48 protein-coding genes, 1 tRNA gene and 1 rRNA gene are annotated in these 49,868 nt (G+C 30.5%); 12 read left to right on the top strand and 38 right to left on the bottom strand.

All coding sequences use genetic code 11. The features are described from left to right. Nucleotides 1–43 precede the first annotated feature (43 nt). From OCU55_RS13290 to OCU55_RS13280, 3 genes are all read right to left on the bottom strand, one after another. Nucleotides 44–118 (bottom strand) — tRNA-Glu (locus OCU55_RS13290). Between the two features lie 357 nt (nucleotides 119–475). Then, a complete protein-coding gene (locus OCU55_RS13285; protein WP_200268537.1) occupies nucleotides 476–628 on the bottom strand; it encodes a hypothetical protein in 153 nt (50 codons plus the stop codon). A gap of 65 nt (nucleotides 629–693) precedes the next feature. Further along, a complete protein-coding gene (locus OCU55_RS13280) occupies nucleotides 694–1,059 on the bottom strand; it encodes a CoA-binding protein (protein WP_261852799.1) in 366 nt (121 codons plus the stop codon). Nucleotides 1,060–1,598: 539 nt separating this feature from the next. On the opposite strand from OCU55_RS13280, the gene OCU55_RS13275 reads away from it, so the two are divergent. Beyond that, nucleotides 1,599–2,849 carry a BaiN/RdsA family NAD(P)/FAD-dependent oxidoreductase gene (locus OCU55_RS13275; RefSeq protein ID WP_261852798.1) on the top strand — a complete coding sequence of 417 codons (1,251 nt, stop codon included), beginning with the start codon at nucleotides 1,599–1,601 and terminating at the stop codon, nucleotides 2,847–2,849. A gap of 69 nt (nucleotides 2,850–2,918) precedes the next feature. On the opposite strand, the gene OCU55_RS13270 is transcribed toward OCU55_RS13275, so the two are convergent. From OCU55_RS13270 to OCU55_RS13165, 22 genes are all read right to left on the bottom strand, one after another. Next, nucleotides 2,919–3,656, bottom strand: a complete 738-nt coding sequence (locus OCU55_RS13270; protein ID WP_261852797.1) for an acyl-[acyl-carrier-protein] thioesterase — start codon at nucleotides 3,654–3,656, stop codon at nucleotides 2,919–2,921. A 247-nt stretch (nucleotides 3,657–3,903) separates the two neighbouring features. Further along, nucleotides 3,904–4,086, bottom strand: coding sequence for a DUF1858 domain-containing protein (locus OCU55_RS13265; RefSeq protein WP_183279549.1), 183 nt, complete (start codon nucleotides 4,084–4,086; stop codon nucleotides 3,904–3,906). 286 nt (nucleotides 4,087–4,372) lie between these two features. Beyond that, nucleotides 4,373–5,659, bottom strand: a complete 1,287-nt coding sequence (locus OCU55_RS13260; protein WP_261852796.1) for an adenylosuccinate synthase — start codon at nucleotides 5,657–5,659, stop codon at nucleotides 4,373–4,375. Nucleotides 5,660–6,050: 391 nt separating this feature from the next. After that, nucleotides 6,051–6,557 (bottom strand): hypothetical protein, encoded by a 507-nt coding sequence (locus tag OCU55_RS13255; RefSeq protein WP_261852795.1) that lies wholly within the window; start codon nucleotides 6,555–6,557, stop codon nucleotides 6,051–6,053. A 199-nt stretch (nucleotides 6,558–6,756) separates the two neighbouring features. Beyond that, entirely contained in the window at nucleotides 6,757–6,891 is a 135-nt protein-coding gene (locus OCU55_RS13250; protein ID WP_261852794.1) for a hypothetical protein, read from the bottom strand. A gap of 449 nt (nucleotides 6,892–7,340) precedes the next feature. Next, entirely contained in the window at nucleotides 7,341–8,342 is a 1,002-nt protein-coding gene (gene trhO / locus OCU55_RS13245; RefSeq protein WP_261852793.1) for an oxygen-dependent tRNA uridine(34) hydroxylase TrhO, read from the bottom strand. A gap of 256 nt (nucleotides 8,343–8,598) precedes the next feature. Then, a complete protein-coding gene (gene proC / locus OCU55_RS13240; RefSeq protein WP_261852792.1) occupies nucleotides 8,599–9,399 on the bottom strand; it encodes a pyrroline-5-carboxylate reductase in 801 nt (266 codons plus the stop codon). A gap of 49 nt (nucleotides 9,400–9,448) precedes the next feature. Further along, complete coding sequence (gene glpK, locus OCU55_RS13235; protein ID WP_261852791.1) at nucleotides 9,449–10,948, bottom strand: glycerol kinase GlpK; 1,500 nt, start codon at nucleotides 10,946–10,948, stop codon at nucleotides 9,449–9,451. Nucleotides 10,949–11,421: 473 nt separating this feature from the next. Further along, a complete protein-coding gene (mgtE, locus tag OCU55_RS13230; protein WP_261852790.1) occupies nucleotides 11,422–12,762 on the bottom strand; it encodes a magnesium transporter in 1,341 nt (446 codons plus the stop codon). Between the two features lie 209 nt (nucleotides 12,763–12,971). Continuing rightward, the gene (locus OCU55_RS13225) at nucleotides 12,972–14,309 is read right to left on the bottom strand and encodes a replicative DNA helicase (RefSeq protein WP_261852789.1); all 1,338 of its coding nucleotides are present in this window, start codon (nucleotides 14,307–14,309) and stop codon (nucleotides 12,972–12,974) included. Between the two features lie 155 nt (nucleotides 14,310–14,464). Beyond that, nucleotides 14,465–16,366, bottom strand: a complete 1,902-nt coding sequence (gene lonC, locus OCU55_RS13220; protein ID WP_261852788.1) for a Lon family ATP-dependent protease — start codon at nucleotides 16,364–16,366, stop codon at nucleotides 14,465–14,467. A 14-nt stretch (nucleotides 16,367–16,380) separates the two neighbouring features. Then, on the bottom strand, nucleotides 16,381–16,827 hold the full coding sequence (rplI, locus tag OCU55_RS13215; protein ID WP_261852787.1) for a 50S ribosomal protein L9: 447 nt from the start codon (nucleotides 16,825–16,827) through the stop codon (nucleotides 16,381–16,383). Between the two features lies 1 nt (nucleotide 16,828). After that, complete coding sequence (locus OCU55_RS13210) at nucleotides 16,829–18,808, bottom strand: DHH family phosphoesterase (protein WP_261852786.1); 1,980 nt, start codon at nucleotides 18,806–18,808, stop codon at nucleotides 16,829–16,831. Between the two features lie 33 nt (nucleotides 18,809–18,841). After that, nucleotides 18,842–19,837 carry a YybS family protein gene (locus tag OCU55_RS13205; RefSeq protein ID WP_261852785.1) on the bottom strand — a complete coding sequence of 332 codons (996 nt, stop codon included), beginning with the start codon at nucleotides 19,835–19,837 and terminating at the stop codon, nucleotides 18,842–18,844. Nucleotides 19,838–19,853: 16 nt separating this feature from the next. Beyond that, nucleotides 19,854–20,171, bottom strand: a complete 318-nt coding sequence (locus OCU55_RS13200) for a MazG-like family protein (RefSeq protein WP_261852784.1) — start codon at nucleotides 20,169–20,171, stop codon at nucleotides 19,854–19,856. Nucleotides 20,172–20,542: 371 nt separating this feature from the next. Further along, nucleotides 20,543–22,357 carry a glycosyltransferase family 39 protein gene (locus OCU55_RS13195; protein ID WP_261852783.1) on the bottom strand — a complete coding sequence of 605 codons (1,815 nt, stop codon included), beginning with the start codon at nucleotides 22,355–22,357 and terminating at the stop codon, nucleotides 20,543–20,545. Between the two features lie 180 nt (nucleotides 22,358–22,537). Then, nucleotides 22,538–22,774, bottom strand: coding sequence for a 30S ribosomal protein S18 (rpsR, locus tag OCU55_RS13190; protein WP_183279878.1), 237 nt, complete (start codon nucleotides 22,772–22,774; stop codon nucleotides 22,538–22,540). Nucleotides 22,775–22,826: 52 nt separating this feature from the next. Beyond that, entirely contained in the window at nucleotides 22,827–23,276 is a 450-nt protein-coding gene (locus tag OCU55_RS13185) for a single-stranded DNA-binding protein (RefSeq protein ID WP_200268499.1), read from the bottom strand. A 15-nt stretch (nucleotides 23,277–23,291) separates the two neighbouring features. Then, the gene (gene rpsF / locus OCU55_RS13180; protein ID WP_200268497.1) at nucleotides 23,292–23,579 is read right to left on the bottom strand and encodes a 30S ribosomal protein S6; all 288 of its coding nucleotides are present in this window, start codon (nucleotides 23,577–23,579) and stop codon (nucleotides 23,292–23,294) included. Between the two features lie 107 nt (nucleotides 23,580–23,686). Continuing rightward, nucleotides 23,687–23,881, bottom strand: a complete 195-nt coding sequence (locus tag OCU55_RS13175) for a DUF951 domain-containing protein (protein WP_183279562.1) — start codon at nucleotides 23,879–23,881, stop codon at nucleotides 23,687–23,689. A gap of 40 nt (nucleotides 23,882–23,921) precedes the next feature. Next, nucleotides 23,922–24,815 (bottom strand): mechanosensitive ion channel family protein, encoded by an 894-nt coding sequence (locus OCU55_RS13170; protein WP_261852782.1) that lies wholly within the window; start codon nucleotides 24,813–24,815, stop codon nucleotides 23,922–23,924. 14 nt (nucleotides 24,816–24,829) lie between these two features. Beyond that, on the bottom strand, nucleotides 24,830–25,102 hold the full coding sequence (locus OCU55_RS13165; protein ID WP_261852781.1) for a putative Se/S carrier protein: 273 nt from the start codon (nucleotides 25,100–25,102) through the stop codon (nucleotides 24,830–24,832). A 518-nt stretch (nucleotides 25,103–25,620) separates the two neighbouring features. Between OCU55_RS13165 and OCU55_RS13160 the strand changes: the two genes are divergently transcribed. The 3 genes from OCU55_RS13160 to yyaC are packed head-to-tail and all read left to right on the top strand — an operon-like array spanning nucleotide 25,621 to nucleotide 28,482. Continuing rightward, the gene (locus tag OCU55_RS13160) at nucleotides 25,621–26,778 is read left to right on the top strand and encodes an aminotransferase class V-fold PLP-dependent enzyme (protein WP_261852780.1); all 1,158 of its coding nucleotides are present in this window, start codon (nucleotides 25,621–25,623) and stop codon (nucleotides 26,776–26,778) included. After that, the gene (gene ytvI, locus OCU55_RS13155) at nucleotides 26,778–27,836 is read left to right on the top strand and encodes a sporulation integral membrane protein YtvI (RefSeq protein ID WP_261852779.1); all 1,059 of its coding nucleotides are present in this window, start codon (nucleotides 26,778–26,780) and stop codon (nucleotides 27,834–27,836) included. Before OCU55_RS13160 ends, ytvI begins: the two co-directional genes overlap by 1 nt. A gap of 49 nt (nucleotides 27,837–27,885) precedes the next feature. Then, nucleotides 27,886–28,482: a spore protease YyaC gene (yyaC, locus tag OCU55_RS13150; RefSeq protein WP_261852778.1), complete on the top strand. Its 597-nt coding sequence runs from the start codon at nucleotides 27,886–27,888 to the stop codon at nucleotides 28,480–28,482. 3 nt (nucleotides 28,483–28,485) lie between these two features. Here the strand turns inward: yyaC and OCU55_RS13145 are convergent, their stop codons facing one another. The 13 genes from OCU55_RS13145 to rpmH all read right to left on the bottom strand — a co-directional run bounded on the left by OCU55_RS13145 (nucleotide 28,486) and on the right by rpmH (nucleotide 38,860). Continuing rightward, on the bottom strand, nucleotides 28,486–28,734 hold the full coding sequence (locus OCU55_RS13145; RefSeq protein WP_261852777.1) for a YkuS family protein: 249 nt from the start codon (nucleotides 28,732–28,734) through the stop codon (nucleotides 28,486–28,488). Nucleotides 28,735–28,880: 146 nt separating this feature from the next. Beyond that, a complete protein-coding gene (locus OCU55_RS13140; protein ID WP_261852776.1) occupies nucleotides 28,881–29,390 on the bottom strand; it encodes a DUF4446 family protein in 510 nt (169 codons plus the stop codon). 48 nt (nucleotides 29,391–29,438) lie between these two features. Continuing rightward, nucleotides 29,439–30,305 (bottom strand): ParB/RepB/Spo0J family partition protein, encoded by an 867-nt coding sequence (locus OCU55_RS13135; protein ID WP_261852775.1) that lies wholly within the window; start codon nucleotides 30,303–30,305, stop codon nucleotides 29,439–29,441. A 5-nt stretch (nucleotides 30,306–30,310) separates the two neighbouring features. Continuing rightward, entirely contained in the window at nucleotides 30,311–31,078 is a 768-nt protein-coding gene (locus OCU55_RS13130; RefSeq protein ID WP_183279569.1) for a ParA family protein, read from the bottom strand. Nucleotides 31,079–31,444: 366 nt separating this feature from the next. Beyond that, a complete protein-coding gene (gene noc / locus OCU55_RS13125; protein ID WP_261852774.1) occupies nucleotides 31,445–32,230 on the bottom strand; it encodes a nucleoid occlusion protein in 786 nt (261 codons plus the stop codon). Between the two features lie 156 nt (nucleotides 32,231–32,386). Then, complete coding sequence (gene rsmG, locus OCU55_RS13120) at nucleotides 32,387–33,106, bottom strand: 16S rRNA (guanine(527)-N(7))-methyltransferase RsmG (RefSeq protein WP_261852773.1); 720 nt, start codon at nucleotides 33,104–33,106, stop codon at nucleotides 32,387–32,389. Nucleotide 33,107: 1 nt separating this feature from the next. After that, complete coding sequence (gene mnmG, locus OCU55_RS13115; protein ID WP_261852772.1) at nucleotides 33,108–35,003, bottom strand: tRNA uridine-5-carboxymethylaminomethyl(34) synthesis enzyme MnmG; 1,896 nt, start codon at nucleotides 35,001–35,003, stop codon at nucleotides 33,108–33,110. A gap of 9 nt (nucleotides 35,004–35,012) precedes the next feature. Beyond that, the gene (mnmE, locus tag OCU55_RS13110; protein WP_261852771.1) at nucleotides 35,013–36,389 is read right to left on the bottom strand and encodes a tRNA uridine-5-carboxymethylaminomethyl(34) synthesis GTPase MnmE; all 1,377 of its coding nucleotides are present in this window, start codon (nucleotides 36,387–36,389) and stop codon (nucleotides 35,013–35,015) included. A gap of 324 nt (nucleotides 36,390–36,713) precedes the next feature. Then, nucleotides 36,714–37,346 carry an RNA-binding cell elongation regulator Jag/EloR gene (gene jag, locus OCU55_RS13105; RefSeq protein ID WP_261852770.1) on the bottom strand — a complete coding sequence of 211 codons (633 nt, stop codon included), beginning with the start codon at nucleotides 37,344–37,346 and terminating at the stop codon, nucleotides 36,714–36,716. 57 nt (nucleotides 37,347–37,403) lie between these two features. After that, nucleotides 37,404–38,084, bottom strand: a complete 681-nt coding sequence (gene yidC / locus OCU55_RS13100; RefSeq protein ID WP_261852769.1) for a membrane protein insertase YidC — start codon at nucleotides 38,082–38,084, stop codon at nucleotides 37,404–37,406. A gap of 22 nt (nucleotides 38,085–38,106) precedes the next feature. Next, nucleotides 38,107–38,316, bottom strand: coding sequence for a membrane protein insertion efficiency factor YidD (gene yidD / locus OCU55_RS13095; protein WP_183279575.1), 210 nt, complete (start codon nucleotides 38,314–38,316; stop codon nucleotides 38,107–38,109). Continuing rightward, complete coding sequence (rnpA, locus tag OCU55_RS13090; protein WP_261852768.1) at nucleotides 38,279–38,668, bottom strand: ribonuclease P protein component; 390 nt, start codon at nucleotides 38,666–38,668, stop codon at nucleotides 38,279–38,281. The genes yidD and rnpA overlap by 38 nt, the downstream gene beginning before the upstream one ends. Before the next feature lie 57 nt (nucleotides 38,669–38,725). After that, nucleotides 38,726–38,860 (bottom strand): 50S ribosomal protein L34, encoded by a 135-nt coding sequence (gene rpmH, locus OCU55_RS13085; RefSeq protein ID WP_128210855.1) that lies wholly within the window; start codon nucleotides 38,858–38,860, stop codon nucleotides 38,726–38,728. A 540-nt stretch (nucleotides 38,861–39,400) separates the two neighbouring features. Between rpmH and dnaA the strand changes: the two genes are divergently transcribed. From dnaA to OCU55_RS13045, 8 genes are all read left to right on the top strand, one after another. Continuing rightward, the gene (gene dnaA, locus OCU55_RS13080) at nucleotides 39,401–40,762 is read left to right on the top strand and encodes a chromosomal replication initiator protein DnaA (protein ID WP_261852767.1); all 1,362 of its coding nucleotides are present in this window, start codon (nucleotides 39,401–39,403) and stop codon (nucleotides 40,760–40,762) included. Between the two features lie 260 nt (nucleotides 40,763–41,022). After that, on the top strand, nucleotides 41,023–42,123 hold the full coding sequence (dnaN, locus tag OCU55_RS13075; protein ID WP_261852766.1) for a DNA polymerase III subunit beta: 1,101 nt from the start codon (nucleotides 41,023–41,025) through the stop codon (nucleotides 42,121–42,123). Between the two features lie 89 nt (nucleotides 42,124–42,212). Further along, a complete protein-coding gene (gene yaaA / locus OCU55_RS13070) occupies nucleotides 42,213–42,419 on the top strand; it encodes a S4 domain-containing protein YaaA (RefSeq protein ID WP_261852765.1) in 207 nt (68 codons plus the stop codon). A gap of 57 nt (nucleotides 42,420–42,476) precedes the next feature. Then, nucleotides 42,477–43,562, top strand: coding sequence for a DNA replication/repair protein RecF (recF, locus tag OCU55_RS13065; protein WP_261852764.1), 1,086 nt, complete (start codon nucleotides 42,477–42,479; stop codon nucleotides 43,560–43,562). A gap of 14 nt (nucleotides 43,563–43,576) precedes the next feature. After that, complete coding sequence (remB, locus tag OCU55_RS13060) at nucleotides 43,577–43,837, top strand: extracellular matrix regulator RemB (protein ID WP_128210850.1); 261 nt, start codon at nucleotides 43,577–43,579, stop codon at nucleotides 43,835–43,837. Between the two features lie 56 nt (nucleotides 43,838–43,893). Next, entirely contained in the window at nucleotides 43,894–45,804 is a 1,911-nt protein-coding gene (gene gyrB / locus OCU55_RS13055) for a DNA topoisomerase (ATP-hydrolyzing) subunit B (RefSeq protein ID WP_280923800.1), read from the top strand. 20 nt (nucleotides 45,805–45,824) lie between these two features. Beyond that, nucleotides 45,825–48,392, top strand: a complete 2,568-nt coding sequence (gyrA, locus tag OCU55_RS13050; protein ID WP_261852762.1) for a DNA gyrase subunit A — start codon at nucleotides 45,825–45,827, stop codon at nucleotides 48,390–48,392. A gap of 1,164 nt (nucleotides 48,393–49,556) precedes the next feature. Then, nucleotides 49,557–49,868 (top strand): 16S ribosomal RNA (locus tag OCU55_RS13045); the annotation flags it as partial.

The raw sequence follows: 49,868 nt of genomic DNA, 5'->3' as shown, positions 1-49,868 counted from the left end.
CAGATGCTCTCCCAGCTGAGCTATGCGCCCAAAAATATGATAATGGTGACTCCTAGGGGAATCGAACCCCTGTTACCACCGTGAAAGGGTGGTGTCTTGACCGCTTGACCAAGGAGCCAAATTAAATTTTATGTTTTAAATTTATGTCGTCTTTACGACCCAACAATAGATATATTACAAAAAATAAGACTCAGTGTCAACACTTTTTTAAAAAATTTTAAATTTATCTTTAAAATTTAGTTATTTGAGGTTATCAATTAATAGCTTCTGATTGCTTTTCAAAGCTTATTATTTATATCTAATTTAGCCACCTTTACTTACTTATCAAATAATAAAGGTGGCTATATTTTTTACCTAGCCATATCAATTTATACAAGATCTCATAACTTAGACTTCTTAAAATTAAAATTCTTAATGTTAAAATTAACCCTCTATAATTGATATAAATCTTTTATTAGCCACCTTTAAAAACAATTTAATATTGTCCGCTATGATCTTTATGCCTATCTTGGTAATCACCTTTACCTTTATTTTTATCACCTATATAAGCGCCTTCTTTTGGAAACATTTTTCTGAGTTCTGCATTACTTTTAGGTCTATCTTTTTGTCTATGTTTATTATCATCCATGGATATCCCTCCTCATACTTTACTCATTGCAAAAATATAATTCCCTTATAAATATATTTATATACTTATCCTAATTCTACTAAAGCACATCCTTCAACAGCTTCTATACCGTGATCCTTACAATAGCTTAATATTTCTTCACTTTCTGCTCCTGGTTGGATTAACACATGTTTTATTCCAAGTTCATCTGCTTCCTTTACAAGCTCTATGCCACTCTTAGGATTTATACACAAATCCACTGCATCAATATGATAAGGAACTTCTTTTATACTTTTGTAAGAATCCTTAGTCTTTGCTCTAGGATTTACTCCGCTGACATTATATCCATTAGCACTGAACTTTGCTAATATTTTAGAAGCATATTTTTCATTATTCTCTACATCACCTACAACAATCCAATTATCATATTCCATCAAATCTTTTGCACTCATATCATACACTCCTTTATTTGTTTATAATATATATACACTAATTTAGGCTAACTAGAGATTAAAACACAAATAACATCCTTAGTCTTAACCTTGCATACCTATCTACTATAGTATGTGAATTTTAAAATTATATATTACTATTATAATAATTACATAAAGTATACATAATTTAGATATTCCATTTAATATTACACTTTATATAGCTATACTATTTCTATGATTTAAGAATATATTAACATCAATTTCAACTATTAATTATATTCTTAAATTCTCTTCTAAGAAATAATTAGAGTTATAAAACATCTTTAGATTTAAACTAAAGTTCAAAAAAGTATAATAACCAATTAATTATTGTTTAGATTTAATTGTTATTTAGCAAGCTTTTATGCTAAAAATATAATTATAGGTTTTTTACAAAAACTTAATTTATAATTTTTTTAAATTCACACCCAAATGGCAGAGTTTTAAAAATAACTTTTGCATTGAAATTATACACTTTTAGATATTCATAACATCAGTTAAAAGGAGATTATAAGCAGATGAGTAATATACATCATGATATAGTGGTAGTAGGCGGTGGTGCATCAGGTCTATTAGCTGCTATTACAGCAAAAGATTACGGCGCAGACGTGGCAATCATAGAAGGCTCTGATAGAGTTGGTAAGAAAATCTTAACCACCGGTAATGGACGTTGCAATATAAGTAATTCGCTAATTGGTTTTCCATTTGAAAATTATCATAGTGAAAACCCAAATTTTTTTAACCATTGTCTAAATAACTTTTCAGTTGAAGACACAAAAAACCTATTTCTATTACTTGGATTACCTATAGTAGAATTAGAAAAAGGGAAAATGTATCCACAGTCACTTCAAGCTTCCTCAGTTGTGGATATATTAAGATTCGCTATAGAAGATAGAAATATCCCTGTGTATAATTCTTTTAAAGTTAAAAAAATTGTCCACAATAATAATATTTTCAAGTTATCCACATCAGATTCATCTTTAGGTACTATAAGCTGTGGAAAAGTTATATTCGCTTGTGGAGGAAAATCAGCACATAAAACAGGATCAGATGGTTCAGGATATAACTTGGCTTATCATTTAGGGCATAGTATAGTAGAACCAATCCCAGCATTGATACAGCTTAAACTGGAGCATAGAAGTTTAAAAGCTCTATCAGGAATAAAATTTGATGGAGTTACTGAAGTGATAGTAGATGGAGTTTCATTACGAAAAGAATTTGGAGAAATACTTTTTACAGATTACGGTATATCAGGACCTCCAATTTTACAACTTTCTAGGATAGCTTCTTATTCTCTTTCAAAGAATAAAGACGTGATAATTTCTGTAGATATGACACCTGGAAAATCTGTTGAAGATATACATAACTTTTTTGAATCACATTGGGCTATAGTCTCACATAGAACCTTAATGGAGTCATTTATAGGTGTAATAAATAAGAAGCTAGTACCAATCTTACTAAAAGAAGCTGGGATACAAGATATCCATAAACCTTGCTATAGCCTAGACTGGAAGGAGAAAAATAATATAATTAATCTATTAAAAAGTTGGTCCTTTAAATGCATTGGTACTAATGGCTTTGATAGTGCACAAGTAACTGCTGGTGGTATCAATACTAAAGAGGTAGATCCTAAAACACTTCAATCTAAAATTATTCCTAATTTATATTTTTGTGGAGAAGTGTTAGATGTAGATGGAGATTGTGGTGGTTTTAATCTGCAATGGGCTTGGAGTTCAGGTGTCTTAGCTGGAAAAAGTGCATCTAATTAAAATAAACATTCTATATAATAAAAAATCGCTAATATTCATTCATTAGCGATTTTTTATATATTTATCTTATTACCATACACATCTTACCGTAGCTAAGACTTTTCCGTCTTCATCTTCTATCTTATGAACACTTTCTATGCTGCCTTGTAGATTATTTATGCTGCTAGAAGAAGTTATCTCATGTCCAAAAGTTGTTTCTTTTAAGAAGTTAACAATTATTCTTTTAATACTATTATCCTTAATGAGACCAATTGGCAGACTCTCTACTGCCCATTCTATGTACTTTACATTATTAACATGAAGATTAGAATCTATATCTCCATACCTTACTCTAAAAGTCTTTGTAAAATCATATTCTTTAATTGGCTTAACATCATCAATATCTATTGAATAATTCAAGTCATCTTCTACTCCATATAACTTATACTGCTGATCAGGTATTCTTATTGCTCGTCTCTTTTCTAAGTCGACAAAGAAAAATATACTCTTTCCCTCTATAATTACATTTCCATCAACATCCAAAACAATATACTTTCTGTAAGCATAAAATTTTCTGAAACCTATTGGTTCGGTAATCACCTTTATCTTTTCTTCTATATCTGGATATCTGTGAATTTCTATATCATATTTATAAAACACCCACGATTGATTATCCTTCATCATAGCCTTAATTCCTGCCCCCAGGCTTTCAGACTGCCTAAAACCTATGTCACACAGGAAATTCACTATAGTGGAAATAGATGCCTTTAGATTCCATGCTACATCGTGGTAATTTATCTCGTATTCTTTTTCAAATTTTTTAAGCATAAAGCCTCCATCACTACTTATATACTATAATTTTAACATAAACGTTAAACATTATACCTCATTGATTTCTATAACCTACTGCTATGAAATAGAAAGGTTTGTATAGTCCTATTAAAAAATTGATATTCCAATTTTTACTGATATCTTTTGTATATTATACTTTGTAGAATTTTCATCTTAGTTATCCATCCCTATAAAGTAAAAACAAGGACGTCTTAAAAAAGACGTCCTTAAAAGTTCTTATTTATTACTTATTTAAAGCAACTACTAATTCATCAAGGTTTAATCCATGTACTAAAGCAGCTTCTTCAATAGTTTCTGCTTGAGCTGATGGACATCCAACACAACCCATTCCAAAGCTCATCAAAACTTCTGCTTTTTGTGGATATGTTCTAACTACTTCACCTATTGTCATGTCCTTAGTAACCATTACTATCAACCTCACTTTTTAATAATTTTATGTTACAAGCTTACTTTAATTATTATACTAGATTATTTATATAAATTCAACCAAAATGGTCGGATTTAAATGTAAACTTATCTAGTATATTTTTCAAGCTGTTTTCTTACTACCTATAAGTTTATTTTACATAAAAAAAAGTTTTTTTTCAGTAACATAAGTTACAATAATATAAATCTTTTATAATTTACTATACAACAAAAGAAGAACCTATTTTATAGATAGGTCCTCTTTCAATACAAAAGCGTTAATTATCTTATAGATCTCTAACTCTCATAGTTTGATCTCTTCTAGGTCCAACAGAAACTATTGATATCTTTGTATCAGTTATTTCTTCTATTCTAGCTAGATACTTCTTAGCATTCTCAGGAAGTTCTTCATAACTTCTAGCATCAGCTACAGATTCATCCCATCCATCGAATTCTTCATAAATAGGCTCGCACTTAGCTAAATCTTCAAGACTTGCTGGGAAATAATCAATGATAGCGCCATTGAACTTATAACCAACACAAACCTTTATTTTCTCTAATCCTGCTAGAGTATCGATCTTTGTAACAGCTAAAGATGTTAATCCACATACTCTTACTGTTGTCTTTAATATCACCAAATCCAACCAACCACATCTTCTAGCTCTACCAGTAGTTACTCCAAATTCATGACCTTTTTCTCTTATCCATTCTCCTGTTTCATTTTCCAATTCTGTTGGGAATGGACCTTTACCAACTCTTGTTGTATATGCTTTTGCAATACCAACAGCATTAGTTATCATTGTAGGACCTATACCTACACCATTAGATACTCCACCAGAAGTAGTATTTGATGATGTAACATATGGATAAGTACCATAATCTATATCAAGCAACATTCCTTGAGCACCTTCAAATAAAACTTGTTTATTGCTCTTTATAGCATCATACACCTTTACTGATGTATCTTGTATATATGGTCTTAATCTTTCTGCATAAGCTATATAATCATTGTATATCTCTTCAAAACTTAATGCTTCTCCATTAAGAACAGTAGTTATATACTCATTTTTTGCTTCAACATTTATTTTCAACTTTTCTGTAAATACATCTTTATGTAGTAAGTCGCAGATCCTTATTCCACTTCTTTCATACTTGTCGGTATAACATGGGCCTATCCCCTTACCAGTAGTTCCTATATCATTCTTTCCTCTTGCTTGTTCCTTTAATCTATCTAATACTCTATGATATGGCATTATAAGATGAGCTCTATCACTAATCATAAGCTTTTCTGGAGTTACTTTTACTCCTAAATCTTCAAGGTAATCAATTTCTTCAAATAGAGCCTTTGGATCTACAACAACACCATTTCCTATTATATTTAATTTTGAATCATAAAGTACACCTGATGGTATCAAATGTAACTTATATTGTTTATCTTCAACTTCTACTGTGTGACCTGCATTATTTCCACCTTGAAATCTAACTATAACATCAGCTTCTTCAGCTAAATAATCAGTCATCTTTCCTTTTCCTTCATCGCCCCACTGAGCTCCTAAAACTATAAATGCTGACATAACCCTTCCTCCTTAAATACATCAGTTTACTTGGTTACACTCATTCATTATTGTCATTCCTAATAAGTCTAAAACTTATATAAATTCTAATAGTAATAAATTTAATATAATTAAATTCCCACCTAACATAGTATCAAAGTAAATATATTAGGTCAATGGAAGTTACGAATATTTTTTAACACTTTTATTATATAGTTCGTATATTGCACCTAAAATTATATATTTATAACTATTACTACTAACTATATTTAGCATTATTTTAAAAATTTATAATTCAAAAAATATTTTTTTATATGTTTGTAATAAAAAAAGACTATTTACAATTTAAATTTTAAAATTATAAATAGTCTTTTTTGCTAATTTTTTAAATTATATTAGAGTTCTACACTCTTTATCTTGCTGAAACTATATCCTTAATACTCATATTTAAGTTTTTCTTAAGCTCATCAATTTTCTTAGTTTGTTCATCAACTTGCTTAGCAGTACTATATCCTTTGCATCCTAATATAATTCCATCAAAAGTGTTTATATATTTATTATGGAAATCATTCAAATCACTACTATGATTTAAAGCTTGTGCTTTATTTCTCAATTCTGACAGCTTGTTTATATTTTGATCAATATTCTTATTATTTTCTATATCATCAACTGCTTGTTTTGCTTCAGATGATATATCTTTTACATCATTAAAATATGCATAGTCAATCTTATATCTATTAATCTCATCACCAACAGATTTTTTTGAAATAAATATATTGTACGCACTTACACCTAAAGTAAGGATTAAAATAATGGTTATTATAGTTTTTATTATGCCTTTTATAAACTTAAACACTAAATATAAAAGTATTAGGACTACTAATAATAAAATTATATTGTCTGTAGTAATTCCACCCATTAAACCCACCTCCTATTTTTTATATTATATCATAAATATAGTGGCTAGGTTTAAACTTCTATAATCACTGCAGTTGACTTAATACTCAGTAAATATTTAGCTATTTTAAACATCATATGTTTTCTTTACATCTATGAACCTTCATAATCTATATAAAGAATAAATTTGAGGCAGTGTCATAAACATCTGCCCCAATGTATTATCTCTTATTCTTGGTACTTTTATTTTCTGGATTCAATCCACTATTCCCTCTATTCTTATATCCAGTTTTTGATGATCTAGATTGTGAACTCTTATCAGATAATCCCTCATTTACAGATTTTTCACCACTCATACTATCAACTCCTTTTATATTATTATGTAGATGTATGACCTGATTACAAAAACTTTATTATAAAATCCGCTAATCAAAATAAGAAAGTTTTTTGAATAATGTAAAATTTAAATTAAACAGTCACACATAATAAAAAGTTTCTCCAATAAAAAAATATGTATTCCTTAAATGCAAAAGAGACTATCCTGTCTTGGATAGCCTCTCCGCAGTCATCAAATAATATTAAGAGGAGTCTATTTGGTTAATGCTATGTGTGTTTGCCTTCGAAAACCAATCTCCACTAGTATATAAGTAAGATGCAATTATTTTGCCCAGTAAAAGCATCTATTCTTATTTAAAAGTTTGTTTGAGAATGATTATCACTATCTAAAGTTTATATCTTTTTCCGCCCTTTGTCAATAGGCATTTTAAATTTTTTAAATTAAATTTTTTACTACATTTATATCATTCTAAGCTGAATAATTTTTATTTAATTTACTAATAACCTCCTTAGCTTTTTCGTGATTCTGATTATACCTCTTATACATGTTAGCTTTTTCTTTAAGTCTTAATCGTGCATCTCTCTCAGGATGCTCTAGTATATATTGTCTACAGTTATCAGAACAAAAGCCTTCTTGTTCCTTTTCACATTTTTCACAACATATATGCTGCTTATGACAATCATCATTAGTACAATTTATATATCTATCTGATTCTTCTCCACAGTGAGTACATTTAGCTATAACTATATCTTCATTTGTATTATTTATCTTTACGGAAATTCTTTCATCAAAAACATAACACTTTCCATCCCATAACTTCCCTCTTACTTCAGTGTCTTTACCATAGGTCACTATTCCACCTTCAAGATGATACACATCATCAAACCCGTGGTCTAAAAGTACTCCTGTCAACTTCTCACACCTTATTCCACCAGTACAATAAGTAAGTACTTTCTTATTCTTATATTCAGACAAATTATCATCTATCCACTTTGGAAATTCCTTAAAATTGCTTACATTTGGCCTTATAGCCCCTCTAAAGTGACCTATGTCATACTCATAATCATTCCTTCCGTCAACTATTATTACATCTTCTCTTTGGAGCATTCGATAAAATTCCTTTGGCTTCAGATACTTTCCAACCTTTTCATTTGGATTTACATCATCCTCTGGAAGTAAAGTTATTATACTTTCCTTATGTCTTACATACATCTTTTTGAAAGCATGTTCATTTGCTTCATCAACTTTAAAGATCATATCTCTAAATCTATTATCTAGCTTTAATTCATTCATGTATCTTTCTGTTTGATCTACAGTACCTGATACAGTTCCATTTATCCCCTCATGTGCAATTAGTATTCTCCCTTTAAGTCCTATATCTTTACATAATTTTAAATGTTCTTTTGTAAATTCTTCACTATCCTCTATATCTATAAACTTGTAATACAGCAATATTCTATATTTATTCAAAACAATCACCTCTTTAATAATTTAAATTTCTTCTATATAACCAACCATATAAATCTATGTTTATTAATAATAACTATTTACTCATAATTATTTTCTTAAATATAATAACTCAAATATATAATATTGTAAATGATAATTTTTATCATTTGCTCCTATTTATTAGCTAATCCTAAGCTCACAAAAATCCCTCTAAAAATGCAAAAAAGAAGTAAATACTTATTACTTTAAGTACTTACTTCTCCAAATTCAAAATCTATTACATACTTTTAGATTTCTCTTCACACTTCTCCATAGCCTTTATTATAGAAGATCTCATTCCACCATTCTCTAATTCTATTACAGCTTCTATTGTAGTACCTCTTGGTGAACAAACCATATCCTTAAGTTCTGCAGGATGTCTTTCAGTGTCTAATACCATTTTTGCTGAACCTAATACAGATTGTGCAGCTAATTTATATGCTTTCTTTCTCTGAATGCCCATTTTAACCGCTGCATCCGCCATAGCCTCTATAAACATAAATACATATGCTGGAGAAGATCCACAAAGTGCTATAAATCCATGAAAGTCCTTCTCATCAAGTATTTCAGTCTTTCCAAAAGAATTGAATATACTTATTACATAATCAAGTTCCTCTTCAGTTATATTATTCGAAGGGCAGATAGCGCTCATAGCCTCACCAACTAAAGCAGGAGTATTCGGCATAGTTTTAATTAATTTTACCTCTCTTTTAAAAGTATCCTTAACTTTCTCAAGCTCTATACCAGCTGCAATAGTAATAACTATAGTATCAGCACTTATGACATCTCTTATTTCTTCAATTACTGCATCATACATAAATGGTTTAACTGCTAAAAATATTATGTCGGCCTCAGAAGCTATTTTCTTATTATCTATAGTAGTTCTTATTCCAAACTTTTGTTCAAGAGCTTCTGCTGATTTCTTAGTTTTGGTAGATGCAATAATATTATCATTTGTTACAATACCTGATGCAATTATACCTCCAACCATAGCCGCCCCCATGTTTCCACAACCAATAAACCCCAAAATCTTTTTCATTTAAATTCACCTCGTTAAAATATATAAAATTTCACCACATTTCAATTAATTAGCCGTCTTTTCTTTCATCACTTAAAGCCTTTTTTACAGCCTTATTCCATCCTAACAAAAAGTTATTTCTTCTATCTTCACTCATATAAGGTTTAAATTCTTTCCCTACATTCCAATTGGTCTTTATGTCTTCAATATCCTTCCAATATCCAACTGCTAATCCTGCGAGATATGCAGCTCCAAGTGCTGTGGTTTCTATAACCTTAGGTCTATATACTCTTGTATTTATCAAATCAGCTTGAAACTGCATTAAGAAGTTATTAGAAGATGCTCCACCATCAACTTTCAAACTTGTTAGCTTTATATCCGAATCATCTTCCATAGCCTTTAGAATATCATATGTTTGATATGCTATAGATTCTAAAACAGCTCTTACTACATGCTCTTTTTTTGCTCCTCTAGTTAACCCAGTTATCATTCCTCTAGCATATTGATCCCAATAAGGAGCACCGAGTCCTACAAAAGCCGGTATAAAATAAACTCCATTTGTATCCTCTACTAGCCATGCATATTCTTCTGATTCCTTTGATGTATCAATCATTTTCATCTCATCTCTAAGCCATTGTACAGCAGCTCCAGCTACAAATACACTTCCTTCTAATGCATAGGTTATGTTACCATCTATTCCCCAGGCAATTGTAGTTAGTAGCCCTTTATCTGATTTTACAGGATTACCTCCAGTATTCATCAGCATAAAGCATCCAGTACCGTAAGTATTTTTAACTGATCCCTGCTCATAACATGTTTGTCCAAACAAAGCAGCTTGCTGATCTCCAGCTACACCGCATATAGGAATTTCATCACCAAATAATCTACTATTAGTAATAGCAAATACCCCACTTGAATTCTTAACTTCAGGCATCATACTTTCTGGTATGTTAAAAATCTCCAACAACTCTTTATCCCAACATAAATCATGTATATTATATAATAATGTTCTAGATGCATTAGAATAATCAGTAACATGAACACTTCCATTAGTCAACTTCCATATGAGCCAGCTGTCCACTGTTCCAAAAAGCAGTTTCCCTTCTTCAGCTTTCTCTCTAGCACCTTCTACATTGTCTAATATCCAAGCAATCTTAGAGGCAGAAAAATAAGAATCTACTCTAAGCCCAGTCTTAGTCATTATTTTGTTTTCATAACCTTTAACTTTGATTTCATCACAATATTCAGCGGTTCTCTTACACTGCCATACTATTGCATTATAAACAGGTACTCCAGTAGTTTTATCCCAAACTATAGTGGTTTCTCTTTGATTTGTAATTCCTATCGCTGATATTTGAGATGCTTGAACTCCAACCTTAGCCATAGCCTCAATTGCCACACTATACTGAGTAGACCATATCTCCATTGGATCATGCTCAACCCATCCTGCTTTTGGATATATCTGCGAAATCTCCATTTGTCCTATTGATAATATGTTACCCTCCTTATTAAAAAGAATGCATCTAGAACTAGTAGTTCCCTGATCTAATGACATAATGTATTTTTCCATATTAACCTCACGCAATAAATTATTCTATACCCAATTCTTATAAGATTTTATTTTAATAATTATTTATAATATAACAGTATATATTATAATCTCCGTACTAACGTTCTATTATTAAAACTAATAATAGACTTAATCTTCCACTTATAATTGAACTACTCTATAGAGATTCATTACGAAAACTTAATTTATACTTATTCGAAAATCGCGCCCTATAGCTTTAGTGTATATAAATTAATAGTTGAGTTAGGAACTCTATATCTTTAATTATAACCAAAGTCAAAGTTATAATAAACCAAATTTCATACTTTTATAATAACCTAAATAAAAAAAGACAATTAATATATTATTAAAATATTCCCCCAGTCAAGAACATTCTATATACTAATTGTCTCTTAATCTATATTTTAAAACTTATTTTGACTTAACCATTTTTAACAGATATCATAATTATTTTAATTCACAGCATACGCCGTCTACATTAAGTATTTCAAAAACATTGTGGCTAATCCTAAGAAAAAGAAGAAACCACATACATCTGTAAATGTTGTAACAAAAACTGCTGAAGCAAGTGCAGGATCTATATTTAACTTTTTAAGAATCACAGGTACAAGATACCCAACTACTGTAGCTAAAGACATATTTAGTATCATAGCAATTCCAACCACCAATCCAAACACGGGTTTATTTGCCCATATGAAACCTAGTATAGCCACAACTATTCCAATTGCTATTCCATTAAACAATCCAGCAATAACTTCTTTTAGGAATACCCTTTTTGCATTTTCTTTGTTTAATTCACCTAAAGCTATTCCCCTTACTATAAGAGTTAAACTCTGAGTCCCTGCATTGCCACCCATACCAGCTATTATTGGATTGAATGTTGCTAATATTACTAATTTATCTATTGTAGAACTAAACAATCCTACTGTAGCACCAGCTATTATAGCTGTAATTAGATTTACTAGAAGCCAAGGAAGCCTACTTCTTACTGAATTCATAACTGAACCATCTACAGCTTCACCTTCATTAAGTCCTCCAAGACGATATATATCCTCATTATCCTCTTGCCTTACTATATCAATAATGTCATCAAAAGTTACTACTCCTAACATTTCACCTAAATCATCAATTACAGGCATTGCCTGAAATCCATACTTTTGAAATATATTAGCAACTTCCTCTTGGTCCATATGTACAGGTACACTCTTTACACTAGTTGTCATTATACTACTTATTTTAGTATCGAAAGATGCTATTACTAAATCTCTTAATGATAATATCCCGGTTAGTATTCCGTTACTATCGAGAACATATAAATAATAAACAGTCTCTGCTTCTACTCCAGTAGTTTGTAAATAACTTAATGTCTCTTTTACCGTCATATTCTCTTTTATTGCTATAAATTCAGTGGCCATTATACCACCAGCTGTATCTTCCTCATAAGTAAGCAATTCTTTAACTTCTTCAGCATCTTCTTTATCTATATTACCTAAGAATCTATCTACTTTATCAGGCTCTAGATTTCCTAAAAGGTCTGTTATCTCATCAGAACTCATTTCATTTAATATCTTAAATTGCTCTAATTCTGAAAAAAGCTCCAATGCTTCTTGTTGCTCATCTTCATCCATCTCTTCAAATATATCTGCAACAAGCCAGTTAGGAAGTTTCTTTAATATAGAATACTTTTCATCATCAAGCTCCCTTAGTACATCCAATATATCTACTGGATGCACCTCTTCCAAAAGTTTCTCTAAACCCTCAAGAGATTGAGTTAGTAGTATTTCTTTTACTTCTTCTTTATCGAAAGTTTTCATTTTACTTTTCCTCCTCACCATGTAGAAGGAAAGTATGTCAAACAATATAAAATGTTTAAGTATAGTTGCTTCCTTCTACTTCTTAGTATTCAATTTTTCAATGTGTTTTAAGCAACTATGCCCGTCACATTCCATAATTGTTATTCACCTCTCGTTTTTATTTCTTATATAATTTATTATATATTTGTAATAAAAATATTAAGCATTAATTAATGAACTACATCCAAATTACCAAACTTACTATATTGTCCAAGCCATGCAAGTTTAACTGTACCAACTTCACCATTTCTATGTTTAGCGATTATGCATTCACCAACATTTTTATCATCAGTTTCTTTGTTATAATATTCATCTCTATATAAAAACATAACTAAGTCAGCATCCTGTTCTATTGAACCAGATTCTCTAAGGTCAGATAACATCGGTCTATGATCTGCTCTTTGTTCAGGTGCACGAGATAACTGAGATAAAGCTATAACAGGACATTGCATCTCTTTAGCTAATGCTTTTATACTTCTTGATATTTCTGAAACCTCTTGTTGTCTACTTTCCCCTGATGTACTGCTTCCACTCATAAGCTGGAGGTAATCTATCATTATCAAATCTATACCATACTCCATCTTAAGTCTTCTACATTTCGATCTCATTTCCATTACAGTTACACCAGCTGTATCATCTATATATATCTTAGCTGAAGATAACGGGCCAGCTGCCCTAGCTATATTCTCCCAATCCTTATCTTCTAAATTACCAGTCCTAAGACTAACCATATCTACGTTTGCTTCAGAGCACAAAAGCTTATAAGCTAATTGCTCCTTAGGCATTTCTAAAGAAAATATAACTACACTTTTACCATCTCTAAGAGCAGCATTTTCACATATATTAAGAGCAAAAGTAGTTTTTCCCATTGAAGGTCTTGCTGCTATTAGAACCATGTCTCCTTTTTGGAAACCTGAAGTTTTAGAATCTAAATCAACAAAGCCAGAAGCTACTCCAGTTAAAGCACCCTTGTCATTAAAAAGTCTCTCAATTTCGGCAAAGCCTCTTTCAAGTATTGTACTTAAAGATTCAAAATCTCCAGTATTTCTTTTTTCTCCTATTTCAAAGACTCTCTTTTCAGCTGAGTCTACTACCTTCTCAACATTATCCTGACTATTGTAGCAATCTTCTATTGTTTCAGTAGAAGATCTTATTAATTTTCTTAAAGTAGCCTTCTCAGACACTATCTTTATATAAGAACTCAAGTTAGCAGTAGTTGGTACAGAACCACTTATTTCAGTTACGTAAGTCATCCCCCCTGCTTTCTCTAACCTGTCTGTAGCCTTCAAATATTCTAATAGAGTTACCAAATCAATAGGTTGATCTTTTTGAATCATCTCAGATATGCTTAAAAAAATAACCTTATGAGCTTCCCTATAAAAGTCATCAGGTGTTAACGCTTCTGCAGCCTGAGCTATTGCTTGCCTATCGATTATCATAGAGCCAAGCACTGATTGTTCAGCTTCTATACTCTGTGGTAAACTCCTCATGATAGGTGTATTATCCATATGATTCGCTCCTTCTCCATTATATTTGCATATAATATTATGAATTTCTTTTAATAATTAATCAATACATTTATGAAAATAACTACTTTTTTAATTAACAAAATGAGGCTGCACATAATGCATCATTATACATTATGGACAGCCTCATAGTTTTATTATACCTCGAAAACTATTTCCATAAGCGATTCTATAGTTTCAACAGCTTTTACTTCTATATCCTTTAGACCTAGAGGCACTTCTTTTTCATTGTCTTTAGGAACTACCACTAGCTTTATTCCTTTTCTTCTAGCTCCATATACCTTTTCAAATATTCCACCTACAGGTTTAATCTTCCCTCTAAGGGATATCTCTCCAGTAACAGCTATATCTTGTCTTATAGGCTTGTTAAGCAAAGCACTAATTATACATACGGTTATAGCTGCTCCTGCTGAAGGACCATCAATATTTCCTCCACCAATTACATTTACATGTATGTCATAATCTTTAATATCTTTATCAGTTATCTTTCTTATAACTGATGCTGCATTAAATACAGAATCCTTTGCCATAGAACCAGCTGTTTCATTAAATCTAACTTGTCCAGTTCCTTTGTCCTTAGCTTCAAAAACAGTTGCTTCTATCTCTATTGTAGAGCCTAAAAATCCCGATACACCTAAGCCATATATGTGTCCTATTTCTGATTTTGTATCACTATCAACTCTTTCATAAGGTATATATCTACCTATTGAAATAACTTCCTCTACATCTTTTAATGTAACAGTCACTTTTTCAGGCACATTGTCCTTGAAATTATACAAAGCATATCCATAAGCGTCAGAAAGTATATTTACAGCCTTTCTACCTTCAATGGTATATCTTGATATTAATTCATCTACACCTTCTTCAAGCGCAACTTGAAGCTTATCAGAAGCATCTATTATTATAGTTTTAATATCTGAGACAGTAAGAGGCTCAAAATAAACTTCTGTACATCTTGATCTTAAAGCTGGATTTATGTCGCCAGGATCTCTTGTTGTTGCTCCAATAAGCACAAAATCTGCTGGTGCTCCGTTCTCAAATAGATACTTTATATACTTTGGAGTATTTTCGTCGTCTGGATCATAGTATGATGAGGAGAATTCAACTCTTTTATCTTCTAAAACTTTTAAAAGCTTATTTTGAAGGATATCATCTAATTCTCCTATTTCGTCTATGAATAAAACTCCTCCGTGTGCATCCGTTACTAGACCTGGCTTTGGCTCTGGAACTCCTACCTCAGCTAAATCTCTTTTACTTCCTTGGTATATAGGATCATGAACTGAACCTAATAATGGATTTGTTATTTCTCTAGGATCCCATCTTAATGTTGTACCATCTACCTCTACAAAATTAGACTTATCATTAAATGGTGTAAAGCTAAGCTTTTTAGCTTCTTCTAATGCTAGTCTAGCTGCAGTTGTTTTACCTACTCCTGGAGGCCCGTACAATATAATATGCTGTGGATATGGTGAAGCTAATTTAGAAATTAGTGACTTTATAGCTCTTTCTTGTCCAATTACTTCGTCAAAAGATGATGGCCTAACTAAGCTCATTATATTCTTATTAGGTACCTTTGCATCCAGTGTTTCAAACTGGGCATATTTCTTTAAAGTCTTTGCATTTTCAGGACCTTTTTGTTTTCTTATAATTCCAAGCTTCATCTCATCAATATACTTGTCTTGTTTTTCCATGATAGCATCTTGAACTTGTTCTTCAATCCTACTCTGAATATACTTTCTTGCTAACTCTTCTGAAAGCCATCCATATGTATCCTCTAAAGCTTCATGTAAATTAGCTTCAGATGGTACGGCTTTTAATCCCTTACCATCTGAAACTATCTTATTTAATGCATATAATCTATCGTAAACATTTCTTGATTTAACATATTTATTTAATTTATGTCTTACAGTTCTTGCTCTAACAGCACCTTCATCAAGAACATTCTTTGCAACCTCAAAAAGAACACTAACTTGTGATTCTAAGTTCATTCCGCTCTTAAATATATCTTGTAAAACATCTATATCATTTTGTGATTTCAAACTATGACTCCTCCTTATACTTGTGGAGCAATAACAACCTTCATCTTAGTGCTAACTTCTGGGTATAATTTTACTTCTATATCATAAGTTCCAGCTAGCTTTAATGTATCCATGACTATCTTTTTCTTATCGATTGTCACGTTGTATTGTTTCTTTATCAATTCAGCTACATCTTTGCTAGTTATAGCTCCAAATAGTCTTCCACTATCGCCTGTTTTTGCTACAATTTTTATTTCTTTATTTTTAAGTTCATCAGCTAACTTTTGAGCCTCTTCAATTTCAGCAAGTTTCTTTCTTCTTTCAGTTTCCTTCTTAGCGTTTAATACATGAAGATTTGAATCATTTGCTTGTTCTGCTAGATTCCTAGGAAATAAATAGTTTCTAGCGTATCCATCTGATGCCTCTATAACATCACCTTTCTTACCTAACTTCTTAACATCTTGTAATAATATAACTTTCATTTTATTCACCTTCCCTTAAGTTTTCTGATATAGCTTTTTGTAATATTTTTTTTGCATCTTCTATAGCTACATCTGTTAGCTTAGCACCTGCCATAGTCATGTGACCACCGCCTCCAAGGGATTCTAAAATAACTTGAACATTAACATCACCTAAGGACCTTCCACTTATGTGAATGTCTCTATCTATTTTAACAAAAACAAAGGAGGCTTGAATACCTGTAATATTTAGTAAATCATCCGCAACTTGTGCAGCTATTACAGTTTGTGTAATATTTGGTGGACATACAGCAATAGCTATATTATTTACCACTTCTGCAGATCTTATAGTTTCTGCTTTTTGGATATAACTCTTTAAATCATTACTAAAGAATCTCTTTATATCAACTGTATCTGCTCCAGCCCTTCTAAGAAAAGATGCAGCTTCAAAAGTTCTTACACCTGTCTTAAACACAAAATTCTTCGTATCCATAGCTATACCTGCAAGAAGTGCTTCAGCTTCAAGCTGGTGTAACTTTGGTTTTTCAAGCATATATTGAACAATTTCAGTAACTAACTCTGATGTTGATGATGCATATACTTCAATATATGTCAGAAGAGCTCCTTCTATAAAATCAGGACTTCTCCTATGATGATCAATTATAACAATCTTCTTACTTTTTTCATATATATTTTTATCTAAAACATATCCCCTGCTATGCACATCAACAATTATAAGCAGAGTATCATCATCTATACTACTTGCTGCAGATTCTGAGTTAATAAATACATCATCATAGTCTTTAATTTGCTTTATCTTATCTAAAAAACCATCGATAGCTTTATTATCATTATTGAGAACAATATTGCATTGCTTACCCAATTGACGTACTACTGCAGCAATTCCTACCGCAGCACCAAAACAATCCATATCAGGATTCTTATGTCCCATTATATATACTTTACTGCTTTCATATATTAAGTCTTTTAATGCATGCCCAACAACTCTTGCTCTTACTCTCGTTCTTTTTTCTAGCTCTTTCTTATTACCACCAAAGAAAGAAAGTTTCTCACCTTTTTTTACTACAGCTTGATCCCCACCTCTTCCAAGCGCTAGTTCCTTTGCTGTAATCGCATAAGCATGATTTTGGGATGGTGAGCTACCTCCTCTCCCAACGCCAATACTTAGTGTAACCTCCATCTTATTACCTAAATTTATTTCTCTTACCTTATCTAGTATATCAAATTTTGTGGCAATTTGAGAATCTATATTATAATCAGGTACCGAAAGCACATATTTATTGTTGTCATATTTTCTTATCATAGCATTAAGTGCTTGAGCATATAAATTTATATTTTTTTCTACCTCTGCTATAAGAAATGGACCATTATTCTCTTCTGTCATTTTTACAACTTCACTCAAATTATCAACTTCTATAAGCATTACACTTTCCTTAGTTGCTTCTGTTATATTAGTTATATCATTAAAATAAACTAAGTGTATATTATCATTCTCTTCTAATTTTAAGTTTCTTGAATAAATCTCATATATGCGTTTATTCAACTTTGCTTTATAGTAAATCCCATTAGATAATTTCATTATTTCATCAAGTTCTAATCCCCTTACTATCGATGAAATAACTTCTCCGTTATAATTAATTGATTCAAATGTATCTTCAAATACTTTATTATGCCAAATGACTTCTCCATTTTCTTTTATAATTACTAATGGATATATCTGCAGCATCATAGTTTCTCTCACAAAATCTTCAACTATATACGTAACATTTATCTCTTTAGACTCTACAGTTTCACCATAAGAATTTTGATCCTTATTCTCTGATTTAGATCTATAATTAAAATAATAAATACTTAACCCTATTGTTATCAGTAAGAGAATATAAGCAAAATACATATAGCCTTGAAATAATATAATCAGAGATAGTATTATACAAATAATTATTGAAATCATGTAGCTTGATTTAGTCGTCTTAGAATTATTCATATTTTGATCTCCCCCTTAAAAATAATTTTAAGGCTACTTCTTTATAAATTTTTTTCTCAAGGCATTTCCAAGGCTGTTTGGATCCAGGCCTCTAATATCAAACACTAAATCTACTAGGCCAATATAAAAAGCTACACTTGAAACCCCTGAAAAAACTATAAATATACATATGGCAATAGCAATTCCATTTTTCACATTAGTCTTAGTCTTTAAATAGTAGTATACAATAGATGTTCCTACAATTATTAATGTAAACTGCAATATTGTCATTGAACTAGTAAGTATATAGTCTCCAACCATAACTCCCCTAGACTTTAAGATTATTCCCAAACAGACAATAGAAATCACGAGCGCACCAACTCTATTATCTAAATACCAATTCATAAAATTTCTTATTGGATCAAATTTGTGTCCAAATCTCTTTAGCATCTTTTTAGCTATTACATAATTTAATAATGATATTATTGCGGTACAAGCGATTAATACCGCTGGAATCATGAATAAAATAGTATTCACATTAAGTTGTTGTATTTGTTGATATGCAGGGTTTGTGCTCATATCAATTCCAGCATTCTTATATATGTCTCCTGCCATCTTCATTTGATCTATCATCTGTTGAATCATTTGTACTAAACTTACGTTTGTTACCAATAGTACTGTCAGATACACGTTTATAATAATACCAATTAAATTAGCTATACTTGTTATAACTAAAGTCAATGTTGATTTAAATCCTCTTGATATACAAAAACCTAATGATAAACCGGATACTCCATATAAAACAGCTGAAGCTATCGCTAATAAAGGATTGTAGAACATACTAATTAAAATGGTACTAACTATAACCGATAATATAGCAACTACTTTATTATGCCTTAAATATAATAACGTTATTGGCACTGGTAAGACAAAGAAACCGGCCATTCCTATTACTGGAACATATGTAGTAATCATAAGAATTATAAATACGATTACTGACATCAATCCTGCCTCTACCGTAGATCTTGCCGTATACTTACTTTCTTTCATTATTTTCCTCCAAAGGTTAATTTCTTTCTTTAAGATGGCTATGCAATCTACTTAAGTTTTTACCATCCTTTTCTATATTATCCCCCTCTACAATACCAACCTTAATTTTTTTCTTCATATCCTCGTCTACCTCAATAAATGAGTAACCTAATTTATCTGCTAATAGATATAAAATTATTATTGCCCCGGAAATGCATTCTAGTACTGCATCATGTGCAACATTACTTCCTTTAGTTAATAATCTAAAGAATTCTGCTATTATGCATAGTAGTTGGGCTTTTAAATCTTCTATAATTTTTATATCAGACATAATATTGAAATTATCTTTTTTCATCATATCAACCTCATATTCCTAACCTTTCGTATATAATATATATTTTAATTTTTTTCTTGTGGTATTTCAACCAAATATATCTAAAATACATGATTTAAATATTTTTATTAATAAAATAAGGCTAATTTAAGCAATAAGTTACTTAATTTAGCCTTATATACATAATCATTTATATTTATTATTATCTTTATTCCTATAATAGTCACTTAATATAAACCTTTCCCATGTCAAATAACTATCTTCTACATGTTTTCTTTCATCATGCTTACTATATTACTACCATTAAATTAAAGTTAATACCATTTATAGCTGAATGTAATAATCGGCCGAAAAGTATTGTATTAATAATTATTTATATACTATCTATACTCCTAAAGTGGTACTTGATGCTTGCTAAGGTTTTGATCATTATCTTTGTCTCTTTCTGCTCTTAAAAATACTCGCAATAAATAATTAATTAAACCAACTATGATAGCAATAGGTATAGGAACTATACTATTCCTTATGAAACTATGAGTAATATTTATACTCATCATTAAAGAACTTACTATCATAGATAAAACTAAACTTAGAAGAGGTACTACAGATGTTCTTATATTACATCTTATGTTTTTAAAATTCCTTTTAGTGTATATAAATCTTACAATTCCACCTATTAAGTAACCTAAAGAAATACTTAAAACATAGTTTATATTTAGGCTAGTGAGTACATAAAAGGTTGTCATCGGAATTAATATACTGTTAAAAACTCCACTTATAATATGATCTTTTCCTCTTATCACAATAGTTTCTTTTGAATTATTTAAAGCCATAAATATCATGACCCAACAAACTATAAAAGAATACCTATCTTGAGACTCAGTTATAAGATACAATAAGGAATATCCACAAAAAATCACATAAAATATAATTACTAAAGGATTTTTATTATATGATTTCTTATTATATAAACTTAAATAACTAAATATCAAAAGAACCACATAAAAAGCTTGAAATAATAATGCCCCTCTCTCCTCAGTATTTATAGCAATCTTCCCCCCATCAACTCCTAGTACAGCCCAGTATGATGCGCTAAAATCGCCCTCTCTCCATTGAAAAGAAAACTTAGCCAGATAAAAAACAGCTAGTTTTCCTACTGGTGTCGTAGTAATTCGTCTTTTTATTTCTTCTTTACAAGCATTTGCTAGGGCCTCATTATCACCTTCATATTTATCAATCATAGCTGCATCTTCATGATTCCAACGCCCCCAACTATCTTGGTTGGTACCTTTAAGAACCGAAGTCCAAGCAGTTTCACTTCCTTTCCATAAATCATACTGTGTTATACCTTCATATTTCAATATACTGTTTATAGCTAAAAATGGTATGATAAATGTTAGAACAATAAACAAGCTTTTCTTTATTTTAACTAACCAACTTTGCTTAGTATAAATAAAAATCATCATAAAATATGCTATAATCAAAACTTGTCCAACAGCTCTGAAAAAATGCCCTATCATAAGAAGAAATCCTGATATTATCATGTATTTCTTATTTCCATTTAGACCTAATATAAAAGTATATATACTTAGAAGATAGAAAGGAATTGCCATATTCTCAGTGCAAAATACTCCAGTATATATAACTAGCGGTGGATATAACGCTGTTAAGAAAGCACCATAATATGCCTTTTTTAAGTCCTCTTTAAAAATAATTCTGCATATTCCGTATATAATAATTATGTTTATAGAGGAAAGAATTACATTTACTACTTTCAAAGCTACTAGCGGATAAGTAAAGATATATCTAAACAAAGAGAAGTATAATACTAAACCTGTCAAATGAGGAAATCTAGCTATGTAATGAGTTCCTTGAAATCCATAAAGATCCCCCTCTAAAAAATCTCCAGCAACTACATAAGCTCTATTAAAATCAGATATAGGTCTGTTATCTATTGACAGAGCCCATGATAATCTGAGAACAAATCCAATTAAGAATATAAATATTAGAATAGTTCTTTTGCTACATCCTTTTTTAATCATTTGGTATAAAACAAATCCTATCAATAGTATTAAACTCATAACCGCTGCAGAAAATAAATACATATTTTTATTTATGTACATTCCTAGAAGTATTGTTGCTACTATTACTATAGGAAAGAATACCACCCTAAGTGAACCCAATACAAACCTACTAAAACCATTCATTAATTATATACTCCTTATTTATAAAGATGTATATAATTGTAACATAATTTTTTTCATTTTTTACAATTTAAGTAATTTTTAAATTTTCTGTAATAACTTTTTAATATTTAATTAAACTGTTATTTTGTTCTTTTATAAAAAAAATAAAATCCCACAATTTTCACTGTGGGATTTAACTACTTATTCAGTAGTAAATGGTAATAATGCTATATTTCTTGATCTCTTTATAGCATCAGTTAATTGTCTTTGGTGCTTAGCACATGTTCCTGAAATTCTTCTTGGAAGTATCTTTCCTCTTTCAGTTACATATTTTCTTAACTTATTGATGTCTTTATAATCTATAGAAGTAGCTTTTTCAACGCAAAATCCACAAACTTTTCTCTTGGATCTTCTCATTTTTCCGCCATTTCTCTTCATTCCACCGTTATTATTATTATCTCTCACAACTTTCCCTCCTTACCTTTTAGAATTAGAATGGGATATCTCCATCATCTACAGGAGTCATATCCTCATCAAAGCTCATACCACCAAATGGATCATTTGACGGAGCTCCATATTCAGAACCGCCACCAAAATTATTGTTTCCTGATTGTGAGTTTCCAGCTCCTTTTCCAAGGAATTGAACCTCGTCAGCAACTACTTCAGTGACATATCTTTTAGAACCATCTTTGGCGTCATAACTTCTAGTTTGAATTCTACCACTAATAGCCATTTGGCTACCTTTACTCATGTAATTGGCAGTAGATTCAGCTTGCTTTCCCCATACCACTACTGATATGAAGTCTGCTTCCTTTTGCCCTGATTGACGATTAAACTTGTCAACGGCAAGAGTTAGAGTAGTAACCGCAGTTCCTGCTCCAGGTGTAAATCTAAGCTCAGGATCTTTTGTAAGTCTACCTATAAGAATAACTCTATTCATTTCTTATACCACCTCTTACTTTTCTTCCTTTACTATTATGTGTCTTAATACGCCATCAGTGATTCTGAATATTCTGTCTAACTCTCTTGGTAATTCTGGACCAGCAGTAAAGTTTACTAGAGTGTAGTAACCATCATTAACTTTTGATATTTCGTAAGCAAGCTTTCTCTTACCCCAAAAATCAACGTTATCGATAGTACCACCACCATTTTCTATTACACCTTTGAATTTTTCGATTGTAGCTTTAACAGCCTCTTCTTCAAATGTTGGATGTAATATAAATATAGTTTCGTACTTTCTCATCACATTCACCTCCTCCCTTTGGACTAACGGCAATGCTTAGCATTGCAGGGATCCACAATGAAATATTATATCATTACCTGTCGATGTTTGCAAGTTTTTTATGACAACTAAGATATTTCATTAGATTTAACTACTTTCTTTATTCCCTTTTGAAACTTTTGTCTAGAAAGCATAACTATTCTTTCACAACCTAAACATTTTATTTTTATATCTGCACCTAGTCTAATAATTTCCCATTCATAACTTCCGCATGGATGTTGTTTTCTCATCTCTACTACATCACCTAAATTGAATACTTGCATATAATTATTTCCTCCAAATATATATTATCAATCACTACTGTTATTCTCTTAATTTATTAGTTACCACATTTTGAACATCAAGATGTGGTATTTTTATTCCACGTCTATCAAATTCTAATTTTATTGCTTTTCTTAAATCTCTCTCAACAGCCCACTGCATCATTGACTTTGCCGATCCTAATACCCTTATAACTATCCCAGTTTGACTAAGTGATGTTACCCCAACTACTTGTGGTTTATCAATTATATTATCATTATCTCTCGAGTAAGTATCACAAACTTGATTTATAGTGTCGATAGCCCTATCTACATTTTCTTCATAAGCAATTTCTATTTCAATCATAACTCTCATATTTCCTCTGGAATGATTGGTTACAGCGCTTACAGTCCCATTGGGTATAAGATGTATATCGCCTGAAAAATCTCTAAGCTTAGTTGTTCTTATTCCTATACTCTCTACAATGCCGCTAAACGACCCTATAGTGACGTATTCGCTTACGGCATACTGATCTTCAAATAATATAAACACGCCGTTTATTAGGTCCTTTACGATGCTCTGAGCACCGAAACCAACTGCAACTCCACCTATACTTGCAAAAGTAAGAGATATTCCATTAAATAAACCTGATAAAATACCTACTATTCCGAAAAAGTATACTGTATACTTTAATATACTTTTTAATAATTCACCTATAGTGCTAGCCTTTTTTTCATCCATTGTGAATCTATGTTCACTTTCAATCTGCTTTTTTACAAACTTATCAATTATTGAATTTCCTATTCTTATAGATATGTACATAATAAATATTATAACTATAATGGTAAATATTTTCCATAATATATCATTTATTACTGCAAACTTTATTGACATATTAGCTAAGTTTAAAGTTTCATTATCGTAATCTATAGAAAAAAGTGTATCCATGGCCGCCATCTATAATCACCTCATTATTTATATAATTTCAATCCTTCATTTCCTATTAAATAGATGCTTTTAAAGTTAATCTTATTATTTAATTCGCACTCAATTGCACTTAGCACTGTATCATTAAGTTTTATACATATTCCACAGCTTTGGGTTATATATGTTGGAGTAGGCATTACAACTACTTCTAGTTCGTTACTCTTAATAAATTTTTCTGCACCAATAGCATCATGTGTGTTCTTAAAAACCATTATGTATTCTTTCATAAAAATGTTAGCTTTATCAAAATAAAGCACTCCCCTCCTCTATTTATATTATTTTATATGCATAGAATATAAACATATTAATATTAATCTAATAATATTGCTTAATCAATATGTTTAAATCCTGTTTTACAGTTAAAGATATAAATAATAGTGAATTTCTATTTATGTTCAACTATAATAATTATTATATCTAATTAAGTTGTTTTTTTCTGCATTTTTAGGAAATTACAATAGGCAGACTTATTATTTTAATCAATTGAACTTATAATGGATTTATAATGTTATTTTTATTTAGATATTTTTAGAGTTGACTAATTTAAAATAATCTTATTGGCATTCAAGTTATAAACTTTATCCATATAAGACTATTTATATATTTAATGTATATTATATTGTTGTTTTTTATTCATTTAATAATATATATTAATTGTAATCGCCTCAAAATTATATCAGTATTATCTAATAGTAATTATTATATTTTACTGAACTTTTTACCAAATAATATTACAATCACTTAATTTATATATTTATAGCAAAGGATGATTATTATGAGTATTTATTTTGATAATGCTTCAACTAGCTTTCCAAAACCAGACACTGTAAGCAAATCTATTTATGATTTTATAGTATATAACGGAGGTAATGCCGGAAGAGGTGCATCAACTTCCTCTTTAAAAAGCAGCGAACTGGTTTATGAATGTAGAGAAGCTCTATGTAACTTTTTTAATTTTGATAAAACAGAAAATGTTATATTCACGCAAAATATAACATTTTCTTTAAATATGTTGCTTTTAGGTGCTATAAAAGATGGTTGGCATGTTATAACTTCATCCATGGAGCATAATTCTGTACTAAGGCCACTTACTTTATTAAAGGACCAAGGTAAGATACAGTTAGATATAGTACAATGTGATGAAAATGGCATAATTGATGAAAATGATATTAAAAGCCTAATAAAAGAAAACACAAAACTTATTGTACTTTCACATGCCTCAAATGTAATAGGATCAATACAATCTCTAGAATCTATTGGTAAAATATGTAAATATAGCGATATACTTTTTATTGTGGATTCTGCTCAATCCGCAGGAAGTACACCTGTTGATTTTAAATCATTAAATTGTGATGCTCTTGCTTTTACTGGACATAAGGGTTTATTAGGCCCCCAAGGAATTGGTGGATTTTTAATTAATGATAAATTAAATGAGTCTACCATACCAACATTTACCGGTGGAACCGGCAGTATGTCTAGTTCCTTAACTTATCCAGATTACCTACCAGATAAATTCGAATGTGGAACCCTTAATTTACCTGGGATTGTGGGACTAAAATCAGGACTTGAATTCATACAAAGCGTGGGAATTGATACAATTCAATATAAGGAATTAATGTTAACTAAGAGAATTTTAGAAATACTAAATGGTTTTAAAAAAATTAATGTATATGGTTTTAAAGATATTGAGAAAAGAAGAACTTCCACTGTTTCATTCAATATCTTAGATAGAGATCCATCTGAGATATCATTTATTTTGGACAAACAATATGGAATAATAACAAGAACAGGACTTCATTGTGCTCCACTTGCTCATAAAACCATTGGCACTTTTCCAACAGGAACAGTAAGGATAAGCCTTGGTTATTTTAACAGCTTAGATGATGCAGAAGCTCTTTATAAATCTATAAAATATATTTTAGGAGGTTATTAATGCAAGATATTCAACAACGCCTTGAGAGATTAGCTATTTTCTTTGCGGTTTATACTATGTTATTTTACTTGTTTTTTTCTACACTTAAATATACACTGCCTTTTGTATTAGCAATAATATTTGCCCTAATACTTAGGTCACCCACTAAATTCATGATAGAAAAACTTAAGTTAAAATCCTGGATAGCATCCATCCTAAGCACCCTAGTATTCTTTGGTACCCTAATATCGTTAAATGTAATAATACTTACATCTTTAGTTAGTGAATTAATTGGGCTAATAAAATACCTTCAAAGGCTTATAACAAATAATTCTTCTGACATTTATAACTATTTTATGTCATTACAAAATTATCTAAATAACTTAAATATAGATCCTACTATCGTTGATACTATTGAAAAAAATCTTTCTTCTTATGCTACTAAAATAATAAACCTTACAATAGGTGCTGGATCTTCTATAGTACAAGGAACTCTAACTATTTTAGGATATGTACCGTACATTGGAATGGTTGTAATTTTCACTCTTATTACAACATATTTCTTTACTAAAAAAGTATCTACATCTAATACTTTAACCTTAGCCAATGTAATTCCTAACAATAGTGATAAATTGATAACTATATTTAGTCATGTAAGAAAAATGCTTAAGAACTATTTACTCTCCTACTTATTTATAATATTTATTACCTTTATCTTTACTTTTATCGGTTTTACCATATTTAAAGTCCAATACAGCCTGGTTCTTAGTATTCTTTGCGCGATTTTAGATTTACTTCCTGTGGTAGGTATGCCAATAATCTATTTTCCCTTAGCTTTAATGAATATAGCATCAAAAAATTATATAAATGGAATAGGTATACTCATACTTTATGCAATAGTTTTTGTTGTAAGACAGATAATAGAACCAAAAATCATGTCTTCTTCATTAGGTCTTAATCCATTAGCAGTTTTAGCTGCCATCTTCATTGGCATACAGATAGCTGGGATAAGTGGTATAATCTTTTGTATGTTTTTAGTTGTATTTTATGAAATTTTAAAAAAAGTAGAAGTTTTATAGTATATGCACCTTCCTTATTGGTAATAATTCCAATATGGGAGGTGTTTTAATGTCAAATAAATTTACGATAGATTCCACAAATATTAGATCACCATTTCTTATAAGAGATTATCTATATGATGAGCTTACTCCGGTTCTTAAGCAAAAAAGACCTATTGTTTTTATATGTATAGGTACCGATAGGTCTACTGGTGATTCTTTAGGGCCTCTTGTTGGAGAAAAATTAAAATATATGATTCAAAATGAAGTATATATTTACGGCAACTTAAAAGAGCCTGTTCATGCAAAAAATCTTAATTCAATCTTGGATGAAATTAACTGCAAATTCAATAATCCTTTTATTATCGCTATAGATGCTTGTCTTGGCGATTTAGATAATGTAGGTAAAATATATATTGATAAAAAGCCTTTACTTCCTGGAATTGCTGTAAATAAAAATCTCCCCCCTGTAGGAGATATCAGTATATTAGGCGTAGTAAACATTTCAGGTAGTCTAGAGTTTATGGTCTTACAAAATACTAGACTATATACTGTTATGACAATTGCAGATGCTATATCTCGCGGCATACATCATTGTATATTAAAATCTATTGGATTTAAAAAGAATCCTATCGAGGCTAAAATAGAAAGCATACTTTCTAAGTAATTACTATAAAATTGCTGAATACACTCTATTTATAAGTATATTTTCAATATCATCAACATTTTTACTTCCACTATCTATTATAACTATACCTTCTGATTTATAGCTTTTACACGATGGTAAGTGAGAAAGATCTACTTCTTTTAGGTTGCAAATTATTGCATCGTACTGTTCATTACATGTTACTATTTTATAGCCTCGTTTCTCTAATTGAGATTTCAGATTCTTTAATTCATCTGATATATATAAGTTCATATTTATCCCTCCTTAAATACTAGTTTACCATTACAACTTGTTTTTATTCTTGATGTTTTAAATAATAAAAGGTGGTACTAATCAAATTAGTACCACCTTTTATTATTTAAAACATTTGTTATATATATTATATAAACATTATTTTTTTAATGTATATTTACACGGTTAATTGCTTGATTTAATACAGTAAGTTCTTCTTCAGATAAATCATATCTTGATATTCCTTTATCTACTGGCTTTGCATATGTTGTACTATCGTTTCTACTATATATTCCAGTTAAAATTATCCCGTCATTATTGTCATCTAAAATAGCAATAGAGAAACTCAAGTCACTTCCTACATCTTCAAAAGCCTTATATCGTATCATAGAAACCTTTTGAACACATCCTTTCATTCTTTCTTCAATTACTGAGCAGTGTTCAAGAGCAGCTTCTGAAGTTTTATTCGCTTCATCAATTTTATCTAAATAACTTATAACCTGTTCTTCTAAATTCTTATTATTAGCGCCTCTCATTAATTTTCTATATCTTTTTTCAACCTTTGATAAAGATCTAAATAGAATAATTATTAAGATAAAAAGCAGTAATATGATTGCTAAAAGTGCAATTACTATATACGGCATAAAACTTTGTATATTACTTATTATAGAATCCATTTCTAAGTCCCTTTCTAAAATGATAATAAATGTTTCACGTGAAACACCTTATATATTTATTATTTCTAATATTCTTTGCAAATCCTCTTCTGAATAATACTCTATCTCAATTTTACCCTTATTCTTCTTAGAGTTAATATTAACCTTAGTTCCAAAATAATCTTGCAACTGCTCTTGTATATCTTTATAATACGGTTTTAATACTTCTTCATTGCCTTTTTCTTCAATCTTGTCGATCTTATTTAAATATGCTTTTATTAGTTTTTCCACATCTCTTACTGAAAGACTTTCGTCTATTGCCTTTTGAGCTACCTCATATTGCTTATCTTTATCACCTAAAGCTAGAATAGCCCTTCCGTGCCCTTCACTTAATACACCTTCTATTATATAACTTTGAACTCTCTTATCTAAATTAAGTAATCTAATTGTATTAGATATAGCAGTTCTAGATTTACCAATTCTCTCGCTAAGTTTTTCTTGAGTTAATGAAAATTCATGTAAAAGTCTTTCATAGGCTTGTGCCTCTTCAATTGCATTAAGATCTTCTCTTTGTATATTTTCTATTAAAGAAATTTCTAAAATTTCTTTGTCATCAATATCCATAACTATTGCTGGAACTTCCTTTAACATAAGCTGCTTTGCAGCTCTCCACCGTCTCTCTCCAGCTATTATGGTATAGTTATCATTTTCTTTTTTTAATATTAGAGGTTGAATTATGCCATGATTTTTTATTGATTCTGACAACTCATTGATCTTATCATTATCAAAATATCTTCTTGGTTGACTTTCATTAGCCTTAATATTATTTAATGGAATCATAGTAGCTGATTTGTCAGTTAATTCATCACTATTTTCATTATCTTCTTCAGGAATTAAAGCACTCAATCCTTTTCCCAATCCAAATTTCTTATTCAACTACATCACCCCTTTTGTCGTTCAATAAATTCATTAGTTAATTGCTCGTATGCCTCGGCACCTTTACATTTTTCATCATAAAGCATTATAGGAAGACCAAATGAAGGGGCTTCTGCTAATCTTATGTTTCTCGGTATTGTTACTTTGTATACTTTATCTTTAAAATATTTTTCAACTTCTTTATAAACTTCATTACTTAAATTAGTTCTTGAATCATACATTGTCATTATGACACCTTCAATTTCAAGATTCTTATTTAATGATTTCTTTACCAATTGGATAGTGTTTATAAGTTGTCCAACTCCTTCTAGAGCATAAAACTCACACTGAATTGGAATTAATACAGAATCACATGAAGTAAGCGAATTTATTGTTAAAAATCCTAAAGAAGGAGGACAATCTATAAAAATGAAGTCAAAATCATCTTCTACTTCTCTTATTTTCTCTTGCAAAATTAATTCTCGTTTTTCCTTTTCTATAATTTCAACTTCTGCCCCTGCTAACTCCATTTTAGCTGGTGCTATGTATAAGTTTGAAACTAACTCACTTTGTTTAATTATTTCTCTTAAGGATACATCATTAGTTATTACATCATACATAGATTTCTCTAATTTTCTCTTATCAATACCAAGCCCACTTGTAGTATTTCCTTGTGGATCTATATCGATAGCTAAAACCTTATATCCCAACATTGCTATGTATGAACAGAGATTTATATTTGTTGTAGTTTTACCTACACCGCCCTTTTGGTTAAATATACATATCTTTTTCATATTCAACTCTAAGTTATATAACTTACGAGTCATCCACCTCCTTTCCTTTATATAAATATTATATATTTTAATGAAGAATAATTAAAGTAATTAATTATTAATTTTATTGTTTCACGTGAAACATTTTCAAAAAATTTGTTTAGAAAGTCTTCTTACAGCTTTTTTGTATCTAATTCTTTAAATTTATATAAGAAATGCTTCGTTAGTAAATAAGTTTTTCACTATCCACATAAAAAGCTAACAAACTAAATAAATTATCTACGTCACTTGTTTACTATCTTTATATTTTCATATACAACAAAAAAAGGCTAATACACATAAACTTAATTAGTTTATATTGCACAGCCTTTTTCTAAGCAAACTATCTTATTTTGATGCATTTTTAGGTATATTTACTGTTATTTGAACATATTCACCACAATCTTTTGATTTATATTCTGCAGGTATTTTAAATTTATCAAATACTTGCTTTATAGAATTAACATAAATCTTCGCAGAAAATACGCCCGTCATTCTTTTCTTACCTTCTTTTGATAAACTTTCACCAGCTAACTTTAAAAGCTCTTTATTAATTAGATCTTCCGTATTTTTAACATTAAGAGCTTGTTTTATAACCTTATTAATTACTTTTAGCTGTAATTCTTCGTTAGGCAAAGACAGTAATGCTCTTGCATGTCTTTCAGTTAGATTATTTGATATGCAAAGGTTTCTCACTTCATTTCCTAATCTAAGAAGTCTTAGTTTATTCGCAATCGTTGATTGCTTTTTTCCTAACCTCTCAGCTAATTGTTCTTGGGTAAAGTGATGGTCTTGAATCAAATTATAATACGCTTCTGCTTCTTCTAAAAAATTCAAATCTTCTCTTTGTAGATTTTCAAGCAGTGCAATTTCAGCTGACTCAGAATCTGTTATATCCACAACAGTACATGGTACCTCTTCAAGGTTAGCAAGCCTTGCCGCTCTCCATCGTCTTTCACCAGCAACTAGCTCAAAAATCTCACCTCTTACTCTAACAGTAAGTGGCTGAATTATACCATGCTCTCTAATAGATTGTGACAATTCTCCAAGAGCTTCCTCATTAAAAAATTTTCTTGGTTGATAAGTATTAGGAATTATTTTATCAATGTTGACATGAACAATTTCTTTATGCATTTCCCATCCATCCTTACGAAAAAAGTTAAAATACACGTTATCCCATTATTTAACAAATTCTCTATAAAATACAAATATCCTTCTTTTTATATATAAAAACAGTATGACAATATACGTTATATTAATTGATTTTATATTATAAAAAAACATATAATACTATTTTATAGGTTTTTTTGATATACTTCCAGCTTTTCTTGGATAAGTTTTTGGTGTTTCTTTAATTTTTTTGACAACAACTAAATTATGTTTTAAATCGGTCTCTTCAATATTTACCTGTATCACTTCAACTAGCTTACCACCTAGAGTTGCTACTGCATTTCTAGATTCATCTAATTCATCCTCGATTGAAGGTCCTTTAAGAGCTATAAAATGGCCATTAACCCTAACATAAGGTATACAGAATTCAGAAAGCACACACATATTTGCTACAGCTCTAGATGTAGCTATATCAAACTTCTCCCTTAAATCCTTATTTCTAGCTCCATCCTCTGCTCTTGAATGTATAGTCTTTACATTATCTAAATGAAGTTGTTGTATAACTTCATTTAGAAAACTAACTCTTTTATTCAAAGAATCTAATAAGGTAACATTTAATTCCTCTCTGATTATTGCTATAGGTATTCCTGGAAAACCAGCTCCAGTACCAACATCAATTAGTGATGAAGCACTTTTAAATAATGGAGAATTAAATGCTTTTATTGAGTCGACAAAGTGTTTCTTTACAATCTGATCATCTTCTGTTATAGCAGTAAGGTTTATCTTTTCATTCCACTCTTTTAGTAGACTCATATAAATCATAAATTTTTCATACTTATCTTCATTGAATTCTACTCCAACAGAAGTACATGCTTTTTCTAAAATGCTATAGTATATCATACTAAACTTCCTCCGCCTTATTATTTCTTCTATGAAGGCTCTCTAAATATATAAGTAAGACTGATATATCTGCAGGAGAAACACCAGATATCCTTGAAGCCTGACCTATACTTATCGGACGTATCTTAGATAACTTTTGCACAGCTTCAATTCTTAAACTATTAACATTGCTATAGTCAATATCTTCAGGTATTTGCCTGTTTTCAAACTTTTTAAACTGTTCAACTTGTTCTAGTTGCTTTTCTATATAACCTTCATACTTAGATATTATATTAACTTGCTCACCTATGTCATAAGGTAAAGTTGGTCTATCTTTATCTAATTCTGCAACTGAAAAGTAATCTAATTCTGGTCTTTTTATAAGCTCATACATGCTTATTGGTTTCTTAAGCTCTGCTGAACCTAATGATTCAATAAATCTATTAACTTCCTGTTTATTGGTTATTTGCAATCTTTTTAGTCTTTCTAGCTCAGAATTTATATTGTTTTTTCTTTCCGTATACCTTTTATATCTTTCTTCCGTTACTAAGCCAACATTATGTCCGATCTCAGTCAATCTTAAATCAGCATTATCTTGTCTTAATAATAACCTATATTCAGCCCTTGATGTCATCATTCTATAAGGCTCACTTGTACCTTTAGTCACTAAGTCATCTATCAAAACTCCTATATATCCATCACTTCTAGTTAGAATCATAGGATCTTTTTCTTTAACCTTTAAAGCTGCATTTATACCAGCTACTATCCCTTGAGATGCTGCCTCTTCATATCCAGAGCTACCGTTTAACTGACCTGCTCCAAAAAGCCCTTGTATATTCTTAAATTCTAAAGATGGTTTAAGTTGAGTTGGGTCTATGCAGTCATATTCTATTGCATATGCAGTTCTCATCATCTCTACATCCTCAAGTCCGCTAATAGTTCTAAGCATCTGTACTTGAACATCTTCAGGTAAGGATGAGCTCATACCACCTACGTACATCTCAGCAGTATCTTCACCTTCCGGTTCTATAAATATCTGATGTTGATGCTTATCTTGGAATCTCATAACCTTATCTTCAATAGAAGGACAATATCTTGGTCCAACACCTTCTATGGAGCCATTATACATTGGCGATCTATGTATATTGTCTTTTATTATGTCGTGAGTCTGACTATTTGTATATGTAAGCCAACAAGAAACTTGTTCTCTATCAATATTATCACTCATGAAAGAAAATGGAACAATTCTTATATCACCTGGTTGCTCAACCATCTTTGTAAAGTCTACAGACCTCTTATTTATTCTAGCAGGAGTTCCAGTTTTAAATCTCCTTAATGCAATCCCTAAATCTAGTAAACTTTTAGATAATTCATTGGCAGGAAAAAGTCCATTTGGCCCACCATTATAACTTACATCGCCAATTATAATTCTAGACTTTAGGTAAGTACCGGTACAAACAACTACAGCCTTTGTCTTAAAATAAGCACCATTTTTAGTTTGAACTCCAATAATCTTATTATCTTCTACATCTATCTCTACAACTTCAATTTGCTTTATATATAGGTTTTCCTGATTCTCCAAAACACTTTTCATTCTTTGCTGATATTTCTTTTTATCAGCTTGAGCTCTAAGTGAATGAACTGCAGGACCCTTAGATGTATTAAGCATTCTAGATTGAATAAATGTATTGTCTATATTTATCCCCATTTCGCCACCTAATGCATCAACTTCTCTTACTAAGTGTCCCTTTGCAGTACCTCCTATATTAGGATTACACGGCATTAATGCTATGCTATCAAGATTCATAGTACAAATTAAAGTTTTGCATCCTATTCTAGCCGAAGCAAGTGCTGCTTCACAGCCAGCATGGCCTGCACCTATAATAATCACATCATATTCACCAGCTAAATATTTCATTTTCATCTCCTATTTTCCAACACAGAAATCTGAAAAGATCTTATTTACTAAATCTTCTTCAAGTTCTGATCCTGTAATCTCTCCAAGAGCTCTTAAACCAGTGGTAACATATATAGAAATCAAGTCTAGATATTCATTGTTTTTAACTTGATTTAAAGCCACTTCACAATTTTCTTTAGCTCTATAAAGTGCTTGCTTATGTCTAGTATTAGTTATAATCACACTTTCACTATCTATATGACCTTTAAAGAACATATCCTTTATTTTATCTTTTAAAGAATCAATCCCATAACCTGTTACTGTAGATATTTCTATTGAATTACTAAGAATCTCTAAATCATCAGTTTCTATGTTCTTATCCAAATCAATTTTATTACATAGAGTTATATACTTTTTATCTTTTATAAATTCTAATATTTCTCTATCTTCGCTATCCAAACCTCTGCTAGCATCAATCATAAATACTATGATATCAGCTTCATTTATCTTTTCTTTTGATTTTTGTACGCCGATTCTTTCTACTTCATCCTCAGTTTCTCTTATTCCTGCAGTATCAATAATTCTAATAGGAATTCCATCTAGATTTATGTATTCTTCAATCACATCTCTAGTGGTTCCTGGTATATTGGTAACAATAGCTCTTTTTTCTCTTAAAAGAGTGTTTAGAAGAGAAGACTTCCCTACATTAGGCTTTCCAACTATAACCATACTTAATCCATCTCTTATAATCTTACCCTCATCTGCACTGGATAATAACCTGTTAATTTCACTTATTACTGCTTCAATATTTTCACCAACCCTTATAGGTATAGTTGAGTCTGGTTCTTCATCATCTTCAGTGAAATCAACTGCAAATTCAATAAGGGCTAACACATTTAACAACTTCTCCCTCAAAAAGTTTATTTCCCGGGAAAGTAAACCTTGACTTTGGATCATAGCTGATTTCATAGATAAATCTGTTTTAGCTCGTATTATATCTATAACCGCCTCTGCTTGAGTTAAATCAATTCTACCATTTAAGAATGCTCTTTTTGTAAATTCTCCAGGTTCAGCAAGTCTTGCTCCAGATTTTATAACTTCTTGCAATACTCTATTAGTTGATGTCACTCCTCCATGACAATTAATCTCTACAGTGTCTTCAGCAGTAAAACTCTTAGGACCTTTCATGTAACTAATTATTACTTCATCAACTATTTGTTGTTTTGAATCTACTATATTACCGTATCTCATTGTATAAGGCTTCATTTCTAATATACTTGAATTACTTTTTCCTCTAAAAATCTTAGATACTATATCTAGTGATTTATTACCAGAAATTCTTATAATAGAAATTCCACCTTCACCAAGTGCAGTTGCAACAGCAGCAATTGTATCAAATTCTTTCATGCTGTCCTCCTCATTATTAAATTTATAATTATAGTATCTCCTCTAATATATCCGTTTTGCAAAGACTTATTAACTTTTTACAAAATCATCTGATTTTATTGTTTTAGGGCAACTAATAAAGTCAATAAAACCATCATGAATACTATAAATTCTTAACTTTATAAAAATTTATAAATAAAAATTCTTATAAAGTTAAGAACTTTTATTTACGTCTTATTTTAACTAATATATCTTTAAAACTAATATTCATTTTACAAAAATAAACTTTATTAGTCAAAACATATTAAAAAAAAGTAAATCAAAAAGAAAGCCTAAATGGCTTTCCTATTTTTCTCTTCTTATATCAACTACTATTCTTCTATATGGTTCTTCTCCCTCGCTATATGTATATACAGTTTGGTTGCCTTGAAGAGCAGAATGGATTACTCTTCTCTCATATGGATTCATAGGTTCAAGTTTAAATGGTCTGCCAGACTTCCTAACCTTATAGGCTGTTTTATCTGCTAAGCGTTTCAATGTTTCTTCTCTTTTAATTCTATAATTTTCTGTGTCTAGAACTACTCTCTTATAAGGGATATCATGTCCTTTATTCACAACTAGGCTAACAAGATATTGTAGAGAATCTAGTGTCTCCCCCCTATATCCAATTATAACTCCCATTTTAGGTCCTAAAAGATTGATATTTAAAACATTATCTTCTTCTTTTATTCTTATTTCAGCCTTTATATCCATTGAATCTAAAACACTTCTTAAAAATGTCTTTGCCTCAAGAACATAATCACGCTTAACTGTAACAAGAATCTTAGCTGGTTTACTTCCTATAAAGTTAAATAAACCTCTGCTCCCCTCATCAATAATGCTATACTCAACTTTATCTTCTGTAACATTTAATTCCTTTAGAGCATTCTTTAGAGCTTCCTCTACAGTTTTCCCTGTAATTTCTAAAGTTTTATGCATACCCTAGTCACCCACCTTATTATACTAAAAGCTTAGTATTAAAATACAAAATATATATTAACTTGCTAATGCTTTCTTCTTATTAGCTGGTCTTATAACTAAAAAATAAGTCTGAACTAATTGAATTAAGTTACCCATTATCCAATAAAGTACTAATGCTGATCTAAAGTTTAATGCCATAAATCCCATCATAAGTGACATACCTATATTCATGGAACCCATATTCATACCGCCTTGTTGACTAGTATTAGCTGTTGTCTTTGTTGTTAAATATGACGATAAATATGTTGTAGCAGCAGATAGGATAGGTAATATATAGAATGGATCTTTCGAATATAAATTAGGTATCCATAAGAAAGAAGCACCCTGTACATTTATACTAGTAAACACTCCATATAAAGCAAACAAAATAGGCATTTGAATTAATAATGGTAAACATCCACTAAAAGGACTTACATTATTTTCTTTATATATCTTCATCATTTCCATTTGTGCTTTTTGAGGATCATTTTTATACTTCTTTTGCATTTCTTGAACTATAGGTTGAACCTCTTGCATCTTAGCTTGCGATCTAATTTGCTTTATGTTTAGAGGTAATAATATTAACCTAACAATTAAAGTTAATATAAAAATAGCTAAAACATATGATGTACCCACATGAGTAATACCTATGTTAACTACAAAACTATGTAGTGCTGTAAAAATATTAGTTAAGAAATTAACTATTGGTTGTAACAAAATTCTAACCTCCTACACTCTCTTACTTCACGGGGTCATATCCGCCTTCGTGAAATGGATGGCATCTTAATATTCTTTTTATAGCCATGAATCCACCTTTTAAGGATCCATACTTTTGTATCGCTTCAATTGCATATTGAGAACAAGTAGGGTAATATATACAAGAAGGTCTTTTTAAAGGTGAAATAAATTTTCTATAGAATCTTATTATTAGAATTAAAATCCTTTTCATTTTTTATTAAACCTGCCTTATTAAATAAGTTGATCATAGCTTTTTGGACATCCCAATAAGTTTTTTCATTGATGGCCACCCTTGCAATGAACACTAAATCATTTCCTTTTTTTATATTCTCATTATTCAATCTATAACTTTCACTTATTAATCTCTTAGCTCGACTTCTAATTACGCTAATTCCGACTTTCTTACTAACAGAAATTCCTACCTTATTGTAAGGTATACCTTTTTCATCTCTGTTTCTTCTATTATTATATATATATAATACAAGCAAATCATTAGCAAAGGACTTACCTCGTCTATACACATTTCTAAATTCCATGTTCTTTCTTAGTTTTTGATCTGCCATAGCTTCGATATTCTCCTTTTTTTCTGCAGTTGCAGAAAAAGGCCACTAAAGCGGCCCTTATGCTGTCAATCTCTTTCTACCTTTTTGTCTTCTTCTCTTAAGAACAGTTCTACCTGATGCAGTAGCCATTCTCTTTCTGAAGCCATGTTCTCTTTTTCTTTGTTTCTTTTTAGGTTGGTATGTCATGAACATCTATAATACACCCCCTTCAATTAATTATGTTGTATAGTAAAAAAACTATTCTGTCACTGAATCTTATTGATTTTAAGATTTACTTTTTAATTATATATTTCAAGTGTTCTTATGTCAAGAAAATCAATAGTTGTTGATAATTTTATAATAGCATATATTTTTTGTGGATAAGTTATTGAACAGGCTTCTTTCTTTATGATATGATTAGGTGGTGGCTGTGTATAAATTGTTAACCCACTAATACTTATCCACAACTGTTGATAAGTCTGTGCATAACTTACTGCTTTGTGTATATAAGTGGCTTATACATTATATATTTTTAGCCCTTTTTCTATTATTATACCGCTGTTGATAGTGTTATTTAATATATATTAACATATGTTGATAAGTTTTTATGATTAAAATTATTAACATAGTTATCAACATGTGAATAATTTTATTTACATAGTCAATCATCTTAATAGGGTGTATATATTTTTGTGAATAAACTGTTATTATTAGAAATTGCCAATAAAAAATTTTTTGACTGGAGGATAGGAAATGGATGCCCAACTTAACCAAATATGGGAGAAAACATTGAATATAATGAAGGGTGAGATGTCTGAGGTAAGTTTTAATACCTGGATAAAGAGTTGTGAACCTATATCTATGGATTCAGATTCAATAAAGTTTAGTGTCCCAAATGATTTCACAAAAGATATAATAGAGAAACGTTACAAAACTCTTTTCGTGCAGGCAATCAAACTGGTTTCTTCAAAAAAATATAATATTGAATTCCTAATCCAATCCGAGCTTCAGGAAGAAAAACAGATTTCAGCTGTACCAAGTAAAGAAGAAACTTCTAATAATACTGTGGTTAGCGTTAATGATGAAATGTCTGCTACCTTAAATCCTAAATATACTTTCGATTCATTCGTAATAGGTAATAGTAATAGGTTTGCCCATGCAGCATCCCTTGCAGTAGCTGAATCTCCAGCCAAAGCATATAATCCTTTATTTATATATGGAGGAGTTGGTCTTGGAAAAACGCACTTAATGCATGCTATTGGCCATTACATTCTGAAGAATAACCCTAAGGCTAAAGTAGTTTATGTGTCTTCTGAAAAATTTACTAATGAATTAATAAATGCAATCAAAGACGATACTAACGAAGAGTTTAGGAATAAATATAGAAATGTAGATGTTCTTCTAATAGATGATATTCAATTTATTGCAGGAAAAGAACGAACTCAGGAAGAGTTCTTCCATACATTTAATACACTTCATGAAGCAAATAAACAAATTATCTTATCTTCAGATAGGCCGCCAAAAGAAATTCCTACATTAGAAGATAGATTGAGATCAAGATTTGAATGGGGACTTATAGCAGATACTCAAGCACCAGATTTTGAAACAAGAATGGCCATATTGAAAAAAAAGGCTGATGTTGAAAAATTAAACGTAGCAAATGAAGTTATGGTCTATATAGCTACAAAAATTAAATCAAACATAAGAGAACTTGAAGGTGCACTTATAAGAATAGTTGCTTATTCTTCATTAACAAATAGAGAAATAACTGTTGATCTTGCTACAGAAGCATTAAAAGACATTATATCTAACAAACAAGGAAATCATATTACTATAGAATTGATTCAAGAAACAGTTTCAAATTATTTTAATTTAAGAGTAGAAGATTTAAAATCTCAGAGAAGAACTAGAAATGTAGCTTATCCTAGACAAATTGCCATGTACCTTTCAAGAAAGTTGACAGATATGTCTCTTCCTAAAATAGGTGAAGAATTTGGAGGAAGGGATCATACCACTGTAATACATGCATATGAAAAGATATCAGGTGGATTAAAATCTGATGAAGTTCTTCAAAATACAGTAAATGACATAACAAAGAAGCTAACTCAAAAGTAATTAACATCTGTACATAATAACTCTATAATATCCTGTGGATAACTTAAATATGAATGCTGCTCGGTGAATAATGTGGATAAGTTACAAAATCCATAACAACTTATCCACAGTATTTTTTTACTGTTTTTTGGCCTGCCTTAAAGGCTAGAGGTACTTTTCAACAAATCCACAGCCCCTACTACTATTATTACTGTAATTAATTATTTATTTATATATATCTATACATCATTACTTGTTAATTAATTAAGGAGGTTTTCACTTTGATTTTTATATGTGATAAAAGTAAACTACAAGATTCTATTTCAATAGTTCAAAAGGCTATAACAGGAAGATCAACAATGCCTATATTAGAAGGAGTTTATATTAATGCAACTAGCAATACATTAACTCTTATTGGATCTGATAAAGATGTAAGTATCGAAACAAAACTAGAGGCAGATATTATAGAAAAAGGTTCAATTGTTGTAGATGCTAAAATATTTGGAGAAATAATTAGAAAATTACCTAATGATGAAGTTAAGATAGAAACACTTGATAACAGTGTAATTCAGATAACTTGTCAAAGATCAGTGTTTAACTTAATTTATATGAGTCCAGATGATTTCCCTAGTTTACCAAATATTAATGAAAACATGATTTTTTCAGTTCCTCAAAATCAATTAAAAAATATGATAAAAGGAACATCCTTCGCAATTGCACAAGATGAAATAAGACCAATACTACAAGGAATATTGTTTGAAGTTAAAGATAATTATTTAAATTTAGTTGCATTAGACGGATATAGATTAGCACTAAGAAGAGAACTTATAGATTCACAAAACACTATAAATGCAGTAATTCCAGGAAAAACCTTAAATGAAGTTGCTAAAATACTAGAAGATAGTGAAGATTTAGTTAACATAACATTTACAACAAATCATATATTGTTTAACTTAGGTCAAACTAAGATAATATCAAGATTACTTGAAGGAGAGTTTATTCAATATAATTCAATTCTTCCTCAGGAATATAAAATGTGTGTTACTGTAAAGAAACAACCTTTACAAAATAGTATTGAAAGAGCATCTTTGATGGCAAAGGAAGGTAATAGTAATTTAATTAAATTAGATATACAAGATGATTCTATGGTTATAACATCTAATTCTCAATTGGGAAAGGTTAGAGAAGAGATATCTGTTAATATGCAAGGTGAAGGAATACAAATTGCATTTAACTCAAAATACCTATTAGATGTTCTTAAAAACATGGAAGAAGATGAAGTTATACTTGAACTTACAAGTAGCGTGTCTCCTTGTGTTATAAAAAATAAAATTAACGAAAACAGTAAATACTTAGTAGTACCAGTAAGATTGGTTAAATAAAAATAAGGAGTAAGTTTTGCTATAATATATACTTTTGTGAAAAATCACAATAAAAAATATCATAGTTAAAACTTTAACAATAAAGTATAATGAATGAGATTAAGATTAATACCGAATTTATAAAATTAGATGCATTTTTAAAGTGGTGTGGAGCTGCTTCAACTGGAGCAGAAGCTAAAATTTACGTTCAAGAAGGCGATGTACTTGTAAATGGAGAGGTATGTCTTCAAAGAGGAAAAAAGCTTAAAATAAACGATGTGGTTACATTTGATAATGCAGATTATAAAATAATTTAGTAATATTTAAATAAGATATGCTATTAATAAATGTGGTATAATTAAATAGGTGCTTATATGTATATAAAAAAGATTATGTTACTTGAGTACAGAAATTATAGAAATATGACTGTTGATCTAGGAAGAAATGTTAATGTTTTTATGGGAGATAATGCTCAAGGAAAAACGAACATATTAGAGGCTATGTATTATTGTGGCTTTGCTAAATCACACAGGACCAATAGAGATAAAGAACTTGTTAATTGGGATTCAGAAAAATCGTTTATAAGTTTAAGTGTAGGTAAAGAGAGAATAGATAAAAGAATTGATATCAATATATTCAAAGATGGTAAAAAAGCTATTAAGGTTAATTCAATTAAAATAAATAAAATTGGAGAATTAGTAGGTGTCTTTAATGTTGTTATGTTTTCTCCTGAAGACTTAAAGATTGTAAAAGAAAGCCCTGGAATAAGAAGAAAGTTTTTGGATATGGAGCTCTCTCAATTAAATAAAAAGTATTACTATAGTTTAGTTCAATACAACAAGATATTAAACGAGAGAAATACCGTTTTAAAGCAAAAAAAAGTAGATGTATCTATGCTAGACATATATGATTTACAACTTAGTGAATTCGCAGAATACATAGTTAGAGAGAGAATTAAGTATATAGATAAGCTCAACGAGCATGGCAAGATTGTACATAATGAAATAACATCTGGTAAGGAAGTAATAGAATTTAAGTATTTATCTAGTATTAAGAGCTTAGATGATATTAAAAAATCTTTTTTAGAAGGGCTAGAGAAAAATAGAAGTAAGGATATAGAAAAAAGACTTACTTCTATTGGGCCACATAGAGATGATTTCTTGATTTTGATTAATGATATAGATGCTAAAAGTTATGGGTCTCAAGGGCAACAAAGAACAGCTGTGTTATCAATAAAATTTGCATCACTAAGAATTATAAAAGATATAACCGGAGAATATCCAGTTTTACTTTTAGATGATGTGCTTTCTGAGTTGGACTTTAATAGAAAAAAATATGTTTTAACTTCTATAGGGCAGATACAGACTGTTATAACTTGCACTGGAATAGAAGATCTAACTGAGTACCTAGATGAAAAAGCTAGGGTTTTTAAGGTTCAGGATGGAATAATTCTAACATAGAGGAGGAGTTTTAATTGTTTTTACACTTAGGGGAAAATGTTGTGGTTCCAATCAAAGATGTTATTGGTATTTTTGATATACAAACTACTATGTATAGTAGTGATACTAGCCAATTCTTAAGAATGGCAGAAGAAGATGGGTTTGTAGAAAGGATAACTAATGATAAACCCAAATCTTTTGTAATTGCTGAAGTGGATAAAAAAAGTAAGATATATCTTTCTCCAATATCCTCATCTACACTTACAAAAAGAACGGATATAGATTATACGCCATAAATCGTCCGATATCTAATTTTGTATTATTTAGTTTATTAAACTTTAGGAGGAATTGAGTGGTGGAACATATTAAACAGAGTTATGATGAAAGTCAAATTCAAGTGCTAGAAGGCCTTGAAGCAGTTAGAAAGAGACCAGGAATGTATATTGGTAGTACTAGTTCAAGAGGGCTTCATCATCTTGTGTACGAAATTGTAGACAATAGTATAGACGAGGCTCTTGCTGGTTATTGCAAGAATATAGAAGTTTATATACATGAAGACAATTCAATAACTGTAATTGATGATGGAAGAGGTATGCCTGTAGGGATACATCCTAAAATGGGTAAATCCACTGTTGAGGTAATTATGACAGTTCTTCACGCTGGTGGTAAGTTTGGCGGAGGAGGATACAAAGTATCAGGTGGTTTACATGGAGTAGGTGCATCTGTAGTTAATGCTTTATCTGAATTATGCGAAGTTACCGTAACTAGAGAAGGAAGTGTATGGAAGCAAACTTACTCAAAGGGAAATGTTACAAGTGAACTCACTAAGATTGGTGAAGATGACGGACAGGGAACAAAAACTCATTTTAAGCCTGATCATGAAATTTTTGAGGAAACTGTATATGATTTTGAAATTTTATCTCAAAGATTAAGAGAACTAGCATTTTTAAATAAAGGAATAAGCATACAGCTTACAGACGAAAGAGATGGAAAGAGTGAAAACTATTTTTACGAAGGTGGTATAAAATCATTTGTAAGTTACTTAAATAGAAACAAGGAAGTACTCCATGATGAACCAATATATGTTGAAGGTGTTAAAGACGGTATAGTTGTTGAGGTATCTCTGCAGTATCATGATGGATATAATGAAAATATGTTCTCTTTTGCAAACAACATAGATACAGTTGAAGGTGGAACACATCTTATTGGTTTTAAAGCTGCATTAACGAGAGTATTCAATGATTATGGTAAAAAATTTGGCCATCTTAAGGAAAATGAAAAGAATTTATCTGGTGATGATATAAGAGAAGGTTTAACAGCTGTTGTATCAATAAAGATTTCTGAGCCACAATTTGAAGGCCAAACTAAAACTAAGCTTGGAAACAGTGAAGTTAGAAGTGTAGTTGATAGCATAGCTGGAGAAGGTATAAGTGAATTCTTAGAGGAAAATCCTGCAGTGGGAAAAGTTATTATTGAAAAGTCATTACTTGCTCAAAGAGCAAGAGACGCAGCTAGAAAAGCAAGAGAACTTACGAGAAAGTCAGTACTTGAGAGATCAACTTTGCCAGGTAAACTTGCAGATTGCTCATCTAAAGATCCTTTAGAGTGTGAAATATACATAGTTGAGGGAGATTCTGCAGGGGGCTCTGCTAAGCAAGGAAGAAATAGAAAATTCCAAGCAATTTTACCTTTGAGGGGTAAAATAATGAATGTTGAAAAGCAGAGGCTAGATAAGATATTAGGGTCTGATACTATACGTTCTATGGTAACTGCTTTTGGCGGTGGAATAGGAAAAGATTTTGATGTTGAGAAATTAAGGTACAATAGAATAATAATAATGACGGATGCTGACGTTGATGGAGCACATATAAGAACTTTATTATTAACGTTCTTCTACAGATACATGAGAGAACTTGTAGATCAAGGTCATGTATATATAGCTCAACCACCACTTTATAAAATCTCTAAAGCAAAGAAAGATCACTATGTTTATACTGATAAGGAATTAGAAGATAAATTAGTGGAGATTGGTGGTAAGGATAATTCTGTAGGTATACAAAGATACAAAGGTCTTGGCGAAATGAATGCTACCCAGCTTTGGGATACAACTATGGATCCAGAGAGAAGAATACTTCTTAAGGTTTCCATTGAAGATGCAATGGCTGCAGATGAGATATTCACAATACTTATGGGAGATAAGGTTGAGCCAAGAAGAGAGTTTATCCAACAAAATGCTAAGTATGTAAGTAATTTAGATGTTTAGTACTAAAAGAGGTGAAGTACATGAATTTAAATGAGGGAAAAGTTCTTCCAGTTGACATAAAAAACGAAATGAAGAAGTGTTATATAGACTATGCTATGAGTGTTATAGTAGGTAGAGCACTTCCAGATGTACGAGATGGTTTGAAACCAGTTCATAGAAGAATACTTTATTCTATGCAAGAACTTGGTTTAGCACCAGATAAAGGTTACAGAAAGTGTGCAAGAATAGTCGGAGAAGTTTTAGGTAAGTACCATCCACATGGAGATACATCAGTTTATGATGCCCTTGTAAGAATGGCTCAAGATTTCTCAATGAGATATATGCTTGTAGATGGACATGGAAACTTTGGTTCCGTTGATGGAGATTCAGCAGCTGCTATGAGATATACAGAAGCAAAGATGAACAAGATAGCAGTTGAAATGTTAAGAGATATAAATAAAAATACAGTTGATTTTATGGATAATTTTGATGGTGAAGAACAAGAACCTATTGTTATTCCATCTAGATTTCCTAATTTATTAGTAAATGGATCATCTGGTATAGCTGTTGGTATGGCTACTAATATACCTCCTCATAATCTAGGGGAAGTTATAGATGGTACAATAATGCTTATAGATAACCCAGAAAGTTCTATACTAGAGCTTATGGGACATATAAAAGGTCCAGATTTTCCTACTGCAGGAACTATAATGGGTCTTTCAGGCATAAGAGAAGCTTATGAAACTGGTAAAGGAAAAGTTGTTGTAAGAGCTAAAGCTAACATAGAAGAAGAAAAAGGCAGACATAAGATTATTGTTACTGAGTTGCCTTATCAAGTTAATAAAGCTAAGCTAATAGAGAATATTGCTGACCTGGTAAAAGATAAAAAGATAAATGGTATCTCTGACTTAAGAGATGAATCAGATAGAGATGGTATGAGAATAGTAATAGAACTTAAGAGAGATGCAAATCCAAATGTAGTTCTTAATTTATTATACAAACATACTAAGATGCAAGACACTTTTGGGGTTATAATGTTAGCTCTAGTAGATAACGAACCTCAAGTTTTAAACCTAAAACAGGTTTTGGTTCACTATGTAGCATTCCAAAAGCAAGTTATTACAAGAAGGACAGTATTCGAATTAAATAAGGCTCAAGAGAGAGCTCACGTATTAGAAGGCTTAAGAATAGCTCTTGATCACATAGATGAAGTTATAAGTATAATAAGAAATTCTAAGACTACTGAAATTGCTAGGAATGAATTAAGAGAAAAGTTTGGATTAAGTGATGTTCAAACTCAAGCAATTTTAGATATGAGACTTAGAAGACTTACTGGATTAGAAAGAGATAAGATTGAAGAAGAGTACAACGAAATAATGAAACTTATCAATTACTTAAATGAGATTCTAGGAAGTGAAGAAAAGCTTCTAAGTGTTATAAAAGAAGAACTTCTTGAAATAAAAGCTAGATATTCTGATGAAAGAAGAACTGAAATTACTAAGAATCAGAATGAAATAGACTATGAAGACTTAATTCAAGAACAAGAAGTTGTTATCACATTAACTCATAGCGGCTATATTAAGAGAATATTAGCAGATACTTACTCTGCTCAAAGAAGAGGGGGGAAGGGAATACAGGCAATGACTACAAAAGAAGATGATTTTGTAGAAAATGTATTCATAACTTCAACTCATACTAATTTATTATTCTTCACTAATAGAGGTAAAGTATTTAAGCTTAAAGCTTATGAGATACCGGATGCAGGAAGAGCTGCAAAGGGAACAAATCTTATAAACATATTACCTTTAGAACAAGATGAAAGAATCTATACTGTTCTAACCATAAAAGATATGAATCAAGATGGATTCTTATTTATGGCAACTAAGAAAGGTTTAGTTAAAAAGACTCCACTTAGTGAATTCCAAAATATAAGAAAGAATGGTTTAATAGCTATAGGTTTAAGAGAAGAAGATGAACTTCTAAAGGCAAAAGTAACTTATGGAGATGCTAACATAATGATAGTTACCCAAAATGGTTATGCAATAAGATTCAATGAGCAAGATGTAAGACCAATGGGAAGAACAGCTTCAGGTGTAAAGGCTATGAATCTAAGAAAAGATGACATGGCAGTTTGTATGGATATAGCTGTTGATGATGAAGATGTGTTAGTAATAAGTGAAAATGGATTTGGTAAAAGAACACCTGTATCTGAATATAAGGTTCAAAATAGAGGTGGAATGGGATTAATAACATATAAATTAGCAGAGAAGACTGGTAAAGTAGTTGGTGCTACTATATGTAAGATTGATGATGAATTAATGCTTATAAATAGTAGTGGTGTAGCTATAAGAATTAATGTTTCTGATATATCAGTTACAAGTAGATCTGCAATGGGTGTTACTCTTATGAGAACATTAGAAGAAGAAAAGGTAGTTGCTATTGCAAAAATACCATACACTGAAAAGTCTTCAGATAATGACGATGATGCTGACGGAAGTGATGTAGCTGTAGAGTTAGAAGAAGTTCCAGTAGTATCTGATGAAGATAATAGTTTAAATGAGTTACTTGAGAGAGCAGAAGAAGATCAAGATACTGACGACGAAGAATAAAATCTAATAGAATAAAAGTATATTTAAGGGCTATCTTATAGAATTGTTATTAAGATGGCCCTTTTTCATTGACTAGAAAAGTATCTAGCATTTTATTTTTAAAGTTAAGTTTTAGCTTATGGGTTTTAAAAGATTGGTGTGCATGAAATCATAAGTAAAATAGAATGACCATACAAAAGTATATTATATATATAAAGTCTATATTAAAGTTTACTTAAACCTGCATTTTAGGCATAACTTTTTAAAAAGTTAAAAAGTTAAAAAGTTAAAAAGTTAAAAAGTTAAAATTTTAATTTTTTAAATTTTTATATACTTTCATAGGTAAACCTTCTAACCTACTATTCCATAGATATTTCATTAGACTTATTAAATATTTATAAAAAGAGGAATAAATAAAATTCACTTGTAAGTTTACACCTATACATTTAGAAAGGCAGATACGTAAAAGAGGTTATATAAGATTAGTTTAATAATTTTTTTAACATAATATCTTTATTCATCAATTAATTCTATAAATTTATTTTAAATGCCTTAAGTATAAAAAAGTTTGATATGCATGTTCTAAGACGTAAAGGTCTTAGAACCGAAATGTACAACAATGAGAGTTCATATTCAGCGTAGTAATCAAAACTTTATATTTATCCCAAGTACAGATGTAGTGGTAGTAGATAATAATAAGTTATTAATTATTAAAGTTATTTAAAGTTGAATTCTATTTATAGTAAAGATTAGAGCTGCATAACTTTAATCTGGCAGATATTTTATAAGATAAATTTAATTATTAAGCCTTAATAATGTTTAATTTAATGAAAACATAACCAGGTGTATCAATATAGGATATAGTTAGGAAATAAGAGAAATAAATAGAAAAAACATATTAGTCTTTTATAATCACACTTTAATAATATAAAGATGAATTTATAAAATGGTAAGATAAACATCGTCACAGCGATGCAAAATCGTAAGCAAACAAAAAGACATTAAAAAATGTTGACAAGAAAGTTTGCAGGTGATAAGATAAAGAAGTCGCCAATGAGCGGCAACAAAAACTTGGTCTTTGAAAATTAAACAGAGAAGATAAACAAAGTCTAATTTTAGACTTAAACTAAACCAGCAATTCTTTTGAAAAAAGACTTACTAAGTAAGTAAGCTATGATTAAACTTTAAATTGAGAGTTTGATCCTGGCTCAGGACGAACGCTGGCGGCGTGCCTAACACATGCAAGTCGAGCGGAGAAAGTTCTTCGGAACTTTCTTAGCGGCGGACGGGTGAGTAACACGTGGGTAACCTGCCTTATAGAGGGGGATAGCCTTCCGAAAGGAAGATTAATACCGCATAACATTTTCGTTTCGCATGAAATGGGAATCAAAGGAGCAATCCGCTATAAGATGGACCCGCGGCGCATTAGCTAGTTGGTGAGGTAATGGCTCACCAAGGCGACGATGCGTAGCCGACCTGAGAGGGTGATCGGCCACA

The organism is Clostridium folliculivorans, from assembly GCF_024341905.1.
GTDB classification, from domain to species: Bacteria; Bacillota; Clostridia; order Clostridiales; family Clostridiaceae; genus Clostridium_AR; species Clostridium_AR folliculivorans.
The sequence above is the reverse complement of the archived record's forward strand: the minus strand, read 5'-3'. Positions and strand labels throughout refer to the sequence as shown.

Coding starts and splice junctions, on each gene's coding strand:
- OCU55_RS13200 (WP_261852784.1), bottom strand. CDS start 20,171: ATGAAAAAAGATAATTTCAATATTATGTCTGATATAAAAATTATAGAA.
- OCU55_RS13145 (WP_261852777.1), bottom strand. CDS start 28,734: ATGAACTTATATATATCAGATGAATTAAAGAATCTGAAATCTCAATTA.
- rnpA (WP_261852768.1), bottom strand. CDS start 38,668: ATGGCAGATCAAAAACTAAGAAAGAACATGGAATTTAGAAATGTGTAT.
- OCU55_RS13285 (WP_200268537.1), bottom strand. CDS start 628: ATGGATGATAATAAACATAGACAAAAAGATAGACCTAAAAGTAATGCA.
- OCU55_RS13140 (WP_261852776.1), bottom strand. CDS start 29,390: ATGGATTCTATAATAAGTAATATACAAAGTTTTATGCCGTATATAGTA.
- yaaA (WP_261852765.1), top strand. CDS start 42,213: ATGAATGAGATTAAGATTAATACCGAATTTATAAAATTAGATGCATTT.
- OCU55_RS13195 (WP_261852783.1), bottom strand. CDS start 22,357: ATGAATGGTTTTAGTAGGTTTGTATTGGGTTCACTTAGGGTGGTATTC.
- rpsF (WP_200268497.1), bottom strand. CDS start 23,579: ATGAGAAAGTACGAAACTATATTTATATTACATCCAACATTTGAAGAA.
- yyaC (WP_261852778.1), top strand. CDS start 27,886: ATGTCAAATAAATTTACGATAGATTCCACAAATATTAGATCACCATTT.
- recF (WP_261852764.1), top strand. CDS start 42,477: ATGTATATAAAAAAGATTATGTTACTTGAGTACAGAAATTATAGAAAT.
- OCU55_RS13255 (WP_261852795.1), bottom strand. CDS start 6,557: ATGGGTGGAATTACTACAGACAATATAATTTTATTATTAGTAGTCCTA.
- dnaA (WP_261852767.1), top strand. CDS start 39,401: ATGGATGCCCAACTTAACCAAATATGGGAGAAAACATTGAATATAATG.
- OCU55_RS13275 (WP_261852798.1), top strand. CDS start 1,599: ATGAGTAATATACATCATGATATAGTGGTAGTAGGCGGTGGTGCATCA.
- OCU55_RS13185 (WP_200268499.1), bottom strand. CDS start 23,276: ATGAATAGAGTTATTCTTATAGGTAGACTTACAAAAGATCCTGAGCTT.
- jag (WP_261852770.1), bottom strand. CDS start 37,346: ATGCATAAAACTTTAGAAATTACAGGGAAAACTGTAGAGGAAGCTCTA.
- OCU55_RS13210 (WP_261852786.1), bottom strand. CDS start 18,808: ATGAATAATTCTAAGACGACTAAATCAAGCTACATGATTTCAATAATT.
- OCU55_RS13265 (WP_183279549.1), bottom strand. CDS start 4,086: ATGGTTACTAAGGACATGACAATAGGTGAAGTAGTTAGAACATATCCA.
- OCU55_RS13280 (WP_261852799.1), bottom strand. CDS start 1,059: ATGAGTGCAAAAGATTTGATGGAATATGATAATTGGATTGTTGTAGGT.
- OCU55_RS13205 (WP_261852785.1), bottom strand. CDS start 19,837: ATGAAAGAAAGTAAGTATACGGCAAGATCTACGGTAGAGGCAGGATTG.
- OCU55_RS13160 (WP_261852780.1), top strand. CDS start 25,621: ATGAGTATTTATTTTGATAATGCTTCAACTAGCTTTCCAAAACCAGAC.
- ytvI (WP_261852779.1), top strand. CDS start 26,778: ATGCAAGATATTCAACAACGCCTTGAGAGATTAGCTATTTTCTTTGCG.
- mnmG (WP_261852772.1), bottom strand. CDS start 35,003: ATGAAATATTTAGCTGGTGAATATGATGTGATTATTATAGGTGCAGGC.
- rsmG (WP_261852773.1), bottom strand. CDS start 33,106: ATGATATACTATAGCATTTTAGAAAAAGCATGTACTTCTGTTGGAGTA.
- rpmH (WP_128210855.1), bottom strand. CDS start 38,860: ATGTTCATGACATACCAACCTAAAAAGAAACAAAGAAAAAGAGAACAT.
- glpK (WP_261852791.1), bottom strand. CDS start 10,948: ATGGAAAAATACATTATGTCATTAGATCAGGGAACTACTAGTTCTAGA.
- proC (WP_261852792.1), bottom strand. CDS start 9,399: ATGAAAAAGATTTTGGGGTTTATTGGTTGTGGAAACATGGGGGCGGCT.
- yidD (WP_183279575.1), bottom strand. CDS start 38,316: ATGAAAAGGATTTTAATTCTAATAATAAGATTCTATAGAAAATTTATT.
- OCU55_RS13225 (WP_261852789.1), bottom strand. CDS start 14,309: ATGGATAATACACCTATCATGAGGAGTTTACCACAGAGTATAGAAGCT.
- OCU55_RS13170 (WP_261852782.1), bottom strand. CDS start 24,815: ATGGCGGCCATGGATACACTTTTTTCTATAGATTACGATAATGAAACT.
- OCU55_RS13175 (WP_183279562.1), bottom strand. CDS start 23,881: ATGCAAGTATTCAATTTAGGTGATGTAGTAGAGATGAGAAAACAACAT.
- mgtE (WP_261852790.1), bottom strand. CDS start 12,762: ATGAAAACTTTCGATAAAGAAGAAGTAAAAGAAATACTACTAACTCAA.
- noc (WP_261852774.1), bottom strand. CDS start 32,230: ATGCATAAAGAAATTGTTCATGTCAACATTGATAAAATAATTCCTAAT.
- OCU55_RS13270 (WP_261852797.1), bottom strand. CDS start 3,656: ATGCTTAAAAAATTTGAAAAAGAATACGAGATAAATTACCACGATGTA.
- OCU55_RS13260 (WP_261852796.1), bottom strand. CDS start 5,659: ATGTCAGCATTTATAGTTTTAGGAGCTCAGTGGGGCGATGAAGGAAAA.
- rpsR (WP_183279878.1), bottom strand. CDS start 22,774: ATGAAGAGAAATGGCGGAAAAATGAGAAGATCCAAGAGAAAAGTTTGT.
- OCU55_RS13130 (WP_183279569.1), bottom strand. CDS start 31,078: ATGAAAAAGATATGTATATTTAACCAAAAGGGCGGTGTAGGTAAAACT.
- mnmE (WP_261852771.1), bottom strand. CDS start 36,389: ATGAAAGAATTTGATACAATTGCTGCTGTTGCAACTGCACTTGGTGAA.
- rplI (WP_261852787.1), bottom strand. CDS start 16,827: ATGAAAGTTATATTATTACAAGATGTTAAGAAGTTAGGTAAGAAAGGT.
- OCU55_RS13250 (WP_261852794.1), bottom strand. CDS start 6,891: ATGAGTGGTGAAAAATCTGTAAATGAGGGATTATCTGATAAGAGTTCA.
- gyrA (WP_261852762.1), top strand. CDS start 45,825: ATGAATTTAAATGAGGGAAAAGTTCTTCCAGTTGACATAAAAAACGAA.